Source organism: Mycobacterium sp. 852014-50255_SCH5639931 (genome assembly GCF_001665605.1).
GTDB lineage: Bacteria > Actinomycetota > Actinomycetes > Mycobacteriales > Mycobacteriaceae > Mycobacterium > Mycobacterium paraffinicum.
On the sequence record NZ_LZSV01000024.1, the window covers coordinates 1 to 56885 of the forward strand.

The following is a 56885-nucleotide window of genomic DNA, read 5'->3' on the forward strand; positions in this document are numbered from 1 at the left end:
TCGGCAGCGTCAGATGTGTATAAGAGACACCTTCTGATTGGTTCAGACGGATTTGGTGACGCCGACGTAGGACAGCACCACGTCGGATTCGTCGGTCACTTGGGTCAGCGTCGCGTAGGACCGGATGAACGACTGCCCCACGCATCCATCGATTTTGACGTGGAATCCGGTGACGATGACCCGCGGATTGGGGCCCTTGAACTCTTTCTTGGCCACCGGCACTTCGACTACGACACCGGGCTTGAGGCCCACGGTGATCAAGCCGCCCATCGGGGTGGTGATCAACGGCACCGGCGTCGGCGTACCGGCAAACACGCCCGCCAAGCCCAAGCCCGGGGTTACGCCGGCGTTGCCCCCGAGGGTGACGCCGTTGGACGTGCTCATGTCGATTCCACAGCCGATCTCGTAACCCACCTCGAGGACGCCGCGAGGCTGTTCGAGCCCGTCCAGTGAGGCGGCGAACGTTCCGCGCGCGAGGTATTCGCGAGACGAGACCGCGGTGGTTAACGGCGCTATGGGAACTTGCGACTCGTCCCTCGCCCCGAGGGTCAGGGTCCAGCCTTCGGGCGTTGTGTAGGTCACCGGTTCGGACGAGGGCACCCGCCCGTCGTCAGGCGTCACCGCGGCGGCGTTTTCGGCGTCGGGGTCGGCGGCCGTTGGAGGCGCCGTCACCGCTGACATGACGACGCACAACGCGACCATCGCAGCGCGACGAACGACCACGGCTATCGGCCACACATGCGACACCGTATGTACGGCCCGATTCCGCTGGCGAAATTTGCCGGTCGACTCGCCAAAGTCGTTGTGCGTTCGTAACCGTTATGGGATATGGCCGCGGAAGTTTGGGTTGCAATGCCGCACGAACTTCGTTGCCGGCCGGCAGCGGCCCCGGGCGGATTCGGACCGTGTCCTGCCACCGCGGGCCGATGGGCAAGCCTTAGCGGGGCGAGTCGCGATCACACGGGACGCGGCCGACGCGGCGGCCGCCCCCGGGTAAATCGCCTGGCCAGGACCACCGAGACCGCGGGTGTGCCATGATGTCGGAGCTGTCAAGACATTAGGGAGCGGCCGTGGATCTCAACTTGTCGATTGTCACGCGACCGGTCGAGCGCCTGATAGCTACGGCGCAGAACGGGATCGAGGTCTTGCGACTGGGGGGCTTGGAAACCGGCACCGTGCCGTCGCCGTCCCAGATCGTCGAGAGCGTACCGATGTACAAGCTCCGACGCTATTTCCCGCCCGACAGCCGGCCAGACAAGCCGCGGGTCGGCCCGCCGGTGCTGATGGTGCACCCGATGATGATGTCGGCGGACATGTGGGACGTCACGCGCGAGGACGGCGCGGTCGGCATCCTGCACGCCAACGGGCTGGATCCCTGGGTCATCGACTTCGGCGAACCCGACAAGGTCGAAGGCGGCATGCGCCGCACCCTGGCCGACCACATCGTCGCGCTCAGCCAGGCGATCGACACCGTCAGGGATGTCACCGGAAGCGACATCCATCTCGTCGGGTATTCCCAGGGTGGCATGTGGTGCTACCAGGTCGCCGCGTACCGGCGTTCGAAAAGCCTGGCCAGCATCGTCACCTTCGGTTCGCCGGTGGACACTCTGGCCGCCCTGCCGATGGGCATCCCGGCGAACTTCGCCGCGCCGGCCGCCAACTTCATGGCCGACCACGTCTTCAGCCGGCTGGACATCCCCAGCTGGATGGCGCGCACCGGCTTTCAGATGCTCGACCCGCTCAAGACCGCCAAGGCCCGGGTGGACTTCGTACGCCAGTTGCACGACCGCGAGGCGCTACTGCCGCGCGAACAGCAGCGCCGGTTCCTCGAGCGCGAAGGCTGGATCGCCTGGTCCGGTCCGGCGATCTCCGAACTGCTCAAACAATTCATCGCCCACAACCGGATGATGACCGGCGGCTTCGCCGTCAACGGGCAGATGGTCACGCTCACCGACATCACCTGCCCGGTGCTGGCCTTCGTCGGCGAGGTCGACGACATCGGGCAGCCGGCCTCGGTGCGCGGCATCCGGCGGGCGGCCCCGGACGCCGAGGTCTACGAAAGCACCATCCGCACAGGGCATTTCGGCTTGGTCGTCGGCTCTAAGGCGGCGCAGCAGAGCTGGCCGACCGTCGCCGAATGGGTGCAATGGCTCTCCACCGGCGGGGACAAGCCGCACGGCATCGACCTGATGGCCGACCAGCCCGAGGAGCACACGGACAGCGGCGTCGCCCTGAGCTCCCGGCTCGTGCACGGCATCGGGGAGGTCTCCGAGGCGGCGGTGAGCATGGTGCGGGGCGCGGCCAACACGGTGGTCGCGGCCAACAAGTCGATGCGCACCCTGGCCGTCGAAACGGCACGCACGCTACCCCGGCTGGTCCGGCTGGGACAGATCAACGACCACACCCGAATCTCGCTGGGCCGCATCATCGACGAACAGGCGCACGACGCCCCGCAGGGCGAGTTCCTGCTGTTCGACGGGCGCGTGCACACCTACGAGGGCGTCAACCGGCGCATCAACAATGTCGTCCGCGGCCTGATCGAGGTCGGGGTGCGGCAGGGCGACCGGGTCGGCGTGCTGATGGAGACGCGGCCCAGCGCGCTGGTCGCCATCGCCGCGCTGTCCCGGCTGGGCGCGGTCGCCGTCGTCATGCGGCCGGACGCCGACCTGGCGGCGTCGGTCCGGCTCGGGGGAGTGACCGAGCTGCTGACCGACCCCACCAACCTGGAGGCGGTGCTGGCGTCGGGCCGCGATGGGCTGCGGCAGGTGCTGGTGCTCGGCGGCGGTGAGTCGCGGGACCTGCACCTGCCCGACGACAGCGACGTCATCGACATGGAACGGATCGACCCGGACGCCGTCGAGCTGCCGGGCTGGTACCGGCCCAACCCGGGGCTGGCGCGGGACCTGGCGTTCATCGCGTTCAGCACGGCCGGCGGCGAGCTGGTCGCCAAGCAGATCACCAACTACCGGTGGGCGGTGTCGGCGTTCGGGACCGCCTCGACGGCCGCCCTGGACCGCCGGGACACTGTGTACTGCTTGACCCCGCTGCACCACGAGTCGGCGCTGCTGGTGAGCCTTGGCGGCGCGGTGGTCGGCGGAACGCGCATCGCGCTGTCCCGCGGCCTGGACCGCGACCGGTTCATTCAAGAGGTGCGGCAGTACGGCGTCACGGTGGTGTCCTACACCTGGGCCATGCTCCGCGAGATCGTCGACGATCCCGCGTTCGTGCTGCACGGCAACCACCCGGTGCGGCTGTTCATCGGGTCCGGCATGCCGACCGGACTGTGGGAGCGGGTCGTCGACGCGTTTGCGCCCGCCCATGTCGTCGAGTTCTTCGCCACCACCGACGGACAAGCGGTGCTGGCCAACGTGTCCGGCGCCAAGGTCGGCAGCAAGGGCCGCCCGCTGCCGGGCGCCGGGCGCATCGAGTTGGCCGCCTACGACGCCGAGCAGGACCTGATCCTGGAGAACGACCGTGGCTTCGTCCAGATCGCCGAGCCGAAACAGGTCGGGGTGCTGCTCGCCGCCTCCAACGGCCCGATCGATCCCACGGCCTCGGTCAAACGGGGAGTCTTCGCCGCCGGCGACACCTGGATCTCGACCGAGTACCTGTTCTACCGCGACGACGACGGCGATTACTGGTTGGCGGGCAGGCGCGGTTCGGTGGTCCACACCGCGCGCGGCCTGGTGTATCCCGAGCGGGTCACCGACGCGTTGGGGTGCATCAACGGCGTCGACCTCGCGGTGACCTACAACGTGCCGGTGGGCGACCGGGAGGTGGCGGTCGCGGCGGTTACGCTGCTTCCGGGGGCCAGCATCACCGCGGCCGACCTGACCGACGCCGTGGCCAAGATCCCCCTCGGCGTGGGTCCCGACATCGTCCAAGTGTGTCCGGAGATGACATTGAGCGCGACCTATCGTCCGACCGTCAGCGCCCTGCGCGCGGCGGGAATTCCCAAGGCAGGGCGCCAGGTGTGGTACTTCGACGCCGACGGCAACTTCTTCCGGAAGCTGACCCCGAGCGTGCGGGCCGAGCTGAGTGGGCGCTCCGATGGTTGACGACTCGCTGCTGGAAATCCTGGTGTGCCCGGCCGACCGGGGACCGCTGCTGCTCGTGGACGACGAGTTGCTGTACAACCCGCGGCTGCGGCGCGCCTACCGCATCGAGGGCGGCATCCCGGTGCTGCTCATCGACGAGGCCCGCGACGTCGACGAGGACGAACACGCCCGGCTTATGACACAAGGCCGTCCGGCAGATCCCCGGTGAGGTAGCGCTGCAGGTTCGGCGCGATGGTTTGCGCGACCTGCTCGGCCGGTAGCGACGCGAACGGCTCCAATCGCAGGATGTAGCGCGCCATCACCACGCCGACGAGTTGCGACGCGACGAACTGGACGCGGATCAGTCCGCTCCCGGGCGGATTGTCAACGCGCGGACCCACTTCCACCCCGATCACGTCCTCGATGAACGTGCGGAAAAGGTTGACCTCCGAGCCGGCCAGGATGGACCGCAGCGTCGCGATGAAGCCCGTGCCCAGGTCGGAATCCCACAGCGGCAACAACATCGACGGCAGCCGGTAGCCCACTTCCTCGATCGGCACGTCGCGCAGCGGGCCGATGATGTCCATCGGGTCGATCGGGATGTGGACGGCGGCGGCGAACAGCTTCTCCTTGGTGCCGAAGTAGTGATGCACCAGTGCCGAATCCACACCCGCCGCGGCCGCCACCGCTCGGATCGATGTATTGCTAATCCCGTTGGTGGCGAACAACTCTCGGGCGCTGGCCAGGATGCGGTTGCGCGTGTCGGAGCCGCCGGCCGGCCGCCCGGGCCGCCTCCGCCCGGTGTTGGCGGTCGCCACTAGGACCCTCCGTGGCGGCCCGCCGCGCCCGGCTTCGCCGCGCTTGCGATCGCCACTACGCGGTCCGCCGACGCAGCGTCGCCGCGGCCAGGCACAGCGCGATGAGCGCGGAGCCGAGCACGACGACGATGTCGCGCCCCGCGATGTAGGTCAGCTGCGGGTGCGCACCCACCTGCTGCAGCGCCTCCAGGGCGTAGCTGGCCGGCATCACGTTGCTGACCCACTGCAGCCAGTGCGGCATGAGTGCGCGCGGCACGATGATGCCGGCCAGCAACAGCTGCGGCACCATCACCAGCGGGATGAACTGCACGGCCTGAAACTCGGTGCGCGCGAAGGCGCTACACAGCAGGCCCAGGCCTACCCCCAGTACGGCGTTGACGATCGCGATCACAAACACCCACGCCGGGCTGCCGGCGGTGTCGAAGCCGAGCAGCCAAAACGACACGATGCACGCCAATATGGCCTGTGCCGCAGCGGCCACCGAGAAGGCGCTGCCATAGGCGATCAGCAGGTCGAACCGGCGCAGGGGAGTGGTCAGGATGCGCTCCAGCGTCCCCGACGCCCGTTCGCGTTGCATCGTGATCGCCGTGATGATGAACATCACGAACAGCGGGAAAAGGCCGAGCAGGATCAGGCAGGCGTTGTTGAACGGCGCCGGCGTGCCGGGCCGGTGCGGCGCGTTCTGAAACATGTAATACATCAACGTGATAACCAAGACCGGCACGAACAGGATCATCGCCACGCTGCGGTGGTCGGCCGCCAGCTGCCGCAGGATCCGCGTCGTGGTCGCCGTGAACCCCTTGAGCCCTAACCGGCTTCGCGCATGGTGTTGCGCTTGATGATGGACAGAAACGCGTCCTCCAGTGACGTGCATCCGGTGTCCCCTCGTAGTCGGTCCGGGGTGGTATGCGCGAGCAGGTGACCGTCGCGCATCAGCATTAGGTCGCCGCAGTGGTCGGCTTCGTCCATGACGTGGCTGGACACCAGCAGCGTGGTGCCGGTGCGGGCAAGGTCGGTGAACTGGTCCCAGAGATCCGCGCGCAGTACGGGATCCAAGCCCACCGTGGGCTCGTCGAGCACCAGCAGGTCGGGCTGGCAAACCAGCGCGCACGCCAGCGATACCCGGGTGCGCTGGCCGCCGGAAAGGTTGCCGCAGAAGGCGGTTCGGTGATCATCCAGCCCGACCCGCTCGATCGCGGCATCGGCGGCCTGGCGGTCGAAACCGTACAGCGAGGCGAAGTAGCGAACGTTGTCGACGACTCGCAGGTCGTTGTAGATGGTCGGGTCCTGCGGCAGGTATCCGACCCGTCGGTGCAGCAAGGCCGACCCGGCCGGATGGCCGAGCACGGTGACGGTTCCCGCGGTGACGATCTGGGTGCCGACGATGCACCGCATCAGCGTCGTCTTGCCGCAGCCGGACGGGCCGAGCAGGCCGGTGATGCTGCCGCGCCCGATTTGCACCGAGAGATCGTGCAGGGCGGGGCGCTTGCCACGTATCACCCGCAGGTGATCGATCCGGACGGCCTGGTCGGCGATTAATTCATCACGTGATGAAGTCATCATATGATGAATATCGTCCTCTAGCGAGGCGCTGTCAAGGGTCTATGGGGAGCGTTCGGGCGAACCCGGGCGGCGCTGGGGCAGGTGCCCGTGCACGCCCTCGGCGTAGGCGGTCTCGGCATGCTGGGTGAGGTCCACGCCGGTGGTCTCGTCCTCCGCGCTGAGCCGGAAACCCATCACCCGGTCGATCACCTTCGCGAGCACGAAGGACACCGTGAACGCATACAGCGCGACGACGACGATCGCCAGCGCCTGCTTGCCCAGCTGGGTGAAGCCGCCCCCATAGAAAAGGCCCCGCGGACCCGACGTCATGACCGCCGTGGCGAGCAGCCCGATCAACGACACACCGACGACCCCACCGACGAAGTGCACGCCGACCACGTCCAGCGAATCGTCGTAGTTGAACCGGAATTTCGCGCTGATCGCGAACGAACACACGATGCCCGCCGCGAGGCCCACGACCGCCGCCCCGAGCGTGTTGACGGTCCCGCACGACGGCGTGATGGCGACCAGCCCCGCCACCACCCCGGACGCCGCGCCGAACGTCGTGGGCCGGCCGTCCCGGACCTGTTCGACCGAAAGCCAGCCGAGCATGCCGAGGCAACCGGCGACGAGGGTGTTGAGGAAGATGGCCGCTGCGGTGCCGTTGGCCGCCAGCGCGGAGCCGGCGTTGAACCCGAACCAGCCGAACCACAGCAGACCGACGCCGAGCAGCACGAGCGGCAGATTGTGCGGCCGCATGGCTTCCTTCTTGAAGCCGATGCGGGGCCCCAGCACCAGCGCCAGGGCCAGGGCCGAGCAGCCGGACACGATCTCGACGACGAGTCCGCCCGCGTAGTCCAGCACGCCCAACTTGGCCAGCCAACCGCCTGGTCCCCACACCCAGTGCGCCACAACCGAATACACGACGACCGTCCATACCGGAACGAACACCATCCACGCGGCGAACTTCGCGCGGTCGGCGATGGCGCCGCTGACCAGGGCGGCCGTGATGATCGCGAACGTGACCTGGAACGTGGCGTACAGGAGTTCGGGAACCGCGCCGTGCGCGGTGTCCGGGGTGATGCCCAGCATGCCGACATGCCTGAGATTGCCGAGGAACCCGCTCGCCCCGTCCTCGGAGAACGCGATGGTGTAGCCGAGCAACAGCCACGCCACCGTGACCAGCGGGATGGAGATGAAGCTCATCATGATCATGTTGAGCACGCCCGTGGTGCGGACCATGCCGCCGTAGAAGATCGCCAGGCCGGGCGTCATCAGGAGGACCAGCGCGGTGCTGGCCAGCAGCCACGCGGTGGCGGCGGGGTCGATCGGATGCATGATGCGTGCTCCTTCACAGGTCCCAAGACACCGGGATACTGCCATGGAAGCGCTGCCGGTAGGTTCGGTGGGTGGCCGCAAGCCAGCTGCTCGTCGACCCCGTCGCGGCCGCGCATCGGCTACTCGGCGCCACCCTCACCGGGCGGGGCGTCAGCGCCGTCATCGTCGAAGTCGAGGCGTACGGCGGCGTTCCGGACGGTCCATGGCCGGACGCCGCGGCCCACTCCTATCGCGGCATCAGCGGGCGTAACGCGGTGATGTTCGGACCTCCCGGCCGGCTCTACACCTATCGCAGCCACGGGATCCACGTCTGCGCCAACGTTTCCTGCGGGCCGGATGGAACCGCCGCGGCCGTCCTGTTGCGGGCCGCCGCCCTCGAGGACGGCACCGACACGGCCCGCACCCGGCGCGGCGAGCTCGTTCGCGCGGCCGCGCTGGCGCGCGGTCCCGGCAATCTGTGTTCGGCCCTGGGAATCACCATGGACGACAACGGGATTGACCTGTTCGACCCCGCCAACCCGGTGGCCCTGAAACTCAACGAGCCGCTGACCCCCGTGTCGGGCCCGCGTGTCGGGGTCAGCCAGGCCGCCGACCGGCCGTGGCGATTCTGGCTCCCCGGCCGCCCGGAAGTGTCGGCATACCGGCGCAGCCCACGGGCGCCCGCCCCCGGCACCAGCGACTAGTGGCGCTGCCGCGGACGCGGCAGCAACATCCCAGCCGGGCGTAGCGGGTCGCCATCATCGGACTAGGCCGAAGCGGGCACGCCGGGTTGGGCGACCGTGCGAAACGCGGGATCCACCCGCCGCGCCAGGAACACGAACGCCACGGCCAGGAGCGGCGCGACGGCACTGTATATCGCGGCGGGCGTGGCCATCTCGGCGCTGTTCAGTAGCTGCGGACTCAACGCGACGCCCATCGCCACCACGGCGTTGTGCATACCGACCTCCAGGCTGACCGCGACGGCCTGTCGCGGAGCCAGCCGCATCAGGCGCGGCGCCAGATAGCCAACCGTCAGGCTCACCGCGCAGAAGGCCACGACGGCTCCGCTCAGCAGGCCGAGGTTGTGCCACAGCGTCGTTCGTCCCCCTGCGATGGCCCCGAGCACGGCGAGGACGAGCAGCGTGAGCGCGACGATTCGCACCGGCTTCTGCAGTCGCCGGGCCAGTTCGGGGAAGCGGTGGCGGACTGCCACCCCGATCGCGATGGGAACGATGACCAGGCCGATCACCGTGAAGAACTTGTCCGGCTGCAGCGGGAGAAACCGCCCTTCGCCGAGGAACCACGTCATCGACACCGCCAGAATCGCGGGCAACGCAACGATGGACAGCACGGCGTTGATCGCGGTCAGCGTGAGGTTGAGCGCCAGGTCGCCGTTGAAGAGGTGGCTGAGGATGCTGGACATCGTCCCGCCGGGGGTGGCGGCCATCAGCATCAACCCGACGGCCAGGTGGGGCTCGAGGTGGAAGGCCTGGGCGATGGCCAGGCACAGCGTCGGGAGCAGCAGCGACTGGCAGACGAGCGCGACGACCAGTGGTTTGCGAAGCGTGGCGGCCCGCTTGAAGTCGTCGACCGTGAGCGTCAACCCGAGCGCGAGCATGATGATCACGACCACCAACGGCCAATATCGGTTGTCCATGACGCTCCGCGTTGTTTGGTGCGCTGAGGGGAAAGGTGATGGTGCGACGATGCGCCGCGCCGTTAGCTTGCCTTATCGAGCAGCGCGGGAGCGAATCGTGGCCGCGGGACCGACTAAAGTCGGCGGCGATGTCTTCCGGGATCCTTGACGAGCTGGACTGGCGTGGGCTGATCGCGCAGTCCACCGACCTCGACGCGTTGGCCGCCGAGGCGCAGCGCGGGCCGTTGACGGTGTACGCCGGCTTCGACCCGACCGCGGCCAGCCTGCACGCGGGGCACCTGGTGCCGCTGCTGGCCCTGCGGCGTTTCCAGCGCGCCGGCCACCGTCCGATCGTGCTCGCCGGCGGTGCCACCGGCATGATCGGTGACCCGCGCGACGTCGGGGAGCGCACCCTCAACGAGGCGGATGTCGTCGCCGACTGGACCGAGCGCATCCGCGGGCAGCTGGAGCGATTCGTCGACTTCGACGAATCGCCGACGGGCGCGGTCGTCGTCAACAACCTGGACTGGACGGCCCCGCTGTCGGCCATCGAGTTCCTGCGTGACCTCGGCAAGCATTTCTCGGTCAACGTCATGCTGGATCGCGACACCGTCCGGCGGCGGCTGGAGGGCGAGGGCATCTCCTACACGGAGTTCAGCTACATGCTGTTGCAGGCCAACGACTACGTCGAACTGCACCGCCGGTACGGCTGCGCGCTGCAGATCGGCGGCTCCGACCAGTGGGGCAACATCATCGCCGGCGTGCGGCTGGTCCGCCAGAAGCTGGGCGCGACGGTGCACGCGCTCACCGTCCCGCTGGTGACCGCGGCCGACGGCACCAAGTTCGGCAAGTCCACCGGCGGCGGCAGCCTGTGGCTGGACCCGGCGATGACCACCCCCTACGCCTGGTACCAGTACTTCTTCAACACCGCCGACGCCGACGTGGTCCGGTACCTGCGTTGGTTCACCTTCCTGTCGGCCGACGAGCTGGCCGAACTGGAACAGGCCACCCAAGAGCGCCCCCAGCAGCGCGCGGCCCAGCGCCGGCTGGCCCGGGAACTGACCGTGCTGGTGCACGGCGAGGCGGCCACCGAGGCGGTCGAGCACGCCAGCCGGGCGCTGTTCGGGCAGGGCGAGCTGGACCGACTGGACGAGGCGACGCTGTCGGCGGCATTGCGCGAGGCCTCGGTCGCCGAGCTCAAGCCCGGCGGCCCCGACGGGATCGTCGACCTGCTGGTGGCCAGCGGCCTGTCCGAGAGCAGGAAGGCGGCCCGGCGCACCATCGGCGAGGGCGGGGTGTCGGTCAACAACATCCGGATCGACAGCGAGGAGTGGGCGCCGCAGCCCTCGGACTTCCTGCACGGCCGGTGGCTGGTGCTGCGCCGCGGCAAGCGCACCGTCGCCGGGATCGAAAAGGTCTAGAAACCGCACCCGCAAAACGCGTTACTGCGCAAACCTTTACCGCACCGTGTTGCGGTTGTGACCCGCACAGGCCAGGGTGGTCACGATGACGGCTTCCCGGCGTGTGGAACGGTCCCTGCTGCGCGTGCTGATCCTGGCCGCCTGCGTGGCGGCCCTGGCAGCCCAGCTGGCCGCGCCCGTCAGCGCCGACATGCGGGGCAACGCGTTCCTGATGGCCCTGACCAACGCCGGCATCACCTACCCGCACCCGGCCGGCGCCCTGGCGCTGGGCCAGTCGGTCTGCCCGATGATCGTCACGCCGGGCCAGTCCTTCGACTCGGTCGCCGCCGAAATGTCCGAGCGCAGTGGGCTGGGCTACGAGTCGGCCGGCCTGTTCACCATCGTCGCCGTCGCCAACTACTGCCCGGCGGTGATAGCGCCGCTGCTGCAGAACCGGCTCACGGCGTACTAGCCGGGCGAGCCCCCGTATCCTCGGCTGCGTGGTCGACGACAGGCAGCGGCAGCGGGGCGAACGGCGCCCGCGCCCGTCCGGCAACTGGTCGGGCCCGGGCCGAGCGCGACCGGCCCAGCCGCAGCAGCCCGACGGCCACCGCACGCCGGAACCCGGGCCGCCCATACCGCCGGGCGTGGAGGCCCGGCAACTGGCGCCCGAAATCCGGGGCGAGCTCAGCACCTTGGACCGCGCCACGGCCGACGCGGTGGCGCGCCACCTGGTCGCCGCGGGTGAGTTGCTCGACGAGGACCCGGAGGCCGCGCTCAGTCACGCCCGCGCGGCGCGCGCCCGGTCCAGCAGGATCGCCGCGATTCGTGAGGCTGTCGGCATCGCCGCCTATCACTGCGGCGACTGGGCCCAGGCGCTCGCCGAATTGCGTGCCGCCCGCAGGATGGGCAGCAAGTCCAACCTGCTCGCCCTGATCGCGGATTGCGAACGCGGGCTTGGCCGCCCGGAGCGGGCGATCGAACTCGCCCGCGGACCGGAGGCGGCCCAGCTCCAGGGCGACGACGCCGACGAGCTGCGCATCGTCGCGGCCGGCGCGCGTGCGGACCTCGGCCAGCTGGAGCAGGCGCTGACCGTCTTGTCCACGCCGCAACTGGATCCCGGACGCCGGGGCTCGACGGCGGCGCGGTTGTTCTACGCCTACGCGGACACGCTCCTGGCGCTCGGCCGCAATGATGAAGCGCTGCAATGGTTCCTGCGCTCGGCCGCCGCCGACGTCGAAGGCGTCACCGACGCCGAAGACCGGGTCAGCGAGCTGGGCTGAGATGACCAGCGTTGCACGCCAATACGATTGCCTGCTGCTCGACCTGGATGGGACGTTGTTTCGCGGTCGCCGACCCACCGAGGGTGCCGTGCAGGCGCTGGCCGAGGTCCGCAGCCGCGCGTTCTTCGTCACCAACAACGCGTCTCGCAGCGCAGCCGAGGTCGCGGCGCACCTGACCGAACTCGGTTTCACCGCCACCGCGGACGACGTCGCCACCAGCGCGCAGAGCGCGGCCCGGCTGCTGGCCGACCGGCTGCCGGCGGGGTCGCCGGTGCTGATCGTGGGCACCGATGCACTGGCCGATGAGGTCAAGACGGTCGGGCTGCTACCGGTGCGCCGGTATGACGACGACCCGGTCGCCGTCGTCCAGGGCCTGTCGATGACCATCGGCTGGCCGGACCTCGCCGAGGCCGCGCTCGCCATCCGGTCCGGCGCGCTGTGGGTGGCGGCCAACGTCGATCCGACGCTGCCCACCGAGCGGGGCCTACTGCCCGGGAACGGATCCATGGTGGCCGCGCTGCGCGCGGCCACCGGCGCCGAACCCCAGGTCGCCGGCAAGCCGGCGCCCGGGTTGCTCACCGACGCGGCGGCCAGGGGCGACTTTCGCGCCCCCCTGGTGGTCGGCGACCGGCTGGACACCGACATCGAGGGCGCCAATGCGGCCAACCTGCCCAGCCTGATGGTGCTCACCGGCGTCAGTTCGGCCCGGGACGCCGTGTACGCCGATCCCGTGCACCGGCCCACCTACATCGGCCACGACTTGCGCGCCCTGCACCAGGACGGCGAGCAGCTCGCGGTCGGGCCCCAGCCGGGCTGGCGCGTCGACGTCGACGGGCGGGCGGTCACCGTCAGCGGCGACGGGCCCGACCACGGCGACGGGCTCTCGATCGTGCGGGCGGTCGCCAGCGCGGTCTGGGGTGCGTCGTCGGACGGACGGCCGATCTGCATCGAGGCCGCCGACGACCGGGCCCGCACCGCGTTGCAACGCTGGTCTTTGGTGCGCAGCGACTGACGGATGACTAGCGTAAGAGCGCAATGACTACCGATCCTGAACAGATTCGCGCCGAAATCGACGCCCTGCTGGCCCGGCTGCCCGAGCGCGGGGCCCCGGAAAGCCCAGAGGGCCCGTCGCTCACGGAGCTCGAAGAAATAGCCCGCCGCCTTTCCGAGGCGCACGACGTGCTGCTTGCCGCGCTGGAGTCGGCGGAGAAGGGCTGAGTGCGCGCATGTCTCGCCGCGCCCGCGTCGACGCCGAGCTGGTTCGGCGCGGACTCGCGCGATCGCGCCAGCAGGCGGCCGAGTTGATCGGCGCCGGACGGGTCAGCATCGACGGCCTGCCGGCCCGCAAGCCCGGTACGGCCGTCGCCGTCACCGCGGCCCTGACCGTCGCCGACGACGGCGAACGGGGCTGGGTCTCCCGCGGTGCGCACAAGCTGATCGGCGCCCTGGACACCTTCGGAATTCCGGTGGCGGGCCGCCGCTGCCTGGACGCGGGGGCGTCGACGGGTGGGTTCACCGAGGTCCTGCTGGATCGTGGAGCCGCCGAGGTGGTCGCGGTGGATGTCGGATACGGGCAGCTGGCGTGGTCGCTGCGCTGCGACCCGCGGGTCGTCGTCGTCGAGCGAACCAACGCCCGTGACCTGTCCCTCGAGGCGATCGGCGGGCCGGTCGACCTGATTGTGGCCGACCTGTCGTTCATTTCGCTGGCCACCGTGTTGCCCGCGCTGGCTGGATGTGCTTCCCCCACTGCGGATATCGTTCCCATGGTGAAGCCGCAGTTTGAGGTGGGCCGGGGCCAGGTGGGCGCCGGCGGGGTGGTGCACGACCCCGCCCTGCGTGCCGATGCCGTGCTGGCGGTGGCACGGCGCGCCGCCCAACTGGGCTGGCACCCCGTCGGGGTCACCGCAAGCCCGCTGCCCGGGCCCTCGGGCAATGTCGAATACTTTCTGTGGCTGCGCGGCCAGACGGGATTGGCGGATGACGAGTTGGTGGCGGCGGTGCAGCGCGCCGTGAGTGAGGGGCCGCAGTGAATCCGACGCCCGAGCATCGCACCGTGCTGCTGGTGGTCCACACCGGCCGCGAAGAAGCCACTGACACGGCGGCCCGTGTGCAGAAAGTATTGGGGGACAACGATATCGGGCTTCGCGTCCTGTCCGCCGAGGCGGTCGACCGCGGTTCGCTGCAGGTGGCTCCCGACGACATCCGGGCGATGGGTGTCGAAATACAGGTGGTCGACGCGGACCCGCAGGCCGCCGAAGGCTGCGAACTGGTGCTGGTACTCGGTGGGGACGGCACGTTCCTGCGCGCGGCCGAACTGGCCCGCAACGCCGGGATCCCCGTGCTGGGCGTCAACCTGGGCCGAATCGGTTTTCTGGCCGAGGCCGAGGCGGAGGCCATCGACAATGTGCTGGATCACGTTGTCGCCAAGGACTACCGGGTCGAGAACCGCCTGACGCTGGACGTGGTCGTGCGGGCGGGCGGCCGCGAAATCGAGCGCGGATGGGCGCTCAACGAAGTCAGCCTGGAGAAGGGCCCGCGACTGGGCGTATTGGGGGTGGTCGTCGAGATCGACGGCCGGCCGGTGTCGGCGTTCGGGTGCGACGGAGTGCTGGTGTCGACGCCCACCGGGTCAACCGCCTACGCGTTCTCCGCGGGTGGCCCGGTGTTATGGCCGGACCTGGAGGCAATCTTGGTGGTGCCCAACAACGCTCACGCGTTGTTCGGCCGGCCGATGGTCACCAGCCCCGACGCCACGATCGCGATCGAGATCGAGGCGGATGGTCACGACGCCCTGGTGTTCTGCGACGGCCGCCGCGAAATGCTGATCCCGGCCGGCAGCCGGATCGAGGTAAGGCGTTGCGACACGCCGGTGAAATGGGCGCGACTGGACAGCGCGCCGTTCACCGACCGGTTGGTGCGCAAGTTCCGCTTGCCGGTCACCGGGTGGCGTGGAAAGTAGATGCTGACTGAAATCCGCATCGACTCGCTGGGCGCCATCAGCGCGGCGGTCGGGGAGTTCGACCGGGGCCTGACGGTGCTGACCGGCGAGACCGGCACCGGCAAGACGATGGTGGTGACCGGGCTGCACCTGCTCGGCGGCGCCCGCGCCGACGCGACCCGAGTGCGGTCGGGAGCCGACCGCGCGGTCGTCGAAGGCCGATTCGTCACAACGGATCTCGAGGACGCCGCGGTCGCGCAGCTGGACGAGATGCTGGACGCGTCGGGAGCGGAGCGCGACGAGGACGGCAGCGTTATCGCGTTGCGCTCGGTCAGCCGCGAGGGGCCTTCGCGGGCCTATCTCGGCGGTCGCAGCGTGCCCGCCAAGTCGCTGGGCGACTTCACCGCCGAGTTGCTCACGCTGCACGGGCAGAACGACCAGCTGCGGCTGATGCGGCCCGAGGAGCAACGCGGCGCGCTGGACCGGTTCGCGAAAGCCGGCCCGGCGCTCGAGCGCTACCGCAAACTGCGCGACGAGTGGCTCACCGCGCGGCATGACCTGGTCGACCGCCGAAACCGCATGCGCGAGCTCGCCCTCGAGTCAGACCGACTCAACTTCGCGCTCAACGAGATTGACACCGTCGACCCGCAGCCGGGCGAGGACGATGCGCTGGTCGCCGACATCGTGCGGCTCTCCGAACTGGACACGTTGCGCGAGGCCGCGATCACCGCGCACGCGGCGCTCTCCGGGGCGCCCGACGACGCGGAGGCCTCCGGCCACAGCGCCGCCGACAGCCTGGGGCGGGCCCGGGCCGCCCTGGAATCGACCGATGACGCGAAGCTGCGGGCGCTGGCCGGGCAGGTCGGTGAGGCGCTCACGGTGGTCGCCGACGCGGCCGGCGAACTCAGCGGCTTCTTGGACGAGCTGCCGGTCGACGCCAGCGCGCTGGAAGCCAAGCTGGCTCGGCAGGCCGAACTGCGCACGCTCACCCGCAAGTACGCCGCGGACGTCGACGGGGTGCTCCGCTGGGCCGAGGAGTCGCGCCAACGACTGGCCCAGCTCGACGTCTCCGAGGAAGGTCTGACGGCGCTGGCCGCGCGGGTCGACGAGCTCGCGCGTGAGTTAGCCCAAGCCGCAGTCGATCTCAGCGGCATCCGGCGCAAAGCCGCCAAGCGGCTCGCCAAGGAGATCACCGCCGAGCTGGCCGGGCTGGCGATGGCCGACGCGCAATTCACAATCGACGTCAGCAATGATGTGGCCGCCGACAAGGACGACCCGGCCGCGCTCGTGCTGCCGTCGGGCGAGCTGGCCCGGGCCGGTGCCGACGGCGTCGATCAGGTTGAGTTCGGTTTCGCGGCGCACCGCGGGATGGACCAGTTGCCGCTGGCCAAGAGCGCCTCCGGCGGCGAGCTGTCCCGGGTGATGCTGGCATTAGAGGTCGTGCTGGCCGCTTCGGCGGCGGGCACCACCATGGTGTTCGACGAGGTCGACGCCGGCGTCGGCGGCCGGGCCGCGGTGCAGATCGGGCGGCGGTTGGCGCGGCTGGCGCGCACCCATCAGGTCATCGTGGTCACGCATCTGCCGCAGGTCGCGGCGTACGCCGACGTGCACCTGGTGGTGCACAGCGCCGGGCCCAAGGGGACCAGCGTGGTGCGGCGGGTGGCCGGCGACGAGCGGGTCGCCGAGCTGGCGCGGATGATGGCCGGGTTGGGCGAGTCCGACAGCGGCCGTGCGCACGCCCGCGAACTTCTCGATGCGGCACAGAAAGATGAGATCTAACCGTCGGGAACACTTAATACAGATGTGACTAATGGGACTCTAGATAACTTCTGAGGCTGATGTTACGGCGCGCCTCCACGCGTGCCCCTTGCATCACCGACAGAATCGCCCCCATGAAGATGTCAGGCCTGCTAACCCGTAACACCACCCGGCCGGGCCTTGTCGGTACCGCCCGGGTGGACCGGAATATCGACCGATTGCTGCGCAGGGTGTGCCCCGGCGACATCGTGGTGCTCGACGTCCTGGATTTGGACCGCATCACGGCGGACGCCCTGGTGGAGGCCGATATCGCCGCGGTTGTCAACGCCTCGCCGTCGGTCTCGGGCCGCTATCCCAACATGGGACCGGAGGTGCTGGTCAACAACGGGGTCACCCTGATCGACGAGACCGGGCCGGACATCTTCAAGAAGGTGAAGGACGGCGCCAAGATCAGGCTGCACGAAGGCGGGGTGTACTCCGGTGACCGCAGGCTGGTCCGCGGCACCGAGCGCACCGACCATGACATCGCCGACCTGATGCGGGAGGCCAAGAGCGGCCTGTCCGCCCACCTGGAGGCGTTCGCGGGCAACACAATCGAGTTCATCAAGAGCGAAAGCCCGCTGTTGATCGACGGCATCGGCATTCCCGACATCGACGTCGACGTGCGCCGCCGGCACGTGGTGATCGTCGCCGACGAGCCCGGCGCCGAGGAGGATCTGAAGTCCCTCAAGCCGTTCATCAAGGAGTACCAGCCGGTGCTCTTCGGCGTGGGCAGCGGCGCGGACGTCTTGCGCAAGGCGGGTTATCGCCCCCAGGTCATCGTCGGCGACCCCGACCAGATCAGTACCGACGCCCTCAAGTGCGGCGCCCAGGTCGTCCTGCCCGCCGACGCCGACGGCCACGCGCCGGGCCTGGAGCGCATCCAGGACCTCGGCGTCGGGGCGATGACCTTCCCGGCCGCGGGTTCGGCGATCGACCTGGCCCTGCTGCTGGCCGATCACCACGGCGCCGCGCTGCTCGTGACCGCCGGCCACACCGCCAACATCGAGACGTTCTTCGACCGGACGCGTGCGCACAGCAACCCCTCGACGTTCCTGACCAGGCTTCGGGTGGGGGAGAAGGTGGTGGACGCCAGGGCCGTGGCCACCCTGTACCGCAACCACATCTCGGCGGGCGCCATCGCGCTGCTCGCGCTGACGATGCTGATCGCGGTCATCGTCGCCCTCTGGGTGTCCCGCACCGACGGCGTGGTGCTGCACTGGGTCACCGACTACTGGAACCACTTCTCCCTCTGGGTTCAGCACTTGGTGAGCTAGGGCGAAGATGATCTCGCTACGTCAACACGCTTTATCGCTGGCCGCCGTGTTTCTGGCGTTGGCCGTGGGAGTCGTGCTCGGTTCCGGCTTCCTGTCCGACACCCTGCTGTCCAGCCTGCGTGACGAGAAGCGGGACCTGCACACCCAGATCAACGGACTCAACGACCAGAAGAACGTGCTTAACGAAAAGCTCAGCGCGGCAAACAATTTCGACACCCAACTGGTCGGCCGGATCGTGCACGACGCGCTCGGCGGCAAGTCGGTCGTGGTGTTCCGCACCCCGGACGCCAAAGACGACGACGTGGCCGCGGTGTCGAAGTTCATCGGCCAGGCCGGCGGCGCAGTGACCGGAACCGTGTCGTTGACGAGCGAGTTCGTCGAGGCCAATTCCGCCGAGAAGCTGCAGACCGTGGTGAACTCGTCGATCCTGCCCGCCGGTCAGCAGCTGAGCACCAAGCTCGTCGACCAGGGCTCGCAGGCCGGCGACCTGATGGGCATCGCGCTGCTGATCAACGCCAACCCGACGGTCCCGCCGGTTGACGAGCCCCAGCGCGACACAGTGCTGGCGGCGCTGCGCGACACGGGTTTCATCACCTATCAGCCGAGCGATCACCTGGGCGCGGCGAATGCCGCGCTGATCGTCACCGGCGGCGCGCTTCCCCAGGACGCCGGCAACCAGGGCGTCAGCGTCGCCCGGTTCGCCGCCGCGCTGGCGCCGCACGGCTCGGGCACGCTGCTGGCTGGGCGGGACGGCTCGGCGACCGGTGGCGCGGCGGTCGCCGTGACGCGCGCCGACGCCGGGATGAACTCCGCGGTCAGCACCGTGGACGACGTCGACACCGCGCCAGGCCGCATCACCGCGGTGCTGGGCCTGCACGACCTGATGAACGGCGGCCACGCCGGTCAGTACGGCACCGGTCACGGCGCGACATCGATCACGGTGCCTCAGTAGCGGGCGTGTTCGCCGCGACACTTCGGTCGTGGATGTTAGGGTGGGTTTCCGTGGGTCGGCAGGCCCTACTAGTTATTCGCTAGAAACTTCGACGCCCTGCCCGTCTTCACGGAGGCCGCCTGTGCGAAAGCACCCGCAAACCGCCACCAAGCACCTCTTCGTCAGCGGGGGCGTCGCGTCCTCTCTGGGTAAAGGTCTTACCGCTAGCAGCCTCGGTCAGCTACTGACGGCCCGCGGGTTGTACGTGACGATGCAAAAGCTCGATCCGTACCTCAACGTCGACCCGGGCACCATGAACCCGTTCCAGCACGGCGAGGTGTTCGTCACCGAGGACGGCGCCGAGACCGACCTCGATGTCGGCCACTACGAGCGGTTTCTGGATCGCGACCTGTCCGGCTCGGCGAATGTCACGACGGGCCAAGTGTATTCGACGGTCATCGCCAAGGAGCGCCGCGGCGAATACCTCGGTGACACCGTGCAGGTGATCCCGCACATCACCGACGAGATCAAGAGCCGGATCATGGCGATGGCCCAGCCGGACGCCCAGGGCAACCGCCCGGACGTGGTCATCACCGAAATCGGCGGCACCGTCGGCGATATCGAATCGCAGCCGTTCCTGGAGGCGGCGCGCCAGGTCCGCCACGACCTGGGCCGGGAGAACGTTTTCTTCCTGCACGTCTCGCTGGTGCCGTACCTGGCTCCGTCGGGCGAACTCAAGACCAAGCCCACCCAGCACTCGGTGGCCGCGCTGCGCAGCATCGGTATCACTCCGGACGCGCTGATCCTGCGCTGCGACCGGGACGTCCCCGAAGCGCTGAAGAACAAGATCGCGCTGATGTGTGACGTCGACATCGACGGCGTCATCTCCACCCCGGACGCACCGTCGATCTACGACATCCCGAAGCGGCTGCACCGCGAGGAACTCGACGCGTACGTGGTGCGCCGGCTCAACCTGCCGTTCCGCGACGTCGACTGGACCGAGTGGGACGACCTGCTGCGCAGGGTGCACGAGCCGCACGAGACCGTACGAATTGCCTTGGTGGGCAAGTATGTTGAACTCTCTGACGCCTACCTGTCGGTCACCGAGGCGCTGCGTGCCGGTGGGTTCAAGCACCACGCCAAGGTGGAGATGCAATGGGTGGCCTCCGACAACTGCGAGACGGCGGCGGGCGCGGCGGCGGCGCTGGGCGACGTGCACGGCGTGCTGATCCCGGGCGGCTTCGGCATCCGCGGGATCGAGGGCAAGATCGGCGCCATCCGCTACGCACGGTCGCGTGGGCTGCCGGTGCTGGGCCTGTGTCTCGGCCTGCAGTGCATCGTGATCGAGGCCGCGCGCACGGCGGGGCTCGACCAGGCCAACTCTGCCGAATTCGACCCCGAGACGCCGGATCCCGTCATCTCCACGATGGCCGACCAGGTCGACGCCGTGGCGGGCCAGGCCGATCTGGGTGGCACCATGCGGCTGGGCGCCTATCCCGCCGTCCTGCAGCCGGATTCGATCGTCGCCCGGGCGTACGGCACCACGCAGGTATCGGAGCGGCACCGGCACCGCTACGAGGTCAACAACTCCTATCGGGACAAGATCGCCGAGAGCGGCCTGCGGTTCTCCGGAACCTCGCCCGACGGGCATCTGGTGGAGTTCGTCGAATACCCACCGGAGGTGCATCCGTTCATCGTCGGGACCCAGGCTCACCCGGAGCTCAAGAGCCGGCCCACCCGGCCGCACCCGTTGTTCGTCGCGTTCGTCGGGGCGGCCCTCGACTACCAGTCAGGCGAGCTGCTGCCGGTGGAGATCCCCGAGCACGGCTCCAACGGCAACCAGCAGCGGGACGGCGTCAGCCAGTCGTTACCTGAGCCCGCGACCCGTGGCTGAACACGATTTCGAGACGGCGTCATCCAAAACGCTGTACACGGGAAAGATTTTCGCGCTGCGCAGTGACCAGGTCCGAATGCCGGGCGGTACCACCGCGATTCGTGAAGTCGTCGAGCACTACGGGGCCGTCGCCATCGTGGCGTTGAACGAGGACGACAACATCGCGATGGTCTACCAATACCGCCATGCGTTCGGCCGGCGATTGTGGGAGCTTCCGGCCGGGTTGCTGGATGTGGTGGGGGAGCCGCCGCAGCAGACGGCGGCCCGAGAACTCCAGGAGGAGGCCGGCCTGCAGGCCGGCACATGGCAGGTGCTGGTCGACCTGAATTCCGCACCGGGCTTCAGTGACGAATCGGTGCGCGTGTATCTGGCCACCGAGCTGACCGAAGTGGCGCGGCCGGAGGCGCATCACGAGGAAGCCGACATGACGATGCGCTGGGTTCCCGTCGCCGAGGCGGTCCGCCAGGTGTTCAGCGGTGAGATCGTGAATTCCATTGCGATTGCCGGGATTTTGGCCGCCCACGTGGTAACCGAGGGCGTCGCCGAACCACGGCCGGTGGACAGCCCGTGGACCGACAAGCCCACGGCGTTCGTCGCGCGAAAGGCCACACAATGACAACGGCGGCGGCCCTCGATACCCAAGTGCAGGGCTACCTCGACCACCTCACGATCGAACGGGGCGTCGCGGCGAACACCATCAGCTCCTATCGTCGCGACCTGCGCCGCTACGCCAAGCACCTGTCGGACCGCGGAATTCACGACATCGCCAAGGTAGGCGAGGACGACGTGAGCGAATTCCTGGTCGCGTTGCGTCGCGGCGACCCCGACTCGGGAAGCCCGGCGCTGTCCGCGGTGTCGGCGGCGCGGGCCCTGATCGCGGTGCGCGGCCTACACCGGTTTGCCGCGGCCGAAGGCCTCGCCGACCTGGACGTGGCGCGCGCGGTCCGCCCGCCCACCCCGGGCCGCCGGCTCCCCAAGAGCCTGACCATCGACCAGGTGCTGGCGCTGCTGGACGGCACGGGAGGCGACAGCGCTTCCGACGGCCCGCTCACGCTGCGCAACCGGACGCTGCTGGAACTCCTGTATTCGACCGGGGCGCGCATCTCCGAGGCCGTCGGGCTCGACGTCGACGACATCGACACCCGGGCCAGGTCGGTACTGCTGCGCGGCAAGGGCGGCAAGCAGCGGCTGGTGCCGATCGGGCGGCCCGCCGTGCACGCGCTGGACGCCTATCTGGTGCGCGGCCGGCCGGACCTGGCCCGTCGCGGTCGCGGCATACCGGCCATCTTCCTCAATGTGCGCGGCGGGCGGCTGTCGCGGCAAAGCGCGTGGCAGGTGCTGCAGGACGCCGCCGGGCGCGCCGGGATCACGTCGGGCGTGTCGCCGCACATGCTGCGGCACTCGTTCGCGACCCACCTGCTCGAGGGCGGCGCCGACGTGCGGGTGGTGCAGGAGTTGCTGGGACATGCCTCGGTGACGACGACGCAGATCTACACGATGGTCACGGTGCACGCGCTGCGTGAGGTGTGGGCCGGGGCCCATCCGCGCGCGCAGTAATTGGGATCGGTAGCAAAGCGGGGGCGACAGGGTCGTCGCTATGCCACACAATCAGGCCATGAAGAAGAAGATCGCCGGGGCGCTGCTATCGGGCGGCCTCGCGATCGCCGGATTGGGATTCGCCGCGGCGACCGCTCACGCGGACAACGGTTTCGGTCCGCACCACTGGTGCCCGGGACAGCGACACGATCCACCGACGGGGCCGGGCGACGTGGTCTGGGACTGGAACGTCTGCCACACCTTTTATTTCACCAACTATGCGATGGGCAACGTCCCGCTCGCCTACAACGGCAAGACGTCCGACGTCTGGGACGGCGACAATCCGCCGCCGGAGGCCATCACCCCTCGGCAGTGCCCGCCGATCGCATTCATGTGCCCGTGAGGCCGAGCTGACCTAGCCCAGGTACTCGGACTCCAGCACCAGGTCGGACACCAGCGACTGGTATTCCACGTGCGCCTTGTGCTCGACGGTGTTCCATTGCTTGCCCTGCTGCTGGCGCATGTACTCGCGGTACTTCGGGGCGCCCGGCACCCGGACGTTGTCGGCGACCACGATCGCGCCCGGGCGCAGCCAGCCGCGCGCCATGATGCTGTGCAGGTCGTTCAGGTAGGCGTCCTTGTCGTGGTCGAGAAACGCGAAGTCGAGGGCGCCGGGCGCGAACCCGTGCTCGTCGGCCAGCGCGTCCAGGGTGCGCCCGCCGTCACCGATGGTGCCGACGACACACGTCACCCGGTCGGCGACGCCGGCGTGGGCCCAGATCCGCCGGGCGTTGGCGGCGTTGGCCTCGGCGAGTTCGACGGAGTACACCGTGGCGTTCGGGGCGGCGCGGGCGATGCGCAACGCGCCGTATCCGACGTAGGTGCCCAACTCCAGCGCCACCGCCGGGCCGGCGCGGCGCACCGCGGCGTCGAGGAATTGCCCCTTCTCGTCGCCGACGTTGATCAGCATCGACTTCTCGTAGGCGAACTTGTCGATGGTGGCCAGCACGTCGTCGATGTCGCCGGACTTGGCGTTCCGCAGGACGTAGTCCACCGCGGCGGCTTCGCGTCCGTCGCCGATCTGACCCGTCGTGGTGATGTTGCGCGCCCCCGTCGCCATCCGCCAGACCGACCATCGCAGCAGAGGGATTCGTCGCTTGAGGTCCATGAAGCACCACGATAGGCGGCATCGAGGGCAACTGCTGGTGCTGGTGGGACGCATGTGACTCGTTGCAGGTTAACGGCAATATTCGCTGGTGAAACGCCCTGCGGGTCGCCCGGCTTCGACGCGTCAACCGGTTAGACTTTCGGTCGATGTTCACCTTCCGCACACCCCCGCCATGACCGAGCAGCCGGACAGCGGCGTCGAGCTCGGTCTGACCGGGCGGCCGCCGCGGGCGATCCCGGAACCGCAGCCGCGCACCTCGCACGGCCCGGCGAAGGTCGTCGCGATGTGCAACCAGAAGGGCGGCGTCGGGAAGACCACGTCGACGATCAACCTGGGCGCCGCGCTCGCCGAATACGGCCGGCGGGTACTGCTGGTGGACATGGACCCGCAGGGTGCGCTGTCCGCCGGGCTCGGCGTCCCGCACTACGAGCTGGAGAAGACCATCCACAACGTGCTGGTCGAGCCGCGCGTGTCGATCGACGACGTGCTGATGCAAACCCGGATCAAGTATTTGGACCTGGTGCCCAGCAACATCGACCTGTCCGCCGCCGAGATCCAGCTGGTCAACGAGGTGGGCCGCGAGCAGACGCTGGGCCGGGCGTTGCATCCGGTGCTGGACCGCTACGACTACGTCCTGATCGATTGCCAGCCGTCGCTGGGGTTGCTCACCGTGAACGGTCTGGCCTGCTCGGACGGCGTGGTGATTCCCACCGAATGCGAGTTCTTCTCGCTGCGCGGCCTGGCCCTGCTGACGGACACCGTCGACAAGGTGCGCGACCGGCTCAACCCCAAGCTGGAAATCAGCGGGATCCTGCTCACCCGGTATGACCCGCGCACCGTGAACTCGCGTGAGGTGATGGCCCGGGTGGTGGAGCGGTTCGGTGATCTGGTGTTCGACACCGTCATCACCCGGACCGTCCGATTCCCGGAGACCAGCGTGGCCGGCGAACCCATCACCACCTGGGCCCCGCGCTCTACGGGTGCCGTCGCCTACCGCGCCTTGGCCCGCGAGTTCATCGACCGATTCGGCGCGTGACGGCCAGCGCGAACGGTGAGGCGCCACCCAAGAACGGTTTTCAAGTCCGCCTGACCAACTTCGAGGGGCCGTTCGATCTGCTGCTGCAGCTGATCTTCGCCCACCGCCTCGACGTCACCGAGGTGGCGCTGCATCAGGTCACCGACGACTTCATCGCCTACACCCGCGCGATCGGCTCCCAGCTCGACCTGGAGGAGACGACCGCGTTCCTGGTGGTCGCGGCGACTCTGCTCGACCTCAAGGCCGCCCGGTTGTTGCCCGCCGGCCAGATCGACGACGAAGAGGACCTGGCGCTGCTGGAGGTGCGCGACCTGCTGTTCGCCCGGCTGCTGCAGTACCGCGCGTTCAAGCACGTCGCGGAGATGTTCGCCGAGCTGGAGGCCACGGCGCTGCGCAGCTACCCGCGCGCGGTGGCGCTGGAGGACCGGTTCACCGAGCTGCTGCCGGAGGTGATGCTTGGCGTCGACGCCGAACGGTTCGCCCACATCGCCGCGATCGCGTTCAGCCCGCGTCCCGCGCCGCCGACGGTGGCGATCGGGCACCTGCACGAGGTGCAGGTATCGGTGCCCGAGCAGGCCAAGAAGTTGCTGGCGATCCTGGAGTCTCGCGGCAGCGGCCACTGGGCGACGTTTTCCGAGCTGGTCGCCGACTGCGAGGCGCCGATGGAGGTCGTCGGGCGCTTCCTGGCGCTGCTCGAGTTGTATCGGAGCCGGGCGGTAGCATTCGACCAGTCGGAGCCCCTTGGCGTGCTCCAGATTTCTTGGACCGGGGAACGTCCGGCCAGCGAAGCCTTGGTAGAAGTGCGGGACGAATAGATGACTGAGTACGAGCCCGACGTCGATCTCGACGCGGGTATCCCGGAGATCGCCGAGGCGGCACCCATGGACGCCGAGGAACTCGGCTCCGTGCTGGAGGCGCTGCTGCTGGTGGTCGACACCCCGGTCACCGCCGAGGCACTGGGCTCGGCCACGCAGCAACCCGTCTACCGCGTCGCCGCCCGGCTGCAGCAGATGGCCGATGAACTCACCGAACGCGGCAGCGGCATCGATTTGCGCCAAACCAGCGAGGGCTGGCGGATGTACACCCGCTCGCGATTCGCGCCATACGTGGAGAAGCTGCTGCTGGATGGCGCGCGGTCCAAGCTGACCCGGGCCGCGCTGGAAACCCTGGCCGTGGTGGCCTACCGGCAGCCGGTGACGCGGGCGCGCGTGAGCGCGGTCCGCGGAGTCAACGTGGATGCCGTCATGCGCACGCTGTTGGCGCGCGGCTTGATCACCGAGGCCGGGGTCGACGACGACACGGGCGCGGTCACGTTCGCGACCACCGACCTGTTCCTGGAGCGGTTGGGGTTGACGTCGCTCGCCGACCTTCCCGACATCGCCCCGCTGCTGCCCGACGTTGACACGATCGAGGATCTGAGCGAATCCCTGGACAGTGAGCCGCGTTTCATCAAGCTGTCGGGCGGTCAGGCGCCCGAGCATGCGCTGACGTTCGACGTGGACCAGGATTGATGGTCGAGACTGAGGGGATCCGCCTGCAAAAGGTGTTGTCCCAAGCCGGAATTGCGTCGCGCCGGGCCGCCGAGAAGTTGATCATCGACGGCCGCGTCGAGGTCGACGGGCAGGTGGTGACCGAGCTGGGCACCCGGGTCGACCCCGACGCCTCGGTGATCCGTGTCGACGGCGCCAGGGTGGTCCTCGACGAGTCGCTGGTGTACCTGGCGCTGAACAAGCCGCGTGGCATGCACTCGACCATGTCGGACGATCGCGGCCGGCCATGCATCGGCGACCTAGTGGAACGCAAGGTGCGCGGCAACAAGAACCTCTTTCACGTCGGGCGGTTGGACGCCGACACCGAGGGCCTGATCCTGCTGACCAACGACGGCGAGCTGGCGCACCGGCTGATGCATCCCTCCCATGAGGTGCCCAAGACCTACCTGGCGACGGTGACCGGGTCGGTGCCGCGCGGGCTGGGCAAAAGACTCAAGTCGGGAATCGAATTGGACGACGGCCCCGCGCGCGTCGACGAATTCGCTGTGGTGGACGCCATTCCGGGCAAGACGCTGGTGCGGGTGGTGTTGCACGAGGGGCGCAATCGCATCGTGCGCCGGCTGTTGGCCGCGGTCGGCTTTCCGGTGGAGGCGCTGGTGCGCACCGACATCGGACCGGTGTCGCTGGGCAAGCAGCGGCCGGGCAGCTTCCGTGCGCTGAACCAGGGCGAGGTCGGCCAGCTCTACAAGGCGGTCGGCCTGTGAGCGCCGTGGTCGTTGCCATCGACGGGCCCGCCGGGACCGGAAAGTCTTCGGTGTCAAGGGGATTAGCGCGCGCCCTGGGCGCACGCTACCTGGACACCGGGGCGATGTACCGGATGGTGACCCTGGCGGTACTGCGCGCCGGCATCGACCCGGCGGACGCCGAAGCCGTCGGGCGCATCGGGGCGACGGCGCAGCTGTCGGTGGACTACCACCCCGAGGGGGACCGATACTTCCTTGCGGGAGAGGATGTTTCGGTCGAGATCCGCGGCGACGAGGTTACCCGCGCGGTGTCGGCGGTGTCGTCGGTACCCACCGTGCGGGCGCACCTCGTCGGGCTGCAGCGCGAAATGGCCGGGGGCCCAGGCAGCGTCGTCGTCGAGGGACGCGACATCGGAACCGTCGTCCTGCCCGACGCCCCCGTGAAGATCTTCCTGACCGCGTCGGCCGAAACCCGCGCGCGGCGCCGCAACGATCAGAACGTCGCGGCCGGGCTCACCGGCGACTACGACGCGGTGCTGGCCGACGTCCGGCGGCGCGATCATCTGGACTCCACCCGAGCGGTGTCGCCGCTGCGCGCCGCGCCCGACGCGGTGGTGGTCGACACCAGCGAGATGACCGAGGCGCAGGTCATCGACCACCTGCTGGAGCTGGTCGAGCAGCGAAGCGGGGCGGTGCGGTGACTTCCGACGGCACCTGGACCGACGAAAGCGATTGGGAATCGGTCGAATCCGGGCTCGAAGAGCTGGCCGAAGCCGGCCCCGCGCCCGTCGTGGCGGTGGTCGGGCGGCCCAACGTCGGCAAGTCCACGTTGGTCAACCGGATCCTGGGCCGGCGCGAGGCGGTGGTGCAGGACATTCCCGGGGTGACCCGCGACCGCGTGTCCTACGACGCGCTCTGGACCGGCCGCCGGTTCGTCGTGCAGGACACCGGCGGGTGGGAGCCCGACGCCAAGGGCCTGCAGCAGTTAGTGGCCGAACAGGCATCGGTGGCCATGCGCACCGCCGATGCGGTGATCCTGGTGGTCGACGCCACGGTCGGCGCCACGGCGGCCGACGAGGCGGCCGCCCGCATCCTGTTGCGCTCGGGCAAGCCAGTCTTCCTGGCGGCCAACAAGGTTGACAGCGAGAAGGGCGAAGCGGACGCGGCGGCGTTGTGGTCGCTCGGCCTCGGGGAGCCGCACGCCGTCAGCGCGATCCACGGTCGCGGCGTCGCCGACCTGCTCGACCAGGTGCTGGCCGCGCTGCCAGAGGTGTCCGAGGCGGCGCCCGCACCGGGCGGCCCCCGGCGGGTCGCGCTGGTCGGCAAGCCCAATGTGGGGAAGAGCTCGCTGCTGAACAAGCTGGCCGGGGACGAGCGTTCGGTGGTGCACGACGTCGCCGGGACGACCGTGGACCCGGTGGACTCGCTGATCGAATTGGGCGGCAAGGTATGGCGATTCGTCGACACCGCGGGTCTGCGACGCAAAGTCGGCCAGGCCAGCGGGCACGAGTTCTACGCCTCGGTGCGCACCCACTCGGCGATCGACTCCGCCGAGGTGGTGGTCGTGCTGATCGACGCCTCGCAGCCGCTGACCGAACAGGACCAGCGGGTGCTGTCCATGGTCATCGAGGCCGGCCGGGCGCTGGTGCTGGCTTTCAACAAGTGGGACCTGGTGGACGAGGACCGGCGCGAACTACTGGAGCGCGAGATCGACCGCGAGCTGCTGCAGCTGCGGTGGGCGCAGCGCGTGAACATCTCCGCCAGGACGGGCCGCGCGGTGCAGAAGCTGGTGCCCGCGATGGAGACGGCATTGGCGTCGTGGGATATGCGCATTCCCACGGGCCCGTTGAATGCGTGGCTCAAAGAGGTGGTGGCGGCGACCCCGCCTCCCGTGCGCGGAGGCAAGCAGCCGCGCATCCTGTTCGCCACCCAGGCCACCGCCCGTCCACCGACGTTTGTGCTGTTCACCACGGGGTTCTTGGAGGCCGGCTACCGGCGCTTCCTGGAGCGGCGGCTGCGCGAGGCCTTCGGTTTCGAGGGCAGCCCGATCCGGATCAACGTGCGGGTGCGCGAAAAGCGGGGCACCAAGCGGCGCTGAGCTCTGGCTCTGTGGTCTCCGTTCGGAGCCAGTCGGCGGCTTTCAAGCTTGATATCACCAGCCGGGAATCGCGTTTGCGATTCGCCTCATGGTCGCCGAGCCGTACTGTGCGCACGGCCGCGCAGCGGTTCTACGGCCGCGAGGCCGAACTCGCCGGGGCGCTACTGAACTGGGTCGACGAGGTTGCCGCCCGGTTGGGGAAGGTCGATTAGGGGAGTGGCGGGTCGTCTACGGTAGGCTTTCGACCTGCTGCCGCCGATGCGGGCGGCATCCGGGCTGTGGCGCAGTTTGGTAGCGCACTTGACTGGGGGTCAAGTGGTCGCAGGTTCAAATCCTGTCAGCCCGACCATGTAATGTCGCAAGACATCGGATAGCCGCGGACCTACTTTAGGTCTGCGGTTTTTGCGTTTGGGGCCTTTGGGGGTACCGATGCCGATGTGGTGCAGGTAACGCGCGCGCCGTAAACATGGCCAGATCAGCCCAGCCGCTGCTTCCGGGGGCATCGCTCGTTGCAGAGGGTCCCAGGAGCCGTAAGCCGGAGAGGACCTTGGTCCCTAGTTCTCAAGGTCTAAGCGGGAAGAAGATATTACGCAGGGACGACGCCTAGATCCGGCGAAGGGGGGATCGTATATATAAGCGGTCGGCATGCAAATGTCAGAGATGGGGCCATTTGCCTGAACTCCTCGCCACCTCGCCATCCAGCGTGAGAAGTGATCCATATGAACGGAATAGGTGACGATAGTCCTGAGACCAGGAGCGAAGAGGGAAGGGGTCTACCATAAAGCTGTGGCAGACAATGCACGAACTGCCTCAAATGCGATGTGGCATATAGGAGAGAAACTGATGCCTGATCAACCGGAATTCAAGAAGCAACCTGCTGCTGAGAGAATCACCGACGAAGCGTTCCGCTCAGCTGGAAAAGGACGAAGTAAAAGTAGGACAGTTGGAATTGGACACCGAACAGGGTACTGAACCTGCAGTGCGCGGTGATGGTGAGGTGCGTAGTAAGACAGTAAATGGAATTTGTTACTGCCAAATCTCCTGCGGCGGCCACTGGGCCTATATCAGAAACATGACAACCAATGAGATCCAGAAATGTGGAGACAGCGAACTCCGCGTTAACTGCGGAGGGACGACGTGGCTGGTTAGCTGGCTGGTTAGCTGCCGGGCCTAAAGTCCTTCGGACGCCCGAATACGGCCTAGCACATGCCGTTCCCCCCCCCCAGTGTGCGGGCCGAAGGCTCGAGTCCGTAGCTCAACAGACAGAAAGGTGACCACCCCGGAAGGGGATCACGGCACCTGCAGATCAAGCATTGATCGTCGACACGTGCAGCTGTAGCGACCACTCTTCGGCGTCTCCGCCTTGGTACACGGCCGGGATGCGAGAGCTAGATACTCTCAATAAGGCGGCATGTATCTCTTCGAAAAAGGAAGCCAGGGCGATGCCGGTGTAACCGGCGAAAGGAATTGATTGTCATGGGTGCTCGTCGCGGTTGCTGCATCGTTCCAACGGATGTTCTACGCAAGCTCGCCGAGGATGAATCGATGCCCGCAGAGTCACGGCAGGCCTTTCGCAAGAGTGTCGCACTTGAGCCAGCGTGGCGCACGCTGCGGATCGCGCATACCGAGGCGCTACAGGCCAGTCTCCTTGCCAGAGGGATCACCAGCCCTCGCCTGGCAGGTGTGCTCGCGCCTGCCCCCGAGGTCACGGTTTACGACTGCAAGCGCACTCCTTCGCTGCCCGGCACGCGAATCCCAAAACCCGGGAGCTCCACTGATATCACGGCGAAACGCGCATTCGACGAAACAACCGCTGTCGCCCGTTTCTACCAGCAGTGTTTTGGACGCAACTCGATTGACGATGCCGGGATGACGCTGATGTCTTCGATCCACTACGACGAACGCTATGCAAACGCTTTCTGGAATGGCGCTCAGATGGTCTATGGGGACGGGGACGGCGAAATATTTATCGACTTCACGACGTCGAATGACGTTATCGCCCATGAACTGACACACGGCGTCACCGAACACACCGCGGGTCTCATTTACGAGCAAGAGCCCGGTGCACTCAATGAGAGCATCTCCGATGTGTTCGGTTCGATGTTTCGCCAGTGGCGAAAGAAGCAGACCGTCGCACAGGCGGACTGGCTTATCGGCGCAGACATCCTTGGTCCTGCGGCAATTGCGAAGGGCTACACGTGCCTGCGTGACATGGCACAACCTGGCGCCAAACACTGCCTGTCACCGCAGCCATCGCATTATCGCGACTACATTCGCGGAGGCGATGTGCACGAGAACAGCGGCATCCCGAATCACGCCTTCTACCTCGCGGCGATGGCTATTGGTGGACGCTCCTGGGAGAAGGCCGGGAAGGTTTGGTACGGCGCCCTGACCAGCGCGAAGGCCCGCCCGGGGACGAAATTCAAGGCGTTCGCTGACCTTACGCGCTCGGCCGCCAAATCGCTGTTCCCTACCGAGAGCGCCGTATATCGTGGGGTGGATGATGGGTGGACCCAGGTCGGCATTTCATAGCTCCGACGTTTCATGTTGAGTCCCCTGCTGAACGAAAACGATCGAGGCGCAGCAATGGGAGATCGCTACGTTATTGAGCGACGTGGTGGCTTCGCCGGTCTGAAAGCCAGCGGCGCAGTCGATAGTGACGCACTTGATCCTCAGGATCGCGCAACACTAGACGAGCTTCTCGCTAGCAAAGAGCCGCTCGCCAGGGACCGCGGCGCAGACCGCTACACGTATGTCGTCACACGGCAGAGCGCGGACGGCGTTAGCACGACTTGCCAGGTTCCAGAAAGCATGATGCCCCCCGCGGTGGCAAGCATCGTGACGGAACAGATCTGACCATCGACCCACGCGGGAAGGAAGACCCGTAATGGATGAGAGTAGTAAGAATCCACCTCGACAATGCCCTAGCTGCGGCGTTCAGGCCAGAAAGCTTTTCATATGCAGATTTTACACCGATGCACCTTGTGATTACGGGCTGGACCCCGGTTGCTTAAGTGGGGAATTCTACGAGTGGCTTGATGACGATGGCATCTACCACGTCGCGTGTAAGCACGGGCATCAGAACGTGAAACGGGTTTATTAAAATCCGCAAGAGTTCATTAAACGCCCATATGAGTCTGCAGTTCACGTGGCTTCTCGGCTTAAGATTTCCAGGCCCCAAGAATGCGAGCGGAAGAGCCAATTAATGAATATCGATTCGAGAATTGAATGTCCCACGCGCCAAATGCCTGCTGGGCAGCTTTGGAAGTGTAAGAATAAGAAATGTTCTCACTTCAAAACCTATGGCTGCCTAGCGGAATTCGTCAGTATGTACGGCGGAGGAATGGTATGCAGGGACTGTGATACCGGACGCGCAAAGAAGGCGCAAAGAAGGTTGGCCAGAAGTCTAGGTCCGCGCAATGTGAGGACTGCGTGGGAAGTGGCCGGATTCCATTTGACTAGTTACCGATCCATCGGCGTAACACGCGGGCGAAACGATCCCACCTTCTACGTTCGCAACCAGCATTTTCAGCCCGTCGAGCGAAGGCCGTCGGGGCTAAGGTCGTTGGTAGACGCGATTTCTCGCAGCGTGTCGGTGGTGCCGGTTTCGGAGTGGCTGACGGATTCAAATCCTGTCAGCCCGACATATTGGAGTTGCGGCGCGTCAGGGTGCGGCCGCGGAAAAAGCCTGGCGCTATCACCCCTCCAGATCACCATCAGGACCGATCCGAGCAGTAGCACGCCGATAACGACCGGCGCGACGGTCATTTCTTTTCTCCGCACCGCCTTGGCGGCCCACAAGAAGCGGAGTCACGCTCAGGTTGTCCCTGCCAGGGTTCATGCGGCGGTGTGGTTGCATGCCACCGCGACCCATTTCGCGTCGGACGCTTGTTCTGATCACGGCAGCTCTCCTGGGTCGGGCCCTACTCACCGATTCACAATTTCCCTAGTCGAGTGGCAGGCCTAGTTTCCTCCTAGGGCGCGCACTTCTTGCAGGCATCGCGCTGGATCGGGCTCGCGCAGTCCCCGCAGTAGTAGAGGCCGCAGATATGGCACTCCGTCACAGATTTCTTCTTCCCACATATGTGACACTTCGCCTTCACCTTCGTGTCCGCATCATGGTCAGCAAGCTCGCTCATATTCATCCTTCCTCCCAACTGGGTTGGCGACCGCTGAGCTCAGGCTATATAAGTCACACCACCGAATTGACTCAGATCTAGCTCTCGCATGCCCTTCCAATACCAGCCTGGGATCTGAGAGGGCGAGTCAATGCACCTGCACTGCTCAAACACGTCGTGCGTGATGTGGGCAGGATAAGGGCCCGCCCAGACCCCTTGATCCGCTCCTTCTGCTTCTGCATAGTGGTAGAACCACCGATTATCAGACGGATTGGGGCGTGTCTGAGTCTGCCCGACATCGAGGGCAATCCACCCTAGGGCATACCACGGATCGTTACAGGGATCGCCGCCGCAACCCGCTTCAAATCGCATATATGCGACGTAGAGCCGGCACGAATAAGAGTTCGTGAATCTGACATACGCGCAACGGTTTTCCACCGATGTTCGGCGCATGCTTCCGCCCGGTGTTTCGTTGCGGTTAAGCTCCGCAAGCGGAGTCGGATCCAGTTCTCCTGCGGCGCTCGGTTGGACGCGGTACTCGCTCCGCGCAACCATAGGCTGTTCAGCAGCCTGTTCGACACCCGGTTTCGATTCCTGCAGCCTGTGTTCGGCCGGTGCCAATGATTCCTGCAACCTGGGTTCAGCACCGAATGAGGTGTTCCATTCATCGCCGGGGTGGTCTGGTGAGCTCATTTGTTCGCTCCTCCATATTGGTTCAATTGGTTTGCTTCTTTAGGCGCTGCGCCTGGCACAGGAAGCGCGCAAAGTCGCTTGCCATACCAAGGGCCGCAGTTACGGGGCGATAATTCGAACGCTGGAAGCAGTCGGAAGCCGTCAGCAGCACACCTATATGTTGCAAACTCCTCTCGCGCGCTGGATGTGGCGTCGAAGTTTCACATACTCAGCCGTAGCTTTCGCACCGCCAAGCCATACACATCCTGGAGCGTAGCTTCGGAGCAGAATCAATTCAGCCGAATGCAGGGATCGTAGAAGACGCCGGCACGGCTCAACGAGCTTGCTCTCCCATCACTGAAGCTTCTCCGGCTAGCTCCCACCACCAAGCGTTGGCCGGTCCCTCTTTTTTCTCCAGCCCACTACGGCACCCGCGCTCCCAAGAATAGGCGGACTGGCCGCCACCCATCCCCCCTCGGCTTCAGAGTCGTCAGCAGGGTGCTCATGGCACGCGGGCGGAGGGTCCGACCGCCTCAACCCACGCCCCCACCGAACGACGCAGGCCGAGTAACCTTTTCGGCCCTCATGCCAGCTCGCTCAAAAGGCGCTGCGCGCCCGCCGAGCGCGGGCCGAAAACCCTGCGTGTTTGGAGAGGACTCTTCGGGTTGACCGTGAGCTGCGCGCGGTGGCGATGTCGATGGATGTCGCGGCGCAGTCCGGTGTTGCGGTCCATGACGTTCGTCGCACTACGCCTGAGCTTCGCCAAAATCGCGACCGCCTTGGCTGCCTGATGTCGAGTCGTTGAATCCGCTGAGCCAAGAACTCCACCTCCCCGGGCCGCACATCACTCCGCGAGCGGGTCAACCAGGTGCCCATCCAGCAGCTCGTGCGCACGTTCGCGTACCGCGCCAGTGCCCATAGATGGGTCCGCGTTGCGAATCGTGGCAAGCAACGTGCCTTTGGCCGTCGTCTCGGGCGGCGATTATCTGCCCGGACCGCTAGTCGATGGGGATGGGGCCGGGGGCATCGGCGGTCGACGAGACTCAGCAAACGACGTCGGATTGAGGTGAAGTGACCGCAGGTTCAAATCCTGTCAGCCCGACGCAGGTCAGACGGTGTATTAAGTCTCAACCGTCATTCGCCAGATAGGCTTTGACCCCAATTGTTACCCCAATTGAACTGGTGGGATGGGGCCGTGGGCAAACGCAGGGAAACTTCGAGGGTCTGTCCGGGAGCGACCTGATGGTCGTCACAGGCCCGACTTAACTACATGGACCCAGACACCGGGCGCCGAACGTCGTTCCGCGCCCAGAAAGGTTGGGAAAGTTCGTGGTTGCCGCTGCTGGCTCGTAGACGTGCGGGTGAGCGCAGCCGACCGTCTTCGCGGTGAGCGTCGCCCACACACAGCCCGCCGCCGTCCCGCTTAATTCCTTTCACGAGCGGCGGCGGGCAAACAAGCACCCACCGGAAAACGAGTCTTAAGTCACCCCAATAAGTTGCTTTTGCCGCTCACATGGCAACAGCGGATCGTGAAGCAATTATCTCTGTGAAAGGTATTGCCGTCATTGCCGCAATCGCCACGCTGTGGCCAGTGGATGGGGAAGAAACAATGGGTGTGACTCCGACCCGGAACTTCGGGATCACAGGACTGGCGGCGACGCTCGTGATGCCGGGCGGTGCACTGAGCGGCATCGCCCACGCGGACCCTCCTGGCGACCTGACGGTGCCCCGCGAGAGATAACGCGATGAGGATCGCAAGAGGCCAACTTTCGACGAGAACTACTCAACACCTGCAACTGTTGTCTTCAACTCTGACGGGACAGTAGCGATGAGTTTCGTTGTGGGACAGAGGGAATCGATTTTTAGTTGTGACGCGCCAACTTCAGGGACGACACCTGAAGGGAAATCGCGGGCACTTGGTCGGCAACAGGATAAGCACCCAGGGGGCGTCTGCGTGGCTTGTTCTGGTGGGTATTACTTGCGCGCACTCGTACATCGGACTGTTTCAGTCGCGGCGGCGGTGACTCTCGGGCTGGTGGCTGCGCCTCAACCACGGGCGCGCCAATCGCCGAGACGGGAACGACAGTCAACGACCGACGCGGGAGTCCCATTCCGCCCGCGCCCACCTCCCCCGAGGCCGACAGGGCGTTCTTGCCGCAACGCTTCACAGTCACCTACCGTCCCGGAGAGCCGGTGGCCTATGAATGCCGCATCGCCGGGGATACGGTCAACTGCACGGCCCCTGGCGATCCGCTCGCCGAGAACATCATCTCGTGGACGACGGGGATCACCGGCGCACTATCCGGACCGACGATGACGGGAACGGTGACAATCGACTACCAGGCTCGTCACCCGGGAAATCCCGAGTGCATCGCCCATCAACACTCCTCGGGGCCAGTCACCTATATCTTCCGCCCGGACGGGACCGTGGCGATTCGTGAGGACCGAACCAGTGGCAGACGACCTACAGCGGCAGTTGTCCAGGCAATCCGAGCGGATATTCCGAGACGGTCCCGGTATGGGAAGGAACCGGCACTTGGTCGAAGGTGGGCTAGGTGCAGTTGCGGACAGCCGATTCACCTGAAGCCATTGCAGTCAACCCGACCCTCGCCGAACATCGAAGAACCATAACCGCATATCCGTGCCGAACGTTCACCGGCTTGGTTGCCGCGGCGGCCTCGCGGGCTGCGACACGAGGAACCAAACCACAACTGGTACGCCGGTCCACCAGGGGATTGATACGACGGCTCCACCCGCCAGCAATTCCACTGAGGCCAACTCTCGCCACTAGGGCTCCTGCCGCGGTAGCCGAATACCTTCCCACCACGACCGCCACGCTTGCTCGGGGCCGCTACAAGGAAACCGGCCCGAGGTCCATCAAGCGGGAAAGCCGCGTCTGTGCCGCTGGTCAGATGTGCTGGAGTGGTTGAATCGGAACACAATTCAGCGCACCGATGATCCGAGACAGCGATGGGTGAGCGCCAGCAAACATAACTTCGGCTGCAGCCTGACCCCAATTCTGACCCCAATTGCGTCCCGTGCAGCTAGATGCACCGGGGCGCACCTAGGTGTTTGAAGTGCACTGATGCACTTCTCTACACGCGACGACACGCCGAAATGAAGTCTGGGGGTCAAGTGGTCGCAGGTTCAAATCCTGTCAGCCGGACACAGGTCGGAAGGCATTTTGGTCCCGGGTCCCCAGAGTGGCTGTGCCTGCTACCCATGACGCAATTAAGCGCAGCCACTTGGGCTGACCGGGCTTACGACGGTGGGGGTGGCACTACCGGCTCGCAGGCATTGGGACCCGGGTTCCACCAGTTGCCAGGGCCGCAATCCGGCGGTGGCGGTGGTGTTACGGGTTGGCAGGCGTTGGCTCCTGGGTTCCACCAGTTGCCGGGGCCGCAGTCCGGCGGTGGTGGCGGTGTTACGGGTTGGCAGGCATTGGCCCCTGGATTCCACCAATTCCCAGGACCACAATCCGGGGGCTGAGCCGAGCTCACCCCCGGAGACACCGCTGCCATGTAGGTCATGGGCGCTAACGCCACCGCGACGGCGCCCGCCACCCGGCGAACACGAATTCTCATCGAAGGCCCTCCCATCAACGAATGTGAGACCTCAAGCATTGACCTTGACCCGGAGTTTTAAACTGCCCGGCTCGATTCCGCGCCGCCCGCGCGGATCGGGGGCAAAGCTCAGCAAACGACCATCCGGGACGGTTCCGGCATTCGCTATCGCCGCGTGTCCATTCTGGAGCTCTCCCTGAGAAGTGCTCAAACGGGCGACGGCCACTGACTCGGGGGCCCCATGTGACGAATTCTTACCGGTGAAAGTGACGCGCGTCATAGCCTGACCAGCGTCAATTAGGGCATCCTTACCCTTCGTTTGTGTATCTAACGGCTGGGAGTGCGATGGCCAACCTCGACTTTGCCTATGACCTGACCCTCGACGAGGCGCGTCGACGCAGCGCGGTGCTCGAAGCGATCGGGGAGGACTGGGATCCTGTCGCCGTGCTCGCCGAGGAACAGCAGGCCTACGACATGCTGTACTCGAACCTGGACGCGGAGCAGCAGCGGGTCTACGACGAGTTGGTCCGCGCCGGCGTCTTGCCTTCACGGACGGCTGATCGTGTTACCGATTGATCCGACCGCCGACCGTAGCCGCCGCGCATGGCTGCCTTGCCCGCGCTGCGATCACCGCGCCAACTGTGGTGATTGCCGGGACCGGCGAAACTGCGATACGCATTGGCAGTACCTGCTGAGCAACAGGGGGACGCTGGTACACCTGCAGTGCTCGGATTGCGGTCATCTCTGGTCGGCCGACACGCATAACCGCACGCGCCGGCGCACCGCCTGACCCCGCGGAGATCACAGCCCGAGCCAAGCGATGCGCTCACGCCGAGGGGATGATGACCCCATGGACGCTGAACTGCAACGCTGGCTGGCGGCCGGGGAGTACTTCGACTACCTCGGCTTCGACATTTTCTACCGCGTAGAGGGCAGCGGGCCTCCGCTGCTGCTGATCCACGGTTATCCGTTCAATTCCTTTGACTGGGCGCGGATCTGGCCGGCGCTGTCGCAACGGTTCACCGTCATCGCACCGGACATGATCGGCATGGGGTTCTCCGAAAAACCGGTGGCCTACGAGTACTCGGTGGGAGACCACGCCGACATGCACGAAGCTTTGCTGGCCCACCTGAACATCCGCAACGTGCACATCCTGGCCCACGACATCGGCGATTCGGTGGGCCAGGAGATGTTGGCTCGTCACGAGTTCGGTCAGCAAGCCTATGGCGCGCTGCGCATCGACTCGATCACCTGGCTCAACGGCGGAATGTTCATCGAGGCATACAAGCCCAGAACGGCGCAGAAGCTGATGTCTGGCACGCCGTTGGGTGACGTATTCAGTCACGTACAGGGCAGTCCGGTGTCCCGCCGGCTGCTGGAGCCCACGCTGCGCGAGATGTTCGGCCCGAACACCAAGCCGACCCGGCACATGATGGACGTGTTCAACCAGATCCTGGACTACAACGATGGCCGCCGGGTGCTGCACAAAGTCGGCCGTTTCATCAACGATCGCTACACGCACCGAAACCGATGGGTGCGTGCCATGCGGCAGACCGCGGTCCCCATGCGATTGATCGATGGGCCGGTCGACCCCAACTCGGGTGCCCACATGGCGCGCCGCTATGCCGAGGTGATACCCGAAGCGAATGTGGTGATGCTCGCCGACGACATCGGACACTGGCCACAACTCGAGGCACCCGATGCGGTGTTGACGCACTTCCTCGCCCACATCGACCGCGTCGCCGCGGGCTGAACTGCTCGTCGTCCGGAAAGCGGCGGGCTAGCCGTGATGCGGCGGTCGCTCGTCGCGGAGCCGGCCTTCGTCCGACGCGGCGCGCATCTGCTCCTCGTCGCCGTACCGCTCCAAATCCTCCGGCGTGGTGCGCACCCGCGGGGGCTTCGGATCGGCCGGTGGTCGGTTTGGGGGTTCGGTGGGCACGAGGCGATTATCCGCCCACCGGTCTACGGCTGAAAGGCAGGAAGAATAGTGCCGGAATCGCGTATCTCCCGGATGCTGGCTTTGGTGATGCCGTCGAAGTTGATCTTGCTCAACGTTGCTCGCGAATACGTGAGGTCGATGGCGACCTGGGTCGAGGTGTTGCCGTACGGGTCGGTCATCGGGAAGGTGCCTTGCACGTTCACCGCGGAAGCGTCGGGATACGTCGCTCGCGCGTATTTGAGGATGTCGATGGTGTCCGTGCGCGCACCGTCTTTGATCATCTGCTCGGTGTAGTTGTCACGAATGGCGAATCGGGCGTCGACCACGTCGCCGCCTTGGCCCGGAGCGGTCGTGAAGGTGACGCCGTCCGGCTTCTTGGGGCCGGCCGGCGTCGACGGCGCCGCCTCGGTCGGCGGTCCCGCTGTGGCCGAACTGCTCGGGGGTGATTGGGCGTCCCTCTTCGGGTCGAAAACCCAGGTCTTGCCGACGACGATGAGGAGGGCGAGGAAGCCCAGCGCCGCCAGCGCCAGGGCCGCCTTCCCGGGAGTGTCTTTCTTCGGCGATTCTGTGGCGAACGCCCACTCGCTGGTCCAACTGGTGCCGTCGAAATAACGTTGCAGCCCGTGGCCTACCCCTGCGGGATCGGGGTACCAGCCCGGCGCCGATTTGGGCGGGGGCGGCGCCTGTTCGAATGGCATCTATCCATTTTCGTCGTGAGTGAGGCTTCTCGGCTACCCGCCGAATCTGCCGCTCGAAACGGATCCCGTTCGGTGAGCTCGCCCCTCAGTCCTCACGGTCCGGCTCGGTGAGCTCCGGCGCGTTCTCACGCGTCGCCATTCCACCCTCGCCCCCGTGATCCGCGGGACCGGGGCGGCCACCCTTGGGCTCGTCGTCGTCCTTCATCGAATGCCTGCCCATGCAACCTCCTTCGTCGACCGAAGGACTACCCGCCGCGGCACGATCTGAAGACCCGAAGCCAGATATGAACTCGAGATGGCCCAGGCGTGACAGTTCGGCGAGACGTCCGACATTCGACGCGCCGGTGTGGCCGGTCCAGGTTATGAATCTAGGAGTGAGCAACCATGTGAACCTGACCCAGCAGGAAAGCTCGTTGATCGGCGAGAGTCATCCCGAGGCTCTCAATCGCATGGACGAGAAGTCGCTGAAGGATTTGCAGAGCCGGCTCAGGCAAGCGCGCGACAAGAACTTCAGCCTTCTGCGGCGTCGGGGTGCGGCTCGGGTGGAGGCCGAAGGCGCCCGCGGCTCCGCCCAGCCCGCCAACGAAAAGCGCGGCGAGAAGGTGGAGATCTTCGACCAGGCACTGGCTCGGGTGGGCGAGCGCCTTGGCGCCATCGGTGAGCCCGAGTAGCACTGAGGTGTCCCGCCCGGGGCCTACCGGGTAGGACTGCGGGTGTGATGAACACCGAGGAGTTGGCCCGGCAGCTCGGCCTCCCCGGGGCCCAGAAGCTGCTCTCCGGCTCCATGGCCCGGCTCGCGTACAACGGACACGATGGCTTCCCGCGAGTCGTCCCGGTCGGGTTTTACTGGACCGGCGAACGCATCGTCGTCTCCACCGCACCGCCCGCCCCGAAAGCGCGAGCGCTTTCGGCACGTCCGCAAGTGGCACTGACGATCGACACCGGTTCCACGCCGGAAGAGGCGAAGGCCCTCTTGGTACGCGGGCTCGCCACACTGCAAACCGTCGACGGCGTCACCGAGGAGTACCTCGCGGCGGCGCGGAGCTCAATGGACGAATCGCAACTCGCCGAGTTCGAACGCAACGTGCGCTCGACGTATAAGCAGATGGTGCGCATCTCGATCGAGCCGCTTTGGGCGCGGTTCTATGACTTTGGCGCCGGGCGGTTACCCGCGTTCCTCGCGGACCTTGTCACGGGTGGCTAGCCGGGCTGGCTGACTCGCAATTGCCCAGTCAGTGCGGGTCAGCGCATGAAAAGTCGTGGTTTAAAAACCGCACGTGTTGGGCACACACCGCCATGACCGCACGTCACATACCCCATTTCGTTGCCTCCGCGGTCCTCGCGGTGGCGGGCGTCAGCGCTCCGGTCCTCGGTTCTGCCCTCCCGGTTGCCTCCGCCGATCCCTGTCCGGACGTGCAAGTGCTGTTCGCCCGCGGTACCGATGACCCGCCGGGTCTTGGCCCGACCGGACAGGCGTTCATCGACTCCCTGCGCCCGCGCGTTGGCGCAAAATCGCTCGACGTCTATCCGGTCAACTACCCCGCCACCCACGACTGGACGAACGCTGGCGAGGAAGGGATCAGAGACGTGGGCGCGCATGTCGTTTCGATGGCGCACGACTGCCCCAATACCAAGATGGTGCTCGGCGGCTATTCCCAAGGCGCTGCCGTGATGGGCTTCGTCACCTCGGCCGCCGTACCGGCTGGAATCGATCCGGCGGCCGTGCCCAAACCATTGGACCCCGAGGTGGCCAACCACGTCTCGTCGGTCGTGCTCTTCGCCCTGCCAAGTGAAAAGGCGATGAACTTCTTCGGCGAGCCACCGGTCGTCATCGGTCCGCTCTATCAGGCCAAGACCATCCAGGTATGCGCCCAGGGGGACCCGATCTGCTCCGACGGAATGAATTTCGCCGCACATGACACGTACTCGACCAACACGGCAATGATCGAGCAGGGTGCGGCGTTTGCGGCCAGTCGTATCGGCGGGGCTTCCGGCGGGCCGGCGGGCGCCGCTCCCGGCGCGCCGACGACCGCCGCCGGGTTCCCAGGTGTTCCCGGTTAATCGCGGCCCGGCCTCGTTTGAATACCAAGGTGCACAGGTTATTTCGCGTCTAGGGTGGACCGGACGGCGGCGTGGCGAGTTCACGTGGGCGCGAGCATAATCGGGTCGTGGAGTCACGCGACGCCGTTGGAGCCCGTTTTCGCCGGCTACATCAACAGGGTTGTTTTCTCATCCCGAATCCGTGGGACGCCGGTTCGGCAATCGCGCTCGCAAAGCTCGGCTTCCCTGCACTGGCCACTACGAGCGCCGGACTGTGCTTCGCGCGGGGTCTGCCAGACACGGTGACCGCGCTCTCCGTCGACGAGGCACTGAACAACATCGCCGAAATAGTGGCTGCGGTCAGTGTGCCCGTCAATGCCGATTTCCAGGCCGGTTATGCCCGAAATGCGAACGAGCTTGCGCACAATGTGGCGCGCTGCGTGGCCACCGGCGTGGCCGGCCTCTCTATCGAAGACGGCACCGGCATCGCCGGCACACCGCTCTTCGAGCTGGCCGAGGCGACCGATCGGGTCCGCGCTGCGCGTTCGGCGATCGACGCCTCGGGAGCCCACGTCATGCTGACCGGCCGCGCGGAATGCTTCCTCTACGGCCACCCCGACCCCCTCGCCGAGGCCATCAGGCGGCTGCAGGCTTACGCCGAGGCGGGAGCCGAGGTGCTGTTCGCACCGGGGATCCGTACCAAAGAGGACATCGCCACTCTCGTTGACGCTGTGGCGCCGTATCCGGTCAACGTTCTGGTGTCTGCCGACACGGGACTGACGGTGACGGACCTTGCGCAGCTAGGGGTGCGACGGATCAGCGTCGGCTCTGCTTTCAGTCGGGTCGCGTGGGGTGCGTTCCTGGCCGCCGCGCGCAAGCTGATTGAGGGCGGATCCTTCGAGGGACTAACCGGAGCCGCGAGCTTCGACGAGCTGAATGCGCTGTTCACCGAATAGTGTCCGGGCCGGAGGGGGCTACCGCGCTTTCCGGAGATCGGCGAGCGAGTTTTTCAGTCCACCATCCAGCCGGATCTGCACGGCCGCCACGGCGACCATCACCCCCGCGGTCACCAGGTGCACCACCGCGTCGGTGATGTTGTTGGGGAAGGTGAAGATGAAGGCCACCTGATGTGAGAAGAAGGCCCAAATGCCTGGCAGCGCACCGGCTATCGCGGCAAGCAGTAGATACAGCACGGCCCAGGACTTGCGCAGCGCGAACACCAGGCCCGGAGCGAACAGCGCGAGACCGGCGACGGCATGCCAGCCGTTGTAGTCCATCCCGAGCAGTTGGACGGTCCGCGCGGTTGGGCCGGTCGCGAAGCTGGGATTGACGATGAGGCCGATCGCCGCCTGAATGACATGAAATGCGCAGATGATCAGCAGCCCGATCTGGGCGAAACTCCACCTCACGTTGCACCCCCTTGTGCACGGCGGGATACCCGGATACTACGCGCGGTAGTAGATCGCGGTCAACGGGGGAGGGCGGGCGAGCCGTCCGTTCCGGCCGGGGCGCTTAAGCACCGTCCACACAATCGCCCAGCGGCGACTTCCGCCCCATTGGCTCCGGAATACTAAGGGGCGGAACGAGATTTAACACGCAGGTGGTCCCACATTGACCAGAGGCAATGGCTGGACCGCAATGACTACGCTGTGCTGTTCCGATCGATCCACTGAGTGAGCGCGTCCTCAACCGCGGTCGCGACGTCCACACCGGCGCTGTCGGCGGTCTGCTCAAACCGCTCAACCAATTCGGTGCGGACTGAGGCGCCCAACTTCGTGCGCGGTGGTTTTGGCTTCGGCGGCAGCTCTACAGGCACGTGTCGCGCCACGGATGCGTCAATGATTTCGCGAAGTGCCGGTATCTCGTCGAGCATTGTGGCGAGATCCGCGCGTTCGATCCGCAAGACCTCGGCCGGCCCGATCGTCGTAACGGTCGCAGAACGCAGCTTCCCACGGTGGAGCGCCGATTCGCCGATCACCTCGCCCGGACCCAGCACGGCGACGCGGTCCCGGCCCATGTACACGCCGACCTCCCCGCTGAGCAGGATGTAGCAGGAGTCCGACGGCGTCTGCTCATGAATCAGCGGCAACGGGGCCGACGTCGAAGTGCGATGAGCTACTCGGGCCAGACGCAGCAGGTCGGCATCGGAGAAGTTATCGAAGGTGGCGTACTGGCGTAACCGACGAGCGTCTTCTTCATATTGCTTCGCGTCGGCCTTCATGGCGGACTCCTGACGTGCGATGTGACGCTACATCGAGGAGCGTAACGCGGATTTGCGATACAGAGGGCAGAAGACCGCGACGCAATTTAGGCCGGCCCGCCGACAGAACCGGATGCGGTAGTTGTGAAAGACCGGCTTTGGTCAGTTCCGCCCGGGAAGCCTCATCACCGCGCGCACGACGGGGACCAGCGACTTCAGCCACAGCGTCCCCGAAATGCCAAGCGGCGGATCGAGATTGAACACGCGCGCGGTCGCGATCGTCTGCGACTCGGTGTACTTCAGCAGACCCTCGGCACCGTGTCGGCGGCCGACGCCGGACTGGCCCATCCCGCCCATCGGCGCACCGAGGCTGCCCCATGCGAACGCATAACCCTCGTTCACATTGACCGTTCCCGACCGCAACCGGGCGGCGATTTGCTCGCCCTCCGCGGAGGAGGCCGCCCACACGCTGGCGTTGAGCCCGTACTCGGTGGCGTTGGCCTTCTCGACGGCTTCATCCACGTCGGCGACGGGGTAGATCGACACGACCGGCCCGAACGTCTCGTTGGCCGCACACTCCATCTCCGGCGTGACGTCGGCCAGCACCGTGGGCTCGTAGAACAGCGGCCCGATGTCCGGCCGCGCCTTACCGCCCGCAATCACCTTGGCGCCCTTGGCTTTCGCGTCGTCTACGTGGTCCGTCACCGTGTCCAGCTGACCCGCGGAGATCAAGCTCCCCATGTCGACCGAGAAGTCGTACGCGGTACCCAGCTTCATGTTCCGCACCGCGGCACCGAACTTGCCGACGAAGTCGTCGGCGATGTCCTTCTCGACGTAAATCCGCTCGATGGAGATGCACAACTGGCCGGCGTTCGAGAAGCACGCGCGGGTGGCCGCCTTGGCGGCCTTGTCGAGGTTGGCGCCCCGCGTGACGATCATCGCGTTCTTGCCCCCGAGTTCGGCCGAGAAGCCGATCAGCCGACGGCCCGCGTGTTCGGCGAGCTGCCTGCCGGTGGCGGTCGAGCCGGTGAACATCAGGTAGTCACAGTTGTCGATGATTGCGGTGCCGACCACCGAGCCCGGCCCGGGCACGATCGCGTAGAGGGCGCGCGGCAGCCCGGCCTCGTACAACAGCTCGGCACACGCCAGCGCGCAATACGGGGTCTGGCTGTCCGGCTTGAGTACCACCGCGTTACCCGCCAGCAGCGCCGGCACCGAGTCGGACGCCGTCAGCGTCATGGGGTAGTTCCACGGCGAGATCACCCCGACCACGCCCTTGGGCTGGTAGACCACCGTGGTCTTGCCGATCGCCGGGAGCAGCGCCTGCACCTTGCGCGGCTTCAGTAGATCGGCGGCGACGCGCACGTAGTAGTTCGCGTTCGCCATCAGATCGACGATCTCCTCCTGCGCCGCCCACCGAGCCTTTCCGGCCTCGGCCTGCAGGAGGTCCATCAGGAACTCACGGTTCTCGACGACCAGGTCGCGGTAGCGGCTGATGACATCGATGCGCTCGGAGACCGGGCGGTTCGCCCAGTCGGCCTGAGCCGCCCGCGCCTCGGCGAACGCCGCTTCGACGTCTTCGGCCGTGCCGACGGGGATCGTGGTCAGCGGCTTGCCGGTGAAGACCTCGTCGATGGTCTTGGTCTGGCGTGCGGCGGCGTCTTTGATCGCGGCGAGCTGACGCAGGCGGTCGAAGACCTCGGCTGACGGTGCGGGCATGTTGTTACCTCTCGAAGAAGCGCAGGCGTCCAAAACACCAGCCTAGGCCCGGGGCGCGTCAACGGTTCGGGGACGCCTGAGTCACGCCCCAACGCATGGCGCGGGACAGCGCTTTGTTCATCTGTGCTGTCCACTCGAATTTCGTGGCAGCACAAGGTGGCTAGCACCTTTACTCCCGGCTGGAATTCACCTGCCAGAGGGCACGTGAGCGCTCTCGATCACTCCCGAACCTGGCGATTGACGAGGCCCGTAACATACCGTGAGTCGATCTCTTCACCGCCGTCGCCGTAGTACACGCGATGGGGCCCGCTGGCAGTGTCATCGGCTGTGCGCGTCACTTTGATCCACCTGCCCGTCGTGGGATCTTGGAGCATGTCGCCTTCGCGGATCTCCGACAGCGGCACCTTCTCTATCGCATGTTCCGAACTCATTGCTCTCCCGAACTGTCGTGGTATGCGGGCTGTGGCCACCTGTTGGGGATCGTCCCGGTGCTCCTGTTGACGATTCCCTTGCCGACGCCGATGGTCAATCGCGAATCTGATAACTGCCGGAACGATCTGCAGTTCGTGGGGGAGAGGTCAGACTGTGGCGGGGTTTTGCGAGTCGAACTCGGTCAACGTGCCCTGCTCCCGTGGACCGCTATGAACTACGAATCTACTCTTCGTCGCTTCTCGAGAATTCAGCCGACGAGCGTCAACGTATGGGCGCGCCGCAGCTTGCCCGATGGCGTCTTAGGGATCATTCCCGGCTCGAGCACGACCACGTTTCGGGGCCGAACGTCGGCCTCGGCGACCACCTCGTGTGCCACCTGCTGCTCGATGCGGCGCACCTCGGCCGGGTTCTGCCAGTCCTTGGACTCCACGGCCACGGCGAACGTCTCGCGCGAGTGTCCCGCCTCCAGTCGTACCGCCACGGCACTCCCTGGCCGGACCCCGGAAACCCGTGCGGCGGCGCGTTCGATGTCGGTCGGGTAAATGTTTCGCCCGGCCATGATGATGACATCCTTGACTCGGCCGCAGACTACGAGGCGGCGGGTCTCGGTGAGGTAGCCCAAATCGCCGGTGTCATACCACCCTTGTTCGTCTTGTGCCGCAACGAATCCGGCCATCGTTTCGTAACCGATCGTCACAGGCTCACCACGCACCTGTATGACGCCTACGGCCCGGGCGGGCAGGATGTTGCCGTCTTCGTCGACGATGCGCGCCTCGAGCCCCTTGAGCAGGCGTCCAAGCGTGGCCAGTCGGCGGGTTTTTCCCTTGGTCGCAGGGACAGCTCGGTGCAACGCGGAAAGGAGGTCAGCGTCGACCTCGTCGATCAACAGGCCTTCGCCGCAATCAGAGAACGACACAGCCACGGTGGTTTCGGCCATGCCGTAAGCGGGCAGGATCGCCTCCGGACGTAAGCCGAACGGCTTGCCCGCTTCACATAGGTCCTCGACATCGGCGGGTTCGACCTGTTCGGCGCCTGAGAGTGCCCATCTCAGGGTAGACAGGTCGAACTGGCCGGGCCGGGCCAGCTTGCGAAGGCGTTTGGCGAAGAGTGTGTAGGCGAAGTTGGGTGCAGCGGTCATCGTGCCCTTGTACTTGTCGATGAGCTTGGCCCACAGCAACGTGTCGCGCAGGAAGTCCATCGGAGTGACCTTGACTAGTTCCGCGCCGAAATACATTGGTACAGTCAAGAATCCGGTCATGCCCATGTCGTGGAACAGAGGCAGCCAGCTCACGATCACGTCGGTATCGATGTCGACTTTCGCGCCGAGGAACATCGCCTCGGCGTTGGAAACGACATTGCGATGTGAGATTCGGACGGCCCTGGGCGACCCGGTAGAACCCGACGTCAACTGCAGCAGCGCAACGTCATCGTCGTCGGTGTCGACCGGATCGATCGGGCGGTTGCCGAGCAGCTCCTCGATTACCAGCACGCGCATTCCCAGCTGGGACAGCAGTGGGGCCGCGGCCATGAATGGGTCGGAGATGACGACCGTTGTGGCGCCGATCATTTTGATGACGGCGGTGGTGTCCTCGGCCCAGCGGCGAAGATCGGTGCGCGGTGTGGGTTGGTGGAGCATGGTGAGGCTGGCGCCGCGCATCCAGACGCCCTGCCCGGTGGGCGCGATCTCGACGGGGGCCCCGGCCAGCACCGGCACGGCATCTCCGTGGCCGACGCCGGCGGTGGCCAAGCCACCCGCGATCCGGCGAGCACGCTCGTGCACCTCGCCCCAGGTATGCCGGAGCGGGCAATCCGGCTCGCCGGTGACCAAACCCTTCGAGCTGGATTGGGCGCTGCCATACATGGTTTCGGTGAATCTACTCAAGGCCATTCCTTTGGCACCGGCACCGGCGCCGCGTCGAGCTCCGACTGCGAGGTGAAGCGTTCATCAGGGCACACAATGAGTGAAGCGTTGAATGTATTGATATTGAGCCGCGCAGCTCGAGCCGAATTCACGGGAGCGCCGGCACCGCGGGTGTCGCTGCGGTACAACTGCCGCCTGCCCCGAAGGGGTTGGTGGATGAGTGCGGCGGAAGAGCCTGCCCCCTTCAAGGCGCCACCCGATTGGCCCTCGCTCCAGTCGAAGCGAGGTATCGAACCGTTCAGACGAACTCACGATATACATGCACGGCCAATGAAGCGCTGAGGCGCGCCGATATCACCACCAAGCGCGGCGGTCTTCTTTCCGAAGCGCAGAGCGCGAAACTCCGCCATTATCAGCTTGAAAGCACAAACCCCGTTTACCGTCGGTTCAGCCGGGCGATGCGGACCCATTACGACGGGGACCTCTTGGGGGTCGCCGCCGGACGTTTCCGGACGGCTGGGGAGTCAACCATGACAACCATAGCGCAGGTTGCTCAGCGGGAGGGTCACGACGGGATCCACTATGCCAAACGGGTTGTTGCTAATTGCCTGCGGACGACGGTGTTGTTAGTGCCTTCGCCGCTAATCGCGGGTGGCTGCTGAAGCTAGCCGGCAACTTACTGCCATCGCGCCGATTCTTCGAAAAAGTCAGTGCCTGACGCGCATTGGCGGGCGAGTTGGCGCATCAGTCCTGCATTCATCGGTTGTGCGCAAGAGGAGACCTCACCGAGCACACGCTGCGCCTCCTGTGAACTCGAAGGCTGCAGCACGAACAACACGGCGTCGCGCGAATGCGTACCCATGAGGTAGATGGTGTCGCTGAAAACCAGCCGATATGCATGCAGCGAAACCATTTCGCTATGGCGAATAAGTCGCGCCGGGGCGGGCAACCACGCGCTCGAGTCGTAAATGACTCGGTGGACCGTACCAATCCATGAACCGAAAACCGCAAGCAGGTCCGGTAGCTCTATCCTCAGGTCCAGGCTCTTTGGCCACCAAGCCCCGTCCACCGCAGCGGGGGTGCCGTCGCGTTCGCACAGTACCAATCGAGTGGCGCTGGAAGGGCTGGAAGTAACAAGCGCCACCGTGACGCTCCCATCGACTATCTTGCTATCGCAGACGGCTACCGAAGAGGGCGGTACTCGACAAACCTACGACAGTAGGAGCATAACCCCACGGGGCGCCGAGACGGTCGACGAATCGCGATACCACGACGCTTAATGTGGCTTTTCAATCGGCAAGCGGCAGTTTGTGGTTGGCGGCGAAACCATGCGCCAGGCCTGATTCGCGGAGCCGCGTGAGAATCGCTTTTCTGTGCGCGGGCCGACCGCGGCCGTCCAGCGGGCGGCAGCCGAGCAGATAGTGGCGTAACGTCGGTAGAGAGCTGTTTCGTTGTCGGCGGTGGCCTCGGAAGTAATGTCCCATCTAGATCACTGGCAATGCAATTCCTCCGTCAGCCCCGTTTCGCGGGTTGATCGTTTCAAGCTGCAAGGGATTGCCCGTGAAGCGCGCAACACCGTTTACCAGTCACATTGGGGCCAAGCCGAATCCACCAACAGACTGCAGCATCGATGCGGTGGAGAAATGGCGTGACGGGGTGCCCTCGGTTGAAGAGCCGACTCCCCACACGATCAATTCCGTTGGGGGGCGGTGGTCCGCGAGCCCGGTGCGCCTCACCCTGGCAGGCCAACTCGGGAACAAGATCGATGGAGCATGGTGGCTCCGGACTGGCCTGATCTCGCGAGAGCTGACCGAGTTGGTGTCTGTCTTGGATGCGCGTTTAGGGCAGGTCGTCGACATCAATGTCAATTGGTCATCCTTACAACGCCAGCACGACCTGAATTGGGATTGGGGACAGGGTGTACGCCCGCACGTCATGACCGTCGATGGCCGTGATGCACGGGCGAAGCTTCTGATCGTTCCGCACAGGACCGGTACCGCCCTTGCGGTAATGGTCTTGCGCCGCGCCGCCAACCTGCCAGTGCATGCGGCACACCGCAATTCGCGCGCTTTCCAGACAGCCGACTGCATTGTCCGTGTGGCCCGCGGCGAGCAGATGTTTGAAGTGCGCCGCGCGCGGCGCGCGGCGATACCTCAAGGTCCGCAGGATTGAGACTGTCCGGGTCCGCCCGCCACCAACGGGCCAGGCCGATTGCCAGGGGAACTGGGTGAAGCCGATGTGGCACCGGATTCGTTGATTTCCGGGGATCTTTACGTGACGATCACGCGCACACGCCTTATCATCGGTTTTCCGTTTTCTCCGTACCGATCAGGAGCCCCTCGACGGTCGACGCATCGCTTGGGCGGGCTGCGGTCATCATGATGGCGTGCGCGTCGTCTGGGTCGGCATCCGAGGAAACCACCAGCAGAACGGTTTTGGCACGGTTGAGCCCCAGGACCTCGACGGTGTTGACGGGCTGAAGCCGGTATCCGTCGAGTCGCACCGTGCGCCCTCCGGTCAGGAATTTCGCAGGGGGCCTTGCCCATTCGTTCACGTTGTAGAGCACGCGGCCAATCGGCCCGAGTCGAACGGACAGCACCGACAGCAGGTCTGGCAGCTCTGCGGCGAGGTCGTCACTGTGTGGCCACCACGCACCATCGACATACCCACTCGCCGGCGCCTTCGGCTTAAGCCGCAAGCGCGGGGTGTGCTTCGATGGCACGTGTCGTCGCTGGGCATCCACTTGGTCGATTTTCGGCGTCATTGCGACGCTCCCGCCTTGACCGCGAACCGGCCGGATCATTCGAATCGGCGACGAGATGACTTTGAATAGTCAGGTCCGAAGTATCGCCGACAACTCGCACCCTACTCCGGCGGTCCAGAACTGACCACACCAAGACGGTTGTGTGATCAGCCGATCGGGCCCGTTCTCAGCGGATCGAAACAAGTTGGTCGATCGAATCCGTGGGCAACTCGCCCTCGACGACCGCGGTCACCAGCAGCTGATTGAGTGTGATCGCGCCTTCGTGCCATATCTCCCGATTCGCCAGGCGAGGTGGGGTGCCGGCGCAGCGGTCGACGTCCAAGTCTTCTGGCATTGCCGCATATGGCATACCCTGAGAGACAGCGGTGAATTGGGCAGGTTGCGTTCAGGGTTCGCTGCTAGATGGCCGTTGGTGCGCAACTGTGGTGTTAAGCAGTCAGCACCAGGCCGGCCGCCGTCGAAACTTCGCTGTGTGAACAAGCGCAGCACAACGCTCCGAATAGTCGGTGATCAGTGGGTACCGCCGGTCTTGGCGCCCAGTCAGCGAGAATTCGCGATCCCGTGGGTGTGGCTCGATCCGTGCTCCGGCTCGTGGTGTGCGCCGCCGGGGTCGACGCCATGGTTGCTAGCTCTCGTTGTTCCCGGTCAGTTCGGCGTAGGGTGAGAAACGCATCATCGGTATTCCGTTTGTGATCGTTCTGGTTCAGGTGGGCGTCGATTCAAATCATTGGCCGGTATCGCGGTCCAGACGGGAGCGTCCCGATGACACCAGGAGAAGCGCGCATCAGCTCGACGTGGGACACGCGGGGTATCCGCACACCGCGGTTTCGGTTGAAGACCACGGGACACAGCAGCGGGTATGTGGACGGCGCATGGTGGCCGCACAGCGACAACTTGACGGAGGAGTTGCCAGGTCTGATCGCGTCTTTGTCAATTCGCCTGGGCGCGGTCAGTTGTGTGAAGTTCAACCAGACTGACTGGGGAGTCGCGGGCGCCGAAGTTCGGAGCGGTGGTCGCGTGATCCACCTTGACGCGGATCGGGGTCAGCCTCCTAATACCGTCGAAGTTTCTGGCGTCCAAGGCAATACGATGGTCTTGCTGGTTGTTCCGTTCTGTGTCCAACCAGACCACGCACACGCGATTGTGGTGGCGGCTGCAGCGCCGGGCAACGCATCAGGCGTTGACACCCTGCTCATGATCAGCGGCAAGGAACGGGAAAGCCGCACCACGAGGGACGCCGCGAGGGAGCGCTGGGGGTCACAGTGCGGGGCCTAACGTCCGGACGTCGGGCAGGCTCCCGGCGGCCAGCGCCGTCGCACACGCCGTTGAACTCGAGATCCAACTCCAGGAACTGAAAGAGCAACTTAGCCGAGCGTAGTAAACGCTCTGTCGCCCAGTGCGATTGGGCACTGCTCGCGAGGACTAGTGGCGAAGGGAATGGTGCACCGATGGTGACGCGATTGGCGGGGACCGACGCGCTGTCAATGCACACACAGAGTTCGAAGACGCCTGCGCACACCCTCACGCTGGCGGTCATCGATGATGCGTCGAACAAGCTCAGCCACGAGAAGCTGCATCAACTTGTGGCCGCATCGCTGCCGCAACTGGCGCGCTTTCGCAGCCGACTGGTGGCCAAGCCGTTGGGTGTGGGGCAGCCTGTGTGGGCTGAGATCGACGACTACGACCCTTTCCCCCAAATTCATTGCGCAAGGGTTTGCCCGCCCGGTGGGCGACGCGAACTCGCCGATCTCGTAGCGGATTTAACTGCCCGGCGCCCGAGTAGGCGTGACCGGCTGTGGGAAGCGTGGAGTATCGAAGGTCTGGCGGACGGCAAGTGGGCGTTGGCGGTAAAGACGTCAGCCGCACTCAGTGACGGGGTCGCGGGGGCCGCGTCCCTGTGGCCGCGGTTGCTTACTCGCGGGCCTCGCACCGATTCGGCCCGAAGCCTGCCGGCCGAGCCGACCCTGGGCTCGGCACCTTCGGTGGGCGAGCTCGTTACCGATTTGGTGACCGAGATCCTCGAGAATCACGTCACCGGCGGATGGCTGATCGCCGAGGCCGTGTCTCATGCGCTGCAGGCCGTCAGTGGGAGGCTGTTCGGCACCACTAGACGGGATCCGATGGCCCAGGCGGAGTCGCCGACGAGCGGGCCGGTGCCGCACACCGTCCTCAACGCGCCCCTGACGAAGCGGCGCGCGGTGGCCTTCGCCTCGATCCCGCTGGCAGACCTGACGACGGTCAGCACCGCGTTCGGGGGCAGCATCACCAACGTTGTTCTGGCTGCCTGCACACTGTCATTGCGCGCCTGGCTACAGCGGCGCGACGAGGTGCCTGGCGATCCACTGCTGATGCGGATGCCATTCGAGCTGCCGGCCACCGATGCCCCGAAAATGGGCAAGGCGCTGACCATCGGGAGTCTTCGCATTCCGGTGCATCTGGACGACCCTGTACAGGTCCTCGCCAACCTCCACACGGCCACCGAAAGACTGAACGTCATTCGGAGTCATAGGAGCGAAAGCCGCCCCTTTACAGACGATTTGGATGCCATAGCGTCGCTCATCCCGCCGGCTGTAGCCAATCTGGGTATGCAGCTCTACACGCGATCGGGCTTGCGGCACCGGCTCAAACCGATCTATCACGGCAGCGTCTCTTATATTGCCTTCGAGCCGGTACCGGCCTACTGCGCCGGGGCCAAGGTCGTCGGCGTGCATACCGTGGCGCCACTGTCGGAGGAAAGTGGGTTGAACATCGCGCTGACCACCCGTGGTGAGGACGTGGATGTGAGCGTGTGTGTGTGCCCCGACAACGTGCCTGGGGTCGATGACATCGCTACCGGAATCGTAGACGCTGTCGATGTCCTTGTGGCGGCCGCGCAGGAATCTCCTCGCGGGCAAGGCCGTTCCGTCGTCACGGAGATGGCGTCACACCCCGCGAATCGTTCGCGCGACAGCACGTACTGACAGGTCCAACCAAGTCCGGCTGCTGTCGGTGCGACTGGGCTCCGCTGATGGCTGTGGGGCCGAGATCGATGCCTGATGGACGACGGGTCGATGTGGACATGCGTCAGCTGCGCCGATGTCGAGAGGAGATGCTCAGCTTGATAACGGGGGATGGTCTATCTCGACCAGCTTGAGGGCGATCTGCTCGAGGCGGGCATTGGTGTTTTGCGAGAGCTTCACCAGCAGTTCGAAAGCGCCGGCCGCGTCGATGTCGAATCGCTCCATCAGCATGCCTTTGGCTTGGCCGATCGTGTCTCGGGTTTCGATGGCCCGCCGCAGTTGCTTGTTCTCAGCGAGCAGGGCCTGCAGGCGTTCATCGAGCCGGGCGCTTTCTACCGCATTGATTGCCTCGAGCGTGTGAAGCACTCCGGCCGGCGTCCAGGCGCCACCTTGATCGGCCGCGCGCACCATCGCTGCGAGCAGCTGCTTGCTTTCCGAGACCTCTTCGACGCGGTGCGCCACGCCCACCAACTCGCCGTGGTCGACCAGGGGAGTGTTCGTCGGGCTCCACACCTTCGGCACGAAATGGCCCGGTGCGTCAGGGTCGGGGACGTCGTAGCGTTGTATCCGCATGTCATGCGTGTGCCGGGTGCGCATCACCGTCTCCAAGGACGCCGCGAGGTTCGCCGTGCCGTTCGCTTGTGGATCGTTGGGATTGTCGGGAAACGCCTCGAAGAGGAGCTGACCAGGCAGCTCGCCGTGTCCGCGCAAAGTGACTTGCTCATATGCGACGCTTGCCGCCCGAATCCGCAGATCGCAATCCAGGAGCAGGAACGAGCCACCCGACGAGCTTCGATCCATCTCGCGGGCGATCACGTCGAACCGGCGTTGACTGTCCACTGACATCCCACTACCCGTTCGTGCGGCGGTATAACCCGACAAATCACAGCGCGCAGTCGACTGGCGGTCACATAGTCGCAGGTTCGAATCCTGTCAGCCGACGGCTGGCGGCGAGGGCAATAGGCGGGTCACATTCGCCCGTAGCCGACGGCCATGATGAGAAAAAGCACCGCCAAGAGAACGAACATCATCGCCAACGGGTCGATTAGCTCGAACAGCATGTCGGGTCGACCGTCTTCGGGCTCAAAGCGCAAGGCATGGCAGGTTGCGTCCCCGCGTCAGTTGGTGGCGGCGAGGTGAATGCCGTACGGCACCGCGCCCAGGAGGGTGACGGTGAGGCCCGCACCGCTGGGCAGCAGATAGGTCCGCTGGTCGCCGGGGCGCGCGCCGGCAATGGCAGAACCCAGCGGGGAATTGACCGAGTAGACCTCCACGTCGCCGTACTCGGCGCCGCGCGCGGCCAGTAGGAAGGTTTCGATGTCACCGGTGTCGTCGTAGCGGACCGTCAAAACCATGCCGGGCTCGGCGATCCCGTCGTCGGGCGGATCCTCGCCGATGACGGCGTTGACCAACAGGTCGTGAATCCGTTGAATCCGCAGTCGCCGTGCGCGCTGGACGGCAGCGGAGTATTCATCGGTAGCGTCACCAACGGCGTTGGCGTCACACAACTCCCGCAGGGTGGCCAGTTCTTGCTGGAGCCGCACGTGCGCCTGCGGTGAAAGCCACGTAGGTTGCACGCTGGTCATGTTTTGGTCTCCCTTCCTCAGGCGGCAATGGTGGTCGACGGTCGCCGGTCCATGACGCCGGCCCCGGGCGTTTGACATCTGCCATCGTTGCGGCCCTGAGGGTTTGGTGAGGGCGGCCGGTAGGGCACGGCCTTGAGCAAAGTCACGAGCCGCCCCCTGTCATGGGGGATTGCGTAGATGCGTTGTTCGCCGGGACGAGCACCGGCGATGCACCGGCCCAGCGGCGAGGCCATCGAGTAGACCGTGAACTCGGCGTCTTCGGTGCCCTGCCGACCGAGTAGCAGCGTCTCCGTTTCACCGCTCGCGTCGTAGCGAATGGTCAGCACCATGCCTGGCCCCGCGACCCTCTCACCCGCGGGATCGTCGCGGACGGCCGCGGTAGCCAGCAGATCCTCGATCTCGCGGATGCGCTTTTGCCGTTCCGCAGGGCGTGCGCCGCGGTTCCCGCCGTAATCCATAGAGTCGTCCGGAACTTCGATGCTGCGCAGGGAGCGCAACGTGCTTAGCTCGTCCTGCAATCGGCGGTAGTGCTGTGCTGTGATGTAGACAGGTGCGAAACTAATCATCGCGTTATTTCCTTTCCTAAGTAGGGGTGTCGTCAGGTGCGGGCCGATGCGTGGCAGCCGTCCCTGACGACGCGGAGCCCTAGAGGGGCAAGCCTTCGTCGGGGTTGGATCTCGGAGTCATCCTGCGGTGCCGCGGCGGCAGCGAATCAGAAACGGCCAATGCCGGGTCAGTCAGCGGACCGTGTGCTGATCCCCGGATGCGTTGTCCGCCAACCTGAACCGGCCGGGAGCCACCGCCGAAACGCTCGACGATTCCCATTGCGCACCTCCGCAGCCACATTCCGAACCACCAATTCCCATGGTGGCCCGCGCGGGCGCCGGGGCGCTTGCCCGAAACGGACAAGGCTGAAGCGGGCTATTGTTCCGCAGCGACAACATGCCGCGCCGTGGCGAGCCAAACAAGCCCGATTGAGTGGTGTCGCCCTTGCTCACCGTTGCTCGACAAGGCTGTTGAAGTCGTGTTGCCATCTTGCGTAACGGGCTCGGTCAAGGGCATCGCGGGCGACGGCGAACAAACCCGCTACCGAGAGGCTGACAACGCACCAGATCGCCACGGCGACCGCGACCGCCTCGTCGCGGGCAGACATTTTCGGTCGACTCACCGGCGAACCCTCGTCATCGACCCAAATCTCGAGCTCATCGCCGATTTTGACCCCGAGCGGTGCGACGACGTCTCCCGTGCGTTCGGCCCCGGCAACAGGCCATCGGGCGGGCGCCCTGACCGTTGGGCTTTCGAGGTCCGTACGGGGGTGGCTGTCCCCGACGACCGTCGCGGTCACCGGGCGGC

Annotated in this window: 58 protein-coding genes, 1 tRNA gene and 2 pseudogenes (1 of these 61 running past the window's edge); 37 read left to right on the forward strand and 24 right to left on the reverse strand. The window is 66.1% G+C overall.

All coding sequences use genetic code 11. The annotated features are described in order from the left end of the window. Positions 1 to 42 precede the first annotated feature (42 nt). On the reverse strand, positions 43 to 723 hold the full coding sequence (locus A5758_RS14215) for an MspA family porin (protein WP_197503819.1): 681 nt from the start codon (positions 721 to 723) through the stop codon (positions 43 to 45). 347 nt (positions 724 to 1070) lie between these two features. Here A5758_RS14215 and A5758_RS14220 point away from each other — a divergent pair, with 347 nt between their 5' ends. Then, the gene (locus A5758_RS14220; protein WP_067740870.1) at positions 1071 to 4058 is read left to right on the forward strand and encodes an acyl-CoA synthetase; all 2988 of its coding nucleotides are present in this window, start codon (positions 1071 to 1073) and stop codon (positions 4056 to 4058) included. Continuing rightward, complete coding sequence (locus tag A5758_RS14225; RefSeq protein ID WP_067741279.1) at positions 4051 to 4266, forward strand: Trm112 family protein; 216 nt, start codon at positions 4051 to 4053, stop codon at positions 4264 to 4266. Before A5758_RS14220 ends, A5758_RS14225 begins: the two co-directional genes overlap by 8 nt. Here A5758_RS14225 and A5758_RS14230 read toward each other — a convergent pair. Genes A5758_RS14230 through A5758_RS14245 form a run of 4 tightly spaced genes read right to left on the reverse strand, consistent with a single transcriptional unit; the run spans position 4232 to position 7735 of the window. Continuing rightward, entirely contained in the window at positions 4232 to 4855 is a 624-nt protein-coding gene (locus A5758_RS14230) for a TetR/AcrR family transcriptional regulator (protein WP_067740873.1), read from the reverse strand. The two genes, A5758_RS14225 and A5758_RS14230, sit on opposite strands and share 35 nt — an antisense overlap. A gap of 55 nt (positions 4856 to 4910) precedes the next feature. Next, a complete protein-coding gene (locus A5758_RS14235) occupies positions 4911 to 5729 on the reverse strand; it encodes an ABC transporter permease (RefSeq protein WP_197503944.1) in 819 nt (272 codons plus the stop codon). Beyond that, positions 5663 to 6418 (reverse strand): ABC transporter ATP-binding protein, encoded by a 756-nt coding sequence (locus tag A5758_RS14240; RefSeq protein WP_067740877.1) that lies wholly within the window; start codon positions 6416 to 6418, stop codon positions 5663 to 5665. Before A5758_RS14240 ends, A5758_RS14235 begins: the two co-directional genes overlap by 67 nt. Positions 6419 to 6457: 39 nt before the next feature. Then, entirely contained in the window at positions 6458 to 7735 is a 1278-nt protein-coding gene (locus A5758_RS14245) for an ammonium transporter (RefSeq protein WP_067205949.1), read from the reverse strand. Positions 7736 to 7806: 71 nt separating this feature from the next. Between A5758_RS14245 and A5758_RS14250 the strand changes: the two genes are divergently transcribed. Next, positions 7807 to 8418: a DNA-3-methyladenine glycosylase gene (locus A5758_RS14250; protein WP_067740879.1), complete on the forward strand. Its 612-nt coding sequence runs from the start codon at positions 7807 to 7809 to the stop codon at positions 8416 to 8418. 62 nt (positions 8419 to 8480) lie between these two features. Here A5758_RS14250 and A5758_RS14255 read toward each other — a convergent pair whose 3' ends face one another. After that, on the reverse strand, positions 8481 to 9422 hold the full coding sequence (locus tag A5758_RS14255) for a bile acid:sodium symporter family protein (RefSeq protein ID WP_369816443.1): 942 nt from the start codon (positions 9420 to 9422) through the stop codon (positions 8481 to 8483). A 77-nt stretch (positions 9423 to 9499) separates the two neighbouring features. Between A5758_RS14255 and tyrS the strand changes: the two genes are divergently transcribed. The 14 genes from tyrS (at position 9500) to A5758_RS14325 (ending at position 22809) form a co-directional block, all read left to right on the forward strand. Further along, positions 9500 to 10771, forward strand: coding sequence for a tyrosine--tRNA ligase (gene tyrS / locus A5758_RS14260; protein WP_067740883.1), 1272 nt, complete (start codon positions 9500 to 9502; stop codon positions 10769 to 10771). A gap of 76 nt (positions 10772 to 10847) precedes the next feature. Next, positions 10848 to 11222 (forward strand): DUF732 domain-containing protein, encoded by a 375-nt coding sequence (locus tag A5758_RS14265; RefSeq protein WP_231987317.1) that lies wholly within the window; start codon positions 10848 to 10850, stop codon positions 11220 to 11222. 28 nt (positions 11223 to 11250) lie between these two features. Continuing rightward, entirely contained in the window at positions 11251 to 12033 is a 783-nt protein-coding gene (locus A5758_RS14270) for a tetratricopeptide repeat protein (RefSeq protein ID WP_082939693.1), read from the forward strand. Between the two features lies 1 nt (position 12034). Then, positions 12035 to 13045, forward strand: coding sequence for an HAD-IIA family hydrolase (locus tag A5758_RS14275; protein ID WP_067740885.1), 1011 nt, complete (start codon positions 12035 to 12037; stop codon positions 13043 to 13045). 23 nt (positions 13046 to 13068) lie between these two features. After that, positions 13069 to 13251, forward strand: coding sequence for a hypothetical protein (locus tag A5758_RS14280; RefSeq protein WP_067740887.1), 183 nt, complete (start codon positions 13069 to 13071; stop codon positions 13249 to 13251). Positions 13252 to 13259: 8 nt separating this feature from the next. Next, on the forward strand, positions 13260 to 14063 hold the full coding sequence (locus A5758_RS14285) for a TlyA family RNA methyltransferase (RefSeq protein ID WP_067740889.1): 804 nt from the start codon (positions 13260 to 13262) through the stop codon (positions 14061 to 14063). Then, positions 14060 to 14992, forward strand: a complete 933-nt coding sequence (locus A5758_RS14290) for an NAD kinase (protein WP_067205972.1) — start codon at positions 14060 to 14062, stop codon at positions 14990 to 14992. The genes A5758_RS14285 and A5758_RS14290 overlap by 4 nt, the downstream gene beginning before the upstream one ends. Continuing rightward, positions 14993 to 16750, forward strand: a complete 1758-nt coding sequence (recN, locus tag A5758_RS14295) for a DNA repair protein RecN (RefSeq protein ID WP_067740891.1) — start codon at positions 14993 to 14995, stop codon at positions 16748 to 16750. It begins immediately after the preceding gene. A gap of 113 nt (positions 16751 to 16863) precedes the next feature. Further along, positions 16864 to 18045 (forward strand): putative cytokinetic ring protein SteA, encoded by a 1182-nt coding sequence (steA, locus tag A5758_RS14300; RefSeq protein ID WP_067740893.1) that lies wholly within the window; start codon positions 16864 to 16866, stop codon positions 18043 to 18045. Positions 18046 to 18052: 7 nt separating this feature from the next. After that, positions 18053 to 18997 (forward strand): copper transporter, encoded by a 945-nt coding sequence (locus tag A5758_RS14305; RefSeq protein ID WP_067740901.1) that lies wholly within the window; start codon positions 18053 to 18055, stop codon positions 18995 to 18997. A 121-nt stretch (positions 18998 to 19118) separates the two neighbouring features. Continuing rightward, positions 19119 to 20870, forward strand: a complete 1752-nt coding sequence (locus tag A5758_RS14310) for a CTP synthase (RefSeq protein ID WP_067205984.1) — start codon at positions 19119 to 19121, stop codon at positions 20868 to 20870. Then, positions 20863 to 21486 carry an NUDIX hydrolase gene (locus A5758_RS14315; RefSeq protein WP_067740903.1) on the forward strand — a complete coding sequence of 208 codons (624 nt, stop codon included), beginning with the start codon at positions 20863 to 20865 and terminating at the stop codon, positions 21484 to 21486. Before A5758_RS14310 ends, A5758_RS14315 begins: the two co-directional genes overlap by 8 nt. Next, complete coding sequence (gene xerD, locus A5758_RS14320) at positions 21483 to 22427, forward strand: site-specific tyrosine recombinase XerD (protein WP_067740905.1); 945 nt, start codon at positions 21483 to 21485, stop codon at positions 22425 to 22427. The genes A5758_RS14315 and xerD overlap by 4 nt, the downstream gene beginning before the upstream one ends. Positions 22428 to 22485: 58 nt before the next feature. Further along, the gene (locus A5758_RS14325; protein WP_156622640.1) at positions 22486 to 22809 is read left to right on the forward strand and encodes a hypothetical protein; all 324 of its coding nucleotides are present in this window, start codon (positions 22486 to 22488) and stop codon (positions 22807 to 22809) included. A 12-nt stretch (positions 22810 to 22821) separates the two neighbouring features. Here A5758_RS14325 and A5758_RS14330 read toward each other — a convergent pair whose 3' ends face one another. After that, positions 22822 to 23574, reverse strand: coding sequence for an O-methyltransferase (locus A5758_RS14330; protein WP_067740910.1), 753 nt, complete (start codon positions 23572 to 23574; stop codon positions 22822 to 22824). Between the two features lie 172 nt (positions 23575 to 23746). Here A5758_RS14330 and A5758_RS14335 point away from each other — a divergent pair, with 172 nt between their 5' ends. From A5758_RS14335 to A5758_RS26550, 10 genes and pseudogenes are all read left to right on the forward strand, one after another. Then, positions 23747 to 24610, forward strand: coding sequence for a ParA family protein (locus A5758_RS14335; protein WP_067206001.1), 864 nt, complete (start codon positions 23747 to 23749; stop codon positions 24608 to 24610). Then, positions 24607 to 25425 (forward strand): segregation/condensation protein A, encoded by an 819-nt coding sequence (locus A5758_RS14340; RefSeq protein WP_067740913.1) that lies wholly within the window; start codon positions 24607 to 24609, stop codon positions 25423 to 25425. The genes A5758_RS14335 and A5758_RS14340 overlap by 4 nt, the downstream gene beginning before the upstream one ends. Next, on the forward strand, positions 25426 to 26121 hold the full coding sequence (scpB, locus tag A5758_RS14345) for an SMC-Scp complex subunit ScpB (protein ID WP_067740922.1): 696 nt from the start codon (positions 25426 to 25428) through the stop codon (positions 26119 to 26121). Next, a complete protein-coding gene (locus A5758_RS14350) occupies positions 26121 to 26864 on the forward strand; it encodes a pseudouridine synthase (protein WP_067740924.1) in 744 nt (247 codons plus the stop codon). Before scpB ends, A5758_RS14350 begins: the two co-directional genes overlap by 1 nt. Beyond that, positions 26861 to 27544: a (d)CMP kinase gene (gene cmk / locus A5758_RS14355; protein WP_067740926.1), complete on the forward strand. Its 684-nt coding sequence runs from the start codon at positions 26861 to 26863 to the stop codon at positions 27542 to 27544. The genes A5758_RS14350 and cmk overlap by 4 nt, the downstream gene beginning before the upstream one ends. Continuing rightward, positions 27541 to 28941: a ribosome biogenesis GTPase Der gene (der, locus tag A5758_RS14360; protein WP_067740928.1), complete on the forward strand. Its 1401-nt coding sequence runs from the start codon at positions 27541 to 27543 to the stop codon at positions 28939 to 28941. Before cmk ends, der begins: the two co-directional genes overlap by 4 nt. Before the next feature lie 104 nt (positions 28942 to 29045). Further along, positions 29046 to 29153, forward strand: a pseudogene (locus tag A5758_RS26285) (hypothetical protein); the annotation flags it as partial. A gap of 60 nt (positions 29154 to 29213) precedes the next feature. After that, positions 29214 to 29290 (forward strand) — tRNA-Pro (locus A5758_RS14365). 1127 nt (positions 29291 to 30417) lie between these two features. After that, positions 30418 to 31473, forward strand: coding sequence for a M4 family metallopeptidase (locus tag A5758_RS14370; protein WP_067740930.1), 1056 nt, complete (start codon positions 30418 to 30420; stop codon positions 31471 to 31473). 54 nt (positions 31474 to 31527) lie between these two features. Next, positions 31528 to 31797, forward strand: a complete 270-nt coding sequence (locus A5758_RS26550) for a protealysin inhibitor emfourin (RefSeq protein ID WP_067740933.1) — start codon at positions 31528 to 31530, stop codon at positions 31795 to 31797. Between the two features lie 672 nt (positions 31798 to 32469). On the opposite strand, the gene A5758_RS14380 is transcribed toward A5758_RS26550, so the two are convergent. Together A5758_RS14380 and A5758_RS25795 are read right to left on the reverse strand one after the other, a co-directional pair. After that, entirely contained in the window at positions 32470 to 32709 is a 240-nt protein-coding gene (locus A5758_RS14380) for a hypothetical protein (RefSeq protein ID WP_067740936.1), read from the reverse strand. Positions 32710 to 33119: 410 nt separating this feature from the next. Next, positions 33120 to 33752 (reverse strand): hypothetical protein, encoded by a 633-nt coding sequence (locus A5758_RS25795; protein WP_156622641.1) that lies wholly within the window; start codon positions 33750 to 33752, stop codon positions 33120 to 33122. 1492 nt (positions 33753 to 35244) lie between these two features. Here A5758_RS25795 and A5758_RS26060 point away from each other — a divergent pair. The 3 genes from A5758_RS26060 to A5758_RS14390 all read left to right on the forward strand — a co-directional run bounded on the left by A5758_RS26060 (position 35245) and on the right by A5758_RS14390 (position 39047). Then, on the forward strand, positions 35245 to 35472 hold the full coding sequence (locus A5758_RS26060; RefSeq protein WP_197503945.1) for a hypothetical protein: 228 nt from the start codon (positions 35245 to 35247) through the stop codon (positions 35470 to 35472). 2167 nt (positions 35473 to 37639) lie between these two features. After that, positions 37640 to 37870 (forward strand): DUF6400 family protein, encoded by a 231-nt coding sequence (locus A5758_RS14385; protein WP_067206018.1) that lies wholly within the window; start codon positions 37640 to 37642, stop codon positions 37868 to 37870. Positions 37871 to 38144: 274 nt separating this feature from the next. Continuing rightward, positions 38145 to 39047, forward strand: coding sequence for an alpha/beta fold hydrolase (locus tag A5758_RS14390; protein WP_067740940.1), 903 nt, complete (start codon positions 38145 to 38147; stop codon positions 39045 to 39047). A gap of 27 nt (positions 39048 to 39074) precedes the next feature. On the opposite strand, the gene A5758_RS26065 is transcribed toward A5758_RS14390, so the two are convergent. The 3 genes from A5758_RS26065 to A5758_RS26390 all read right to left on the reverse strand — a co-directional run bounded on the left by A5758_RS26065 (position 39075) and on the right by A5758_RS26390 (position 40151). Next, the gene (locus A5758_RS26065) at positions 39075 to 39233 is read right to left on the reverse strand and encodes a hypothetical protein (protein ID WP_197503946.1); all 159 of its coding nucleotides are present in this window, start codon (positions 39231 to 39233) and stop codon (positions 39075 to 39077) included. A gap of 23 nt (positions 39234 to 39256) precedes the next feature. Further along, on the reverse strand, positions 39257 to 39931 hold the full coding sequence (locus tag A5758_RS14395; protein WP_067740943.1) for a DUF2510 domain-containing protein: 675 nt from the start codon (positions 39929 to 39931) through the stop codon (positions 39257 to 39259). An 85-nt stretch (positions 39932 to 40016) separates the two neighbouring features. Next, positions 40017 to 40151 carry a hypothetical protein gene (locus A5758_RS26390; RefSeq protein WP_255360818.1) on the reverse strand — a complete coding sequence of 45 codons (135 nt, stop codon included), beginning with the start codon at positions 40149 to 40151 and terminating at the stop codon, positions 40017 to 40019. Positions 40152 to 40317: 166 nt separating this feature from the next. Here A5758_RS26390 and A5758_RS14400 point away from each other — a divergent pair, with 166 nt between their 5' ends. The 4 genes from A5758_RS14400 (at position 40318) to A5758_RS14415 (ending at position 42927) form a co-directional block, all read left to right on the forward strand. After that, positions 40318 to 40602 (forward strand): hypothetical protein, encoded by a 285-nt coding sequence (locus A5758_RS14400; RefSeq protein ID WP_231987318.1) that lies wholly within the window; start codon positions 40318 to 40320, stop codon positions 40600 to 40602. 47 nt (positions 40603 to 40649) lie between these two features. After that, positions 40650 to 41135: a pyridoxamine 5'-phosphate oxidase family protein gene (locus A5758_RS14405; RefSeq protein ID WP_067740945.1), complete on the forward strand. Its 486-nt coding sequence runs from the start codon at positions 40650 to 40652 to the stop codon at positions 41133 to 41135. Between the two features lie 92 nt (positions 41136 to 41227). Beyond that, positions 41228 to 41992: a cutinase family protein gene (locus A5758_RS14410; RefSeq protein ID WP_067740946.1), complete on the forward strand. Its 765-nt coding sequence runs from the start codon at positions 41228 to 41230 to the stop codon at positions 41990 to 41992. A 107-nt stretch (positions 41993 to 42099) separates the two neighbouring features. Then, on the forward strand, positions 42100 to 42927 hold the full coding sequence (locus A5758_RS14415; RefSeq protein ID WP_067740949.1) for an isocitrate lyase/phosphoenolpyruvate mutase family protein: 828 nt from the start codon (positions 42100 to 42102) through the stop codon (positions 42925 to 42927). Positions 42928 to 42945: 18 nt separating this feature from the next. On the opposite strand, the gene A5758_RS14420 is transcribed toward A5758_RS14415, so the two are convergent. The 6 genes from A5758_RS14420 to A5758_RS25800 form a co-directional block, all read right to left on the reverse strand. After that, a complete protein-coding gene (locus A5758_RS14420) occupies positions 42946 to 43380 on the reverse strand; it encodes a DUF4383 domain-containing protein (protein WP_067740951.1) in 435 nt (144 codons plus the stop codon). A 233-nt stretch (positions 43381 to 43613) separates the two neighbouring features. Continuing rightward, positions 43614 to 44192 carry a cyclic nucleotide-binding domain-containing protein gene (locus A5758_RS14425; protein WP_067740954.1) on the reverse strand — a complete coding sequence of 193 codons (579 nt, stop codon included), beginning with the start codon at positions 44190 to 44192 and terminating at the stop codon, positions 43614 to 43616. A gap of 141 nt (positions 44193 to 44333) precedes the next feature. Next, a complete protein-coding gene (locus tag A5758_RS14430; protein ID WP_067740957.1) occupies positions 44334 to 45890 on the reverse strand; it encodes a succinic semialdehyde dehydrogenase in 1557 nt (518 codons plus the stop codon). A gap of 218 nt (positions 45891 to 46108) precedes the next feature. Then, entirely contained in the window at positions 46109 to 46321 is a 213-nt protein-coding gene (locus tag A5758_RS14435; protein WP_067206049.1) for a hypothetical protein, read from the reverse strand. A 248-nt stretch (positions 46322 to 46569) separates the two neighbouring features. After that, complete coding sequence (locus tag A5758_RS14440; protein WP_067741291.1) at positions 46570 to 48204, reverse strand: fatty acyl-AMP ligase; 1635 nt, start codon at positions 48202 to 48204, stop codon at positions 46570 to 46572. Between the two features lie 655 nt (positions 48205 to 48859). Further along, positions 48860 to 49327, reverse strand: a complete 468-nt coding sequence (locus tag A5758_RS25800; RefSeq protein ID WP_067740959.1) for a DUF5994 family protein — start codon at positions 49325 to 49327, stop codon at positions 48860 to 48862. A gap of 416 nt (positions 49328 to 49743) precedes the next feature. Here A5758_RS25800 and A5758_RS25270 point away from each other — a divergent pair, with 416 nt between their 5' ends. Beyond that, on the forward strand, positions 49744 to 50355 hold the full coding sequence (locus A5758_RS25270; RefSeq protein WP_231987319.1) for a DUF5994 family protein: 612 nt from the start codon (positions 49744 to 49746) through the stop codon (positions 50353 to 50355). 127 nt (positions 50356 to 50482) lie between these two features. On the opposite strand, the gene A5758_RS14450 is transcribed toward A5758_RS25270, so the two are convergent. Together A5758_RS14450 and A5758_RS25805 are read right to left on the reverse strand one after the other, a co-directional pair. Beyond that, positions 50483 to 50947: a DUF5994 family protein gene (locus A5758_RS14450; protein ID WP_067740962.1), complete on the reverse strand. Its 465-nt coding sequence runs from the start codon at positions 50945 to 50947 to the stop codon at positions 50483 to 50485. Between the two features lie 166 nt (positions 50948 to 51113). Continuing rightward, a pseudogene (locus A5758_RS25805) lies at positions 51114 to 51212 on the reverse strand (transglutaminase); the annotation flags it as partial. Between the two features lie 497 nt (positions 51213 to 51709). Between A5758_RS25805 and A5758_RS26290 the strand changes: the two are divergent. Together A5758_RS26290 and A5758_RS14460 are read left to right on the forward strand one after the other, a co-directional pair. Continuing rightward, entirely contained in the window at positions 51710 to 52222 is a 513-nt protein-coding gene (locus A5758_RS26290; RefSeq protein WP_067740966.1) for a DUF5994 family protein, read from the forward strand. 173 nt (positions 52223 to 52395) lie between these two features. Next, entirely contained in the window at positions 52396 to 53907 is a 1512-nt protein-coding gene (locus A5758_RS14460; protein WP_067740968.1) for a wax ester/triacylglycerol synthase domain-containing protein, read from the forward strand. 132 nt (positions 53908 to 54039) lie between these two features. Here A5758_RS14460 and A5758_RS14465 read toward each other — a convergent pair whose 3' ends face one another. The 4 genes from A5758_RS14465 to A5758_RS14480 form a co-directional block, all read right to left on the reverse strand. Beyond that, entirely contained in the window at positions 54040 to 54747 is a 708-nt protein-coding gene (locus A5758_RS14465; RefSeq protein ID WP_369816444.1) for an ANTAR domain-containing protein, read from the reverse strand. A gap of 317 nt (positions 54748 to 55064) precedes the next feature. Further along, on the reverse strand, positions 55065 to 55532 hold the full coding sequence (locus tag A5758_RS14470) for a GreA/GreB family elongation factor (RefSeq protein WP_067740971.1): 468 nt from the start codon (positions 55530 to 55532) through the stop codon (positions 55065 to 55067). Between the two features lie 17 nt (positions 55533 to 55549). Then, positions 55550 to 56098: a GreA/GreB family elongation factor gene (locus tag A5758_RS14475; protein WP_067740974.1), complete on the reverse strand. Its 549-nt coding sequence runs from the start codon at positions 56096 to 56098 to the stop codon at positions 55550 to 55552. 428 nt (positions 56099 to 56526) lie between these two features. After that, a protein-coding gene (locus tag A5758_RS14480; protein WP_067740977.1) for a hypothetical protein crosses the window boundary here: on the reverse strand, positions 56527 to 56885 show its 3' portion. The gene runs 271 nt beyond the window's last position; the window shows 359 of its 630 coding nt (coding positions 272-630); its start codon lies beyond the right edge, outside the window; it ends in the stop codon at positions 56527 to 56529.

Excerpts from the sequence above, each read along its gene's own strand:
- A5758_RS14225 (WP_067741279.1), top strand. The coding sequence starts at position 4,051 with ATGGTTGACGACTCGCTGCTGGAAATCCTGGTGTGCCCGGCCGACCGG.
- A5758_RS14235 (WP_197503944.1), bottom strand. The coding sequence starts at position 5,729 with ATGCACGTCACTGGAGGACGCGTTTCTGTCCATCATCAAGCGCAACAC.
- A5758_RS14240 (WP_067740877.1), bottom strand. The coding sequence starts at position 6,418 with ATGATGACTTCATCACGTGATGAATTAATCGCCGACCAGGCCGTCCGG.
- A5758_RS14245 (WP_067205949.1), bottom strand. The coding sequence starts at position 7,735 with ATGCATCCGATCGACCCCGCCGCCACCGCGTGGCTGCTGGCCAGCACC.
- tyrS (WP_067740883.1), top strand. The coding sequence starts at position 9,500 with ATGTCTTCCGGGATCCTTGACGAGCTGGACTGGCGTGGGCTGATCGCG.
- A5758_RS14275 (WP_067740885.1), top strand. The coding sequence starts at position 12,035 with ATGACCAGCGTTGCACGCCAATACGATTGCCTGCTGCTCGACCTGGAT.
- A5758_RS14280 (WP_067740887.1), top strand. The coding sequence starts at position 13,069 with ATGACTACCGATCCTGAACAGATTCGCGCCGAAATCGACGCCCTGCTG.
- A5758_RS14285 (WP_067740889.1), top strand. The coding sequence starts at position 13,260 with ATGTCTCGCCGCGCCCGCGTCGACGCCGAGCTGGTTCGGCGCGGACTC.
- recN (WP_067740891.1), top strand. The coding sequence starts at position 14,993 with ATGCTGACTGAAATCCGCATCGACTCGCTGGGCGCCATCAGCGCGGCG.
- steA (WP_067740893.1), top strand. The coding sequence starts at position 16,864 with ATGAAGATGTCAGGCCTGCTAACCCGTAACACCACCCGGCCGGGCCTT.
- A5758_RS14305 (WP_067740901.1), top strand. The coding sequence starts at position 18,053 with ATGATCTCGCTACGTCAACACGCTTTATCGCTGGCCGCCGTGTTTCTG.
- xerD (WP_067740905.1), top strand. The coding sequence starts at position 21,483 with ATGACAACGGCGGCGGCCCTCGATACCCAAGTGCAGGGCTACCTCGAC.
- A5758_RS14325 (WP_156622640.1), top strand. The coding sequence starts at position 22,486 with ATGAAGAAGAAGATCGCCGGGGCGCTGCTATCGGGCGGCCTCGCGATC.
- A5758_RS14330 (WP_067740910.1), bottom strand. The coding sequence starts at position 23,574 with ATGGACCTCAAGCGACGAATCCCTCTGCTGCGATGGTCGGTCTGGCGG.
- A5758_RS14335 (WP_067206001.1), top strand. The coding sequence starts at position 23,747 with ATGACCGAGCAGCCGGACAGCGGCGTCGAGCTCGGTCTGACCGGGCGG.
- scpB (WP_067740922.1), top strand. The coding sequence starts at position 25,426 with ATGACTGAGTACGAGCCCGACGTCGATCTCGACGCGGGTATCCCGGAG.
- A5758_RS14350 (WP_067740924.1), top strand. The coding sequence starts at position 26,121 with ATGGTCGAGACTGAGGGGATCCGCCTGCAAAAGGTGTTGTCCCAAGCC.
- A5758_RS14370 (WP_067740930.1), top strand. The coding sequence starts at position 30,418 with ATGGGTGCTCGTCGCGGTTGCTGCATCGTTCCAACGGATGTTCTACGC.
- A5758_RS26550 (WP_067740933.1), top strand. The coding sequence starts at position 31,528 with ATGGGAGATCGCTACGTTATTGAGCGACGTGGTGGCTTCGCCGGTCTG.
- A5758_RS14380 (WP_067740936.1), bottom strand. The coding sequence starts at position 32,709 with ATGACCGTCGCGCCGGTCGTTATCGGCGTGCTACTGCTCGGATCGGTC.
- A5758_RS25795 (WP_156622641.1), bottom strand. The coding sequence starts at position 33,752 with ATGAGCTCACCAGACCACCCCGGCGATGAATGGAACACCTCATTCGGT.
- A5758_RS26060 (WP_197503945.1), top strand. The coding sequence starts at position 35,245 with ATGGCAACAGCGGATCGTGAAGCAATTATCTCTGTGAAAGGTATTGCC.
- A5758_RS14385 (WP_067206018.1), top strand. The coding sequence starts at position 37,640 with ATGGCCAACCTCGACTTTGCCTATGACCTGACCCTCGACGAGGCGCGT.
- A5758_RS14390 (WP_067740940.1), top strand. The coding sequence starts at position 38,145 with ATGGACGCTGAACTGCAACGCTGGCTGGCGGCCGGGGAGTACTTCGAC.
- A5758_RS14395 (WP_067740943.1), bottom strand. The coding sequence starts at position 39,931 with ATGCCATTCGAACAGGCGCCGCCCCCGCCCAAATCGGCGCCGGGCTGG.
- A5758_RS26390 (WP_255360818.1), bottom strand. The coding sequence starts at position 40,151 with ATGGGCAGGCATTCGATGAAGGACGACGACGAGCCCAAGGGTGGCCGC.
- A5758_RS14405 (WP_067740945.1), top strand. The coding sequence starts at position 40,650 with ATGAACACCGAGGAGTTGGCCCGGCAGCTCGGCCTCCCCGGGGCCCAG.
- A5758_RS14410 (WP_067740946.1), top strand. The coding sequence starts at position 41,228 with ATGACCGCACGTCACATACCCCATTTCGTTGCCTCCGCGGTCCTCGCG.
- A5758_RS14425 (WP_067740954.1), bottom strand. The coding sequence starts at position 44,192 with ATGAAGGCCGACGCGAAGCAATATGAAGAAGACGCTCGTCGGTTACGC.
- A5758_RS14430 (WP_067740957.1), bottom strand. The coding sequence starts at position 45,890 with ATGCCCGCACCGTCAGCCGAGGTCTTCGACCGCCTGCGTCAGCTCGCC.
- A5758_RS14435 (WP_067206049.1), bottom strand. The coding sequence starts at position 46,321 with ATGAGTTCGGAACATGCGATAGAGAAGGTGCCGCTGTCGGAGATCCGC.
- A5758_RS14450 (WP_067740962.1), bottom strand. The coding sequence starts at position 50,947 with ATGACGCCGAAAATCGACCAAGTGGATGCCCAGCGACGACACGTGCCA.
- A5758_RS26290 (WP_067740966.1), top strand. The coding sequence starts at position 51,710 with ATGACACCAGGAGAAGCGCGCATCAGCTCGACGTGGGACACGCGGGGT.
- A5758_RS14460 (WP_067740968.1), top strand. The coding sequence starts at position 52,396 with ATGGTGACGCGATTGGCGGGGACCGACGCGCTGTCAATGCACACACAG.
- A5758_RS14465 (WP_369816444.1), bottom strand. The coding sequence starts at position 54,747 with ATGGATCGAAGCTCGTCGGGTGGCTCGTTCCTGCTCCTGGATTGCGAT.
- A5758_RS14470 (WP_067740971.1), bottom strand. The coding sequence starts at position 55,532 with ATGACCAGCGTGCAACCTACGTGGCTTTCACCGCAGGCGCACGTGCGG.
- A5758_RS14475 (WP_067740974.1), bottom strand. The coding sequence starts at position 56,098 with ATGATTAGTTTCGCACCTGTCTACATCACAGCACAGCACTACCGCCGA.